The organism is Sphingomonas sp. PP-CC-1A-547, from assembly GCF_003610375.1.
Classification (GTDB): Bacteria; Pseudomonadota; Alphaproteobacteria; order Sphingomonadales; family Sphingomonadaceae; genus Sphingomonas.
This window is the reverse complement of sequence record NZ_RAPZ01000011.1, coordinates 735035-792705: the sequence shown is the minus strand read 5'-3', so window position 1 is coordinate 792705 and position 57671 is coordinate 735035. Positions and strand designations below refer to the sequence as shown.

Genomic DNA, 57671 nt, shown 5'->3' with positions numbered 1-57671 from the left:
ATCGACCCGGCTTTCCATCGCGCTGCCAGCGGTCGCGCATCGTTTAACCTCGACAGCTGGTCGATGTCTGCGACGATGCTCGACACCCTTGCTGGTAAAGCCGACGATGCAGACTTTGCGCTTGCGGAGGGCTCGATGGGCCTGTTCGATGGGGTCGCGAAACCGGGCGCTACCGGCAACGGTGCCAGCGCCGACATCGCTCGCCGGATGGGCTGGCCGGTCGTGCTGGTGATCGACGTCTCAGGGCAGGCGCAGTCTGCCGCAGCCACCGCCCTCGGCTTCAGCCGCTACGACCCCAGCGTCCGGATCGCCGGCGTGATCCTTAATCGCGTCGCCAGCCCCCGCCACGAACGCCTCGCGCGCAGCGGCATGGACGCGGTCGGCATCCGCGTGTTCGGCGCACTCCCACGGCGCGGCGACCTGAAGCTCCCCGAACGCCATCTTGGGTTGGTGCAGGCGGTCGAACATCCCGACCTTGATGCGCGGATCGCCGAATATGCGGACTTCCTCCGCGCGCATGTCGACATCCCCGCGCTTCACGACGCCGCTACCGCCAGCACCAAGCCTGCAAGCGCGGTCGGCTGGATACGCCCCCCGGCCCAGCGTATCGCCTTGGCGCAGGACGCCGCCTTCTCGTTCACCTACGCGCATGTCCTCGAAGGCTGGCGGCGTGCGGGCGCGGAAATCCTGCCCTTCTCCCCGCTCGCCGACGAACCTCCCGCTGTGGATGCCGATCTCGTATGGCTTCCCGGCGGCTATCCCGAACTCCACGCCGGCAAGCTCGCTGAAGCCCATCGGTTCCAGGCAGGCCTGACGGAGTTCGCCAAGACCCGCCCGGTCCACGGCGAGTGCGGCGGCTACATGGCGCTGGGCGAGGCGCTGATCGATGTGGACGGTGTTCGACACAAGATGGCAGGCCTGCTCGGCATCGTCACCAGCTACGCTCAGCGGAAAATGCACCTTGGCTATCGGCGCGCGACCTTTCTCGCACCGATGGGCGGCGTCGAAGCGGGCGCCGCGCTGACCGGCCATGAATTCCACTATTCCACGATCCTCGACCAGCCTGACGCTCCGCTCGCGAACGTCACCGATGCCGAGGGCACCGCCGTCTCCGAAACCGGCTCGTATCGCGGCCACGTCTCGGGCAGTTTCTTCCACATGATCGCTGCCACCCCATGACCGGTTTCGTCTCCTTCGTCGGTTCCGGTCCCGGGGACCCCGAACTTCTCACCTTGAAGGCGGTTGCGCGATTGCAGGCCGCCGACGCGGTGCTGTTCGACGACCTGTCCTCGACCGTTCTCGACCATGCTCGCCCAGGCGCCGACCTCGTCGCTGTCGGTAAACGCGCCGGTCGCCCATCACCTAGTCAGGCGCACGTCTCGCAACTCCTGGTCGAGTACGCGCAAACCGGCATCCGCGTCGTCCGCCTAAAATCGGGCGATGCGGGCATGTTCGGCCGCCTTGAGGAGGAGATCGTCGCGCTCCGGGCAGCGGGCATTCCATTCGAAATCATCCCCGGCATCAGCGCCGCCAGCGCTGCCGCCGCCGCCGCGCAGATCCCGCTCACACGCCGGCTCAACGCGCGCCGCGTGCAGTTCGTTACCGGCCACGACGTCACCGGCGACCTGCCCGAACAGCGGAACATGGCCGCGCTCGCCGATCCCGGGGCGACGACCGTGGTGTTCATGCCAAAGCGAACATTCCCGGCGCTCGCGGCATTGCTAATCGAGCACGGCCTTTCCCCGAACACGCCCGCGCTGATCGCCGAAAATATCGGACATCCCGACCAGTCGCTGATCCGGTCGACCATTGCCGACCTTGCTGCGCAATTGCAGGCAGGCTTCTCCAGCAAGCCCGCGCTGATCCTCTACGGTCCGCTGATGGATCCTGAGACCGAAACATGATCGACCTTCACCTCATCGGTATCGGAACCGGCAACCCCGATCACCTCACGCGCGCCGCGATCGTCGCGATGAACGCCGCCGACCTGATCCTGCTGCCCCGGAAGGGCGATGCGAAGTCCGACCTGATCGATCTCCGCCGCGGGATCTGTGCAGAGGTGCTGACCGGAGCTACGCGTGTCGTCGAATTCGTCCTGCCCGAGCGCGACACGACCGCGCCCTATCTACGCGCGGTCGACCAATGGCATGACGCCATTGCCGTCGTCTGGAGCATTCAGATCGCGCAACACTTGCCGAACGGCGGCCGTCTCGCGTTACTCGTATGGGGAGACCCGTCGCTGTACGACAGCACGTTGCGCATCGCCGATCGGCTGCGAACGGACGGTATGGCGATGACCGTAACCGTCGAGCCCGGCATCACCAGCCTCCAGGCGCTGACGGCAGCGCACGCCATACCGCTGAACACGGTCGGCGCGCCGGTTCTCGTGACGACGGGTCGAAGGCTGAGGGCATGGGGGTGGCCGGCCGATATCGGTACGATCGCCGTGATGCTCGATGGCGATTGCGCGTTCCAGACGCTCGACGCGGCGGGTATTTCGATCTGGTGGGGTGCGTATCTGGGGATGAAGGATCAAATGCTGATCGCCGGCCCCTTGACCGTCGTCGCGAAACGGATCGTCCAGACTCGTGCCGATCTTCGCGAGCAGCATGGTTGGATCATGGATATCTATCTTTTGCGCCGCGATACGTCCCGCCGATCGGATAACTCAGGCTAACCTGAACCTTGGATGGCTGGCACGTTCAGCAAGTATTTGTATTGCCGACCGTAATCGCCCCCGATCGAAACAACGTCGGAGTCCGACCATGCTCAAGATCGTCATAATCGTTTGTGCGGCGATATGGGGAGCATCGATGCTGTTTGGGGTGACCCTGCTCGTGGGGAGTCGCTACTCGACCCGTATCCGCCGGTTCGTGACCGGAGACTGAGCGCGTTTGGAAGAAACGATCGGCGCGTCCGAGACGGCGCCGATCGCCCCGTAAATGCTGATTATTCGAGGTCGTCTTCGTCGACGATGATCGTCGATGCATTCGGCTTGCGCTCGATGGCCGCGAGGCACGCGTCGACGATGTCGTCGTTGAAGCGGTTGAACAGCTCGATGCCGTCGTCCTCGGGTTCGTCGCCGCTCAGTTCCTTCAGAACCGCGTACTTGACCGCGAACTCATATTCGTCGCCGTCGAACTCGCCGGAAAATTCGATCTGCTTCTGGATGTCGTTGTCGACGACGCTCGCCTGATCGATTTCAAGGGTATTTGCCATGTCGGAACTCCTGGGGTTTGACCGCCTACTGCCTGCGAGCGGGCGGCAGTGCAAGCGCTCAACCGGGTGGTTTGCTAACCGATTGTAACAAGGGCTTAGGCAGGGCAAGGATAGGGGCATCACTCCTGCCATTGTGAGTCGTCAATGTCGCGTTCCAGCCTGCTTCGTTCCGCCGCCCTTCTGTGCTGCATCGCCAGCGCTGCGTCCGCGCAAACTCCTGCCAAATCGTCACGCGTCAATCCGCTGACCGTGCCCAGCACGCTGCCGTTCCAGGCGCCGCGCTTCGATCAGATCAAGGACACCGACTACCAGCCCGCGCTCGAGCAGGGCATGGCGGAACAGATCGCCGAGATGAAGGCGATCACCAACAACCCCGCGGCGCCGGCCTTCGCCAACACGATCGAGGCGATGGAGCGCTCGGGCCGGACGCTCGATCGTGCAAGTCAGGCGTTCTTCGGCGTGTCGCAGGCGAACACCAACGACGCACTCGACGCGGTACGGTCCGCCGAGGCACCCAAGCTCGCGCAGCACAGCGACGCGATCTATCTAGATCCCAAGCTCTTCGCGCGCGTCCAGGCGCTGTACGCGAAGAAGGACTCGCTCGGTCTCGATGCCGAGCAGAAGCAGGTGCTGGAGATCTATCACAGCGATTTCCTGCATGCCGGCGCGCAGTTGAACGACGCCGACAAGGCCAAGCTGCGGTTGCTCAACACGCAGATTTCGACCGCGACGACCGATTTCCAGCAGAAGCTGCTCGCCGGAACCAAGGCGGGTGCGCTGGTGGTCGACGACAAGGCCAAGCTCGCCGGTCTCAGCGACGCCGAGATTGCCGCCGCTGCAGAGGGCGCGAAGGAACGGGGGATGCCCGGCAAATACGTGCTGTCGCTCCAGAACACGACGCAGCAGCCGGCGCTCGCCTCGCTCTCCGATCGCGCAACCCGCGCGGCGCTGTTCGAGAAGAGCTGGAACCGGTCGCGGCGCGGTGACGCGAACGACACGCGTGCGCTGATCCAGAAGATCGCGCAGTTGCGCGCGCAAAAGGCGCAGTTGCTCGGCTATCCGAACTATGCCGCCTATTCGCTGTACGACCAGATGGCGAAGACCCCCGCCGCGGCGAAGGGCTTCATGACGCAACTCGTCCCCGCGACCGCCGCGGAACAGCGTCGTGAGGCAGCCGAGTTGCAGAAGACCATAAACGCAACCGGCACCACGTTCCCGCTCGCGCCGTCCGACTGGGATTTCTATTCGGACAAGGTGCGCAAAGCCAAGTACGACCTCGACCAGAACGAGCTGAAGCCGTATTTCGAGATCAGCCGCGTGCTGACCGATGGCGTGTTCTTCGCCGCCAACCAGCTCTACGGCGTCACGTTCAAGGAACGCCGCGACATCCCGACCTACCAGCCGGACATCCGCGTGTTCACCGTCTACGACAAGGACGGCTCCGAGCTGGGCCTGATGTATTTCGATTACTGGAAGCGCGACAACAAGGCGGGCGGCGCGTGGATGTCGAACTTCGTCGGCCAGTCGAAGCTGCTGAAGACCAAGCCGGTCGTCTATAACGTCGGCAACTTCACCAAGCCCGCGCCGGGCCAGCCTGCGCTGATCACGTTCGACGACGTGACGACGATGTTCCACGAATTCGGCCATGCGCTGCACGGGTTGTTCGCGAACCAGACGTATCCGCTGGTGTCGGGCACCAACACCGCGCGCGACTGGGTCGAGTTCCCGTCGCAGTTCAACGAACATTGGGCGCTCGATCCCAAGGTTTTCGCGAACTATGCCAAGGATTACCGCACCGGCGCGGTGATGCCCCAGGCGCTCGTCACCAAGATCAAGAACGCGGCGAAGTTCAACCAGGGGTATGAGCTTGGCGAACTGGTCGCGGCGGCGACGCTCGACCAGGACTGGCATTCGCTGCCGGCGTCAGCCGGGCCGCAGGAAGTCGACGCGTTCGAGACCAAGGCACTGAACTCGATGGGTCTCGACACGAAGGACGTGCCGCCGCGCTATCGCACCAGCTATTTCGCACACATCTGGGCGGGCGGTTATGCGGCCGGCTACTATGCGTATCTGTGGACGCAGATGCTCGATAACGATGCATATGCGTGGTTCATGGCGCATGGCGGGCTGACGCGCGCGAACGGCCAGCGCTTCCGCGACATGATCCTGTCGAAGGGGCATACTGAAGACTACGGTCCGATGTTCAAGGCGTTCTACGGCAAGGACCCGGATATCGGCCCGATGCTGGAAGACCGCGGCCTGACGGCGGGCGCGAAGTAAGGGAACGGTGGTGCGGCGGCCTTTCTGACCGCTGCACCGCACCATATTAAATCTGTAGCGTAACGGTCATCCGACTGTCTCGCAGTGCCAATAGGCGCAGCCCCGGGAGTGACGATCGATCGATCTCGCTAGGGGTTTTCAAGAATGACGATGTTTTCTCGTACGGCCGCGCGGCTGTTGTGCGGCGCTATCGGTTTTGTCGTGGTCGGCGTGCCAGTCGCCTCGACCGCGCAGTCTCTGGTAGCCACGGACGCGGAGTCGGGTTCGCCTGCGCCTGCGCCTGCGCCTGCGCCTGCGCCGGTGGCCGGTCCGGCCGATCCAGCAACGCCGCCCGCCGGGCAGGATGATACGATCGTCGTCACCGGCGCCAACACGCGGTCGGTGACTCAGGTCAGCGGCGTCGACATGCAGAAGATCCTTCCCGGCGTGAGCCCGTTGAAGGCGTTGCAGACGCTGCCGGGCGTTACGTTCCTGACCGCCGATCCTTGGGGCAACAACGAGCAGAATATTTCGCTGTTCGTGCACGGCTTCAACGCGCAGCAGCTTGGCTACACGCTCGACGGCCTGCCGCTGGGCGACCAGAATTACGGCAACTACAACGGCTTGTCGCCACAACGTGCGATCATCTCGGAGAACGTCTCACGCGTCACGCTGGCCAGCGGCGCGGGCGATCTCGGTACCGCATCGACCAGCAATCTGGGCGGTACGATCGATACCTTCTCGAGCGACCCGCGCAAGGATATGGGTGTCCAGGTCGACCAGACGCTCGGCAGCCATTCGACCTCGCGACTGTTCGCGCGGATCGACAGCGGCGACCTTGGCAACGGCAACGCGTTCTATATCTCGGGCTCGCGGCAGAAGGCCAAGGCGTGGGATTTCAACGGTATTCAGGGCGGCTATCAGGCCAATGCGAAGTTCGTTCATGACGACAGCAACGGCAAGCTGACGCTCTACGGCGCGTTTTCGGACAAGACCGAGCCGAACGAGGATGCGACCGTCGTCACGACCGCGACGCAAGGCACCGCGCCGTACGTCCGCCCGTTCGTCTATCCCAATTTCAACGCAATGCTGACCTATCTCAACTCCGGCGCGTACAAGGCGGACGGGTCAAACTACCGCAATTACTACGGCGTCGCAGCACGCACCGACTATCTCGGCTACGTCAAATACGACTGGAACGTCAGCGACCGCGTGACCTTCTCGAACCAGGCCTATTATCATCACAACGACGGCGTCGGTGTCATCGGCGGTCCGATCGACGTCGCCGGCCTGCCTAAGCTGTTCTCATTCTACTACCCCGGCCAGAATCTCACCCAGGTGTTCGGTGGCTCAGGCCTTGCGACGCGCACGACCGAGTACCGGATCGACCGCGGTGGCCTCGTCTCCATCGTCGCGCTCGATCTCGGCGCGCATCATGTCGAGTTCGGCGCCTGGTACGAGCATCAGAGCTCGTCCGCCTATCGCCGCTGGTATCCATTCCCGGTCAACGATCCGAGCACGCCGTACCAGCGCCCGCGCGAGGAACTGACCCCGCTTATCACGCAATATCACAGCGAAGTGCGCGTCGACGAGTATCAGGCTCATATCCAGGACAGCTGGAAGGTCCTGCCGACGCTGACCATCCAGGGCGGCGTCAAGAGCACGTTCCAGAATGCGTCGCAGCGCGTTCCGACGCAGCCGATCCCGGGCTCGTTCACCGGCTCGGTCGCGCTGCCGGTCGGCAAGATCGACACGCACAAATACTTCCTGCCGCAGCTTGGTGCGCTGTGGGATGCAACCGATAACGAGCAGGTGTTCGTCAACGTCCAGAAGAACATTCGCCAGTTCCAGACCAGCGCCGCCGCCGGCCTGTCGCCGTTCGCGCTCGGCAGCCAAGCGGCGTTCGACCTGTTCAAACAGGACGTCGAGCCCGAAACGAGCTGGACCTACGAGGCGGGGCTGCGTTCGCATCATGCATTGAACATTGGCCCGCTGACCGGCTTCGATGGCCAGATCAGCGTCTATCACGTCGACTTCAGCAACCGCCTGCTCGGGATCAGCCCGACGCCGGTGGTGACGGCAGTCGTCAGCGGTGCGGCAATCCTCCAGAACGTCGGTGCGGTGAAGACGGACGGGTTCGACATCGCCGGCACGTTCCGGTTCGGCCCGCACTTCTCGTTCTACGATGCGCTGTCGTACAACAACTCGCGCTACGAGGCGGACTATATCAGCGGCACGAGCACCGTCGCGACTGCGGGCAAGAAGGTGCCGGGCAGCCCAGACTGGCTGAACAAGTTCACCGCCTCGGCCAATTACGACATCTTCGACGCGCAACTCGTCGGCGACTATATCAGCAAGCGGTTCGCGACCTACACCAACGACCTGTCGGTGCCGTCCTACTTCACGCTGTCCGGCCGCATCGCCGCGCACGTACCGCTGTCGGAAGGGCAGGTCGTCAAGACGGCGACGGTCAGCCTCAACGTTACCAACATCACGAATAAGCGCGCCGCCTCGACGCTCAGCATCGGCGCGGCGAGCGGTACGTTCAACCAGTTCCCGGTCGCACCCCGCCAGGTGTTCGGGACGATCAGCGTCGGCTTCTGACGCGGGCAGGGGGCCTCGGTCTTGCCGGGGCCTCTACTGCGCGTCCGTCGTCATCGGGAATATCATCGGAGGATCGCCCGGTTGCCAAGGCGGCGGGCGTATCATGACCCGAGCGAACAGGGCCGATGCGAGGTGCATCGCCAGCCACGCCTGTAGTCGCTCGAAGGGCAGACCGTCGAAATAGGAACGATCGGTCTGCGCGAACTGGCGGACGAACGGCATGATCGCGAGATCGGTCATCGACTGCGGGCTGGTGCCGAGACTGCCGCTAGCACGCAGCCTCTCGCCTAGATCGCCGAGCAGCACGGTAGCCGCATCGCGGTGCTCGATCGGATCGACGTCGTAGCGATCGGCATATTTGTAGCGGTCGAGATGGTGTTTGAAGGCGCCGTCGTTCGTCGCGATCAATCCAGCGTCGTTATCGGTTGGCCACTCGGCGTCGGGCGTACGCGCGCAGGCCCAGCGCATGATGTCGAGGCTCTGATCGATCACCGTCCCGTCCGGCAGCACCAGCACCGGCACGGTTCCCTTGGGCGACGCGTCGAGCATTGCCGCCGGCTTGTCCCGCAAGACGATCTCACGCAGTTCGACCTTACGATCGGCCGCCGCGATCGCGAGACGCGCGCGCATCGCGTAGGGGCACCGTCGGAAGCTGTAGAGGATCGGCATCATCGGACCTGCATAACCCGATCGGGCGTCCAGGTCGCCTGATCCGGAGAACAGTCGGCGCTACCGCGATCGATACCGCGGAACGGCATCGATCGCGGCAAGGCCGTCAACTCAGAAACGATAGCCGATCGTCGCCTGCACGGTCCGGCGGTTGCCGTACCAGCACCAGTTATAGTTGGCGAAGCACGACGTCAGATACTTCTTTTCGAAGATATTGGCACCGTTGACCGCGAGGCTGAGGCCCCGCAGCGATGGGGCGAACTTTTCGAGGTCGTAGCGGATCAGCGCATCATAAACGGTGTGGGACGGGCTGTTGCGACCCGCGGTCTCGCCAGGCGTGACGCCTGCATAGACCTCGTCGACATGCCGGACCGCACCGCCGATCGTGAGCCCTTCGAGGCCGCCGCTACGTGGCGTCCAATCGAGATAGGCGGACGTTCCACCACGCCCGACGGTTTCCAGCCCACGACCGACACGCGCCGGAGCATCCGCATCGCTGGTAACCTTGACGCGCTGCCGGCTGAACGCGACGCGCGCGTTAAAGCCGTAGGGCAGGGGGGCACTCCCCTCGAACTCGACACCCTGCGAACGAACGCCGCCGGTCTGTCGTGACACGCTGAAATTGGGCGTCGATGTCAGGACGTTGGTCTGGTCGATACGGAACCATGCACCGGACAACAGGATCTGCGTTCCGGGAATGCTGAACTTCGCACCGGCCTCGATCTGCTTGCCGAGCGATGGGTCTGCCAGCCCGGGCTGGCCGTTGCTCTGCGTGATCGGATTCGCTTGCTGTTCGAACGACGTCGAATAGCTGACGTACGGCGCCAGACCGAACGGCAGCGTATAGAGGGCGGCCGCACGGTACGTGAATTTCTTGTCGTGTTTAACACGCCCGTCCTGTTGCGCGCGCGCCCAATCCTGCCGCCCGCTCAAGACTACGCGAAGGTCGCCGAGCGCCATCTGGTCCTGTGCGTAGATGCCCTGCTGACGCTGCTGCACATCGATCGCGAACTGACCGCCGATCTGTTCCGGGCTCGTCGGGACCGTCACCGTACCGTAGACCGGGGCAAAGCCGTTAAGGGGAGGCGCGACGCCGAACGCGGCAAGCTCGCGCGAGTGCGCGACTTGCCGGTCCACACCGAACAGGAGCGTGTGCTTGATCAGGCCGGTTTGGACGGTGCCGGTCAGCTGGTTGTCGAACGTCCAATTGTTGAGTTGCTCGCGGGTCGCGTAGGACGCACGGCTGAAAGTCTGCTGCGTCGGATCGCTCCCATCCAGTCCGCCTGCGGTATAGATGAGTCCGAGCGCCGACTTCACATACTGATAGCGCCCAGAAGAGCGGAACGCCCATCCGCCGCCGAAATCGTGACGGAAGATGTAGGTAAGCGCAGCCTGCTCACGGCTGAAGCGGTTGCCGGCCTCGCCGCCGTCGAAGCTGGTTGGCAGTTTGCCGTTGGGGTTGGCGAGCAACGTGCCGCTGGCGGGGAACACGCCGTAGTCGCCGTTGTATGGATCATGCGAATAGGCGCCGAGCAGCGTGAAGCTGGTCGAGCTGCCCGCACCCGCCGTTACTGCACCCGAGATCGTCTGGCGCTCGCGCTTGCCGAACTTCTGCTGCGTGTCGGCACCGTTCGCACTGCCGTTGATCCGCCACAGGACGCCTTCGCCGGCTCGGCCACCGATGTCGGCATCGACGCGGTAGAGGTCATAATTGCCATAGGTGCCGCTTATCGCGCCGTAGAGCGCTTGGTCGAGCGGAAGCTTGCTCGATTCCGCAACCAGGCCACCGGGGCTAGACTGGCCGTACAATACTGATGCGGGGCCCTTGATGACTTCGATCCGGTCGAGCCGCGAGACGTCCACCTGCGGCACCGCGTAGCCGGACGGGCTGCCGAACTGCTTCAGGCCGTCCAGATAGACCGGGGCATCGAAGCCTCGCAGCTTGAACTGGTCATAGACCTCGCCGCTCGACCCGCGCGTTTCCGGGGTCACGCCCGCCACGAACCGGAGCGCCTGGTTGAGGTTCTGCAAACTGCGTCCGGCGATGTCGTCGGCGGTGATGACGGTGATCGACTGCGGCGTTTCGGCGAGCGGCGTATCCGTCTTGGTCCCGGAGGAAGCCTGGTCTCGCGGATGCTGTCCGGTCACGACGATCACGTCCGAGGCGTCCTCGTGCAAAGTCTGTGCATAGCCCGGCGCGACGGCGAAAGCAGCGGAGCCCAGCAAGATGGCGATGCCAAGACGACGTGTCATATGATTCCCTTTACGTTATCGCGCCCCGCTAATGTTTTTGATAACTATTATCAATAGCCGCGTTCCGACCGATCCAGATAGCGCTTGCCTCTGCGGCAATATGGCAACACCAGCCACGGAACGTAACGTGATGGACGATAGACATGAGCGGCAAGATACTGGCGGTCGAGATTGCGACGGCGGGGGACGCATCCTGGTTCGGGAAGCATCCCGATCGCCGGCTACGGATCCGCAACATGGTGATGGGCGAGTTCGGCGACGTGAGCGGCGACCCTCCGGTCGGCATGGCCTGGCGGACGATCGTATTGGAAGCACAGCCGGGTGCCCGTAGCCGCCAAGCGATCGCACTTTCGATCGGTATGGATGTCGACGCGTTCGACGACGACGATCTGTTCGATCTGTTCCTGCGCGTTGCTCCGCCCGGCGCGCGGAAAATGATTGCAGCATTGCGCCAAGTTAAGTTGCCCGGCAGGCCCAAAACCTGAGTCCGTCTCGCGTGGTTCAGCGGCCCGCATACGGGAACAAATATGGGGCAAAGCGAGGCTTTCCCGTGGTGGACTGCGCTTCTAACTTCGCCGCCGCCTGCTAGCTTGAGTGACAGTGACGCGCTGCCGAAGGGCGCTGCGTCCTCGGTGCCCTGCCCGGATACGAGAGTGTCGCACGGACGGGCGGGGCACCTCGTTCATTTCTAATTCACCTTCGAACGGCATATCGCGAAGTAGAGGCATCGCCCAAGTAACGCGTACCTTCAGCGCCCCGTCGGTTTCTGTCACACGGACGGACGGGGCGCTATTTCGATCCGGTTAAGCCAAGCCCTGCCGCGACAACCGCGCATCGATCAGGTCGAGTTCGCGCCCGAGTTGCTCCGCCAGTTCGACGCCAATCTCCCGGCGTCGTGCAAGGTCGAAGATCGCGTTGCGCTCCGCACGTACCGCCGCAAGCCGCATGTCCCGTTCGATCTTGACGTCGCCCTGTCGTGCGCGGTCCTCCGGCCGCGACGACAGGCTGTCGATGCGTTCGCGGTACTGGTCCATCAAGCGCGCCGCGACATCGGTGAAACGATCGGGATCGTCGCGCCCCTCGGCCATCCGATGTTGGACGCGGTCGAGTTCGGCGATCGCGGCGTTGGCAGCGACCAGCCGCGCCTGATCGCGCGCAGCACCAATGCCGGTTTCGGGCGGCAGGCTGAGGCCCCGCAGCAGCAACGGCAGCGCGACGGCGGCAATGACCAGCGACGACAGGATGACGCCCGACGCAAGGAAGATAACGAGATCGCGCGCCGGGAAGGGCGTACCGTCGGCGAGGCTCAATGGCAGCGTAAGCGCGCCTGCCAAGGTGATGGCACCACGCGCGCCGGCGCACGACATCGCCGCAATGATGCGCCGTGGTGGGCTTTCGCCCGCGGTCGTATCGTTGCGCCGCCGTGCTCGGAGAAGGGTGAACTGGAGTGAAACCCAGACCCAGCCGTAGCGAAGGATCGCCAACCCGGCGACGACGGCAATGACATAGACGGCCAACCACCACGGGCTGACATGCCCGGTCGACGTAACGGTGTCTCGGGCGCGAACGAACACTTCGGGCAGTTGCTCGCCGAGCAGCACGAAGATCACGCCGTTCAGGGTGAACTGGAGCATGTCCCACACCGCGCGCCTGCGGATGCGCGTTCCGGCGGCGACCGCGGTGGTCGCGTCGGTAAAGGTCATCGCGATACCCGCGGCGGCGGCGGCGAGGACGCCAGACGCGTGGATGTGTTCGGCCAGTAGATAGGCGGCGAACGGGATCAGCAGGCTGACGAGGATGTTCGATCCGGCTTCGTCACCGAACCGTCGTGCGAAGGCGCTCTTGGTCGCGACGATGCCGAGCGCGACGCCGACACCGATCGCGACGCCCGCAATGGCCATCCACGCGAACGTCGCGGCGGCATCGGCGAACGAGAAGGTGCCGGTCAGTACGGCGGCGATCGCAAAGCGGACGCAGACGAGGCCGGACGCGTCGTTCAGCAACGCCTCGCCTTCAAGGATGTGCATCATCCGCTTCGGGATCGGTGCGTTCTGGGCGACCGCGGAGACGGCGATAGGATCGGTCGGCGACACTACCGCTGCGAGTGCGAACGCGACGCCGAGCGGCATCGCCGGGATCAGCCAGTGCACGAACAAGCCCATGCCCAGCACGGTGAGGAAGACGAGCCCCAATGCGAGCCCCAACACCGCTCCGCGATCGCGAAACAGTTCGTCCTTCGGAATGCGCCAGCCATCGAGGAACAGGAGCGGCGGCACGAGCAGCAGGAAGAAAAGTTCGGGATCCAATTCGACCCGGACGTGCGCGACCATGCCGATCAAGGCGCCAAGCGCGATCTGCACCAGCGGACGCGGCAGCGCCGACGGCAGCATGCGCGACGCGATGCCGCTGACCACGACGGCGAGCAACAGGAACAGGCACAAAGTCACAATCTGCAAACCGGACTCCCAAGGATTTGGACGCGCGGCAGGCACGCAGGCGCGCGATCGAGAGGACCGGCGAGTATCCAGTATCAGATAGCAGAGAACTGGAAATTTCGGAAGCGCGCTGCACCTTTTCCCGCCGCGTACAATCCCGGTCGCAGCATCAGGAAACCGCCGCGAACATTGTGGTGGTAGCCCGACACCTCCATCCCGCGATCGAACCGGTGCCACGTCCGGCCGCCGTCGCCGCTGGTGTCGTACGTGACGATATGCCGATCGTTGGTCACGCGGATCCGCATCGAACGGCCATGCGGGTTCGTGGGACGGCCACGTTCAGCGCCATATTGGTGAGTGACGAACCGGTCGCCGTCGAAACCGAGCCCGCAATAGAGCTTGTCGTCGTAGAACAGGATCAATCCGGCGGTGGCGCCGGGATCGATCTCTACGTCGCATTCGAATTGGTAGCGCGTGTCGCCTGCGATCAGCAGGAGCGGGGAGGAGTCTACCGGCGCAGTACCGCTCGCAGTCAGCGTCAGGGTTTTGCCGGAGACAGACGTGCGTTTCGCCTCGTCGGGGCGGGGGCGGAAGAAGCTCCATTTCGTCCCGAGCGCGAGTGTCTCGAAATTGTCCGAGAGCAGCTGGCCGTGCGGGATCGCGGTGCCGCCCTTCGGCTTCGCAAGCGGCTTCGACAGGTCCCCGCCCGTCATCCGGAACCAGCCGTCGGCGGTCCACTCCACGGGATCGAGCAGCGTCTGGCGTCCGAGCGTCCAATAGCCGTTCTCAAACCCGTGATAGAGCGCCCACCAGTCGCCTGCCGGCCCTTCGACCAGCGAGGCGTGACCCCGCGACCACCAGCGTTCGGCGGTGTCGGTGGTGCGGACGATCGGGTTGGCTGGGCAATCCTGCCACGGCCCATGGATCGAGCGGGAGCGCGCTGCGATCACCATATGGCCGGTCGGCGGTCCGGCGGTGCCGCCCACCGCGGTGATGAGGTAGAACCAGCCGCCGTGGCGGACGATCTTGGGCCCCTCCGGCGAGAACCCCTCGACGATCCAGTCCTCGGGATAGCGCCACGGATCATAGACGTGCTCGACCGCACCGACTGTCGAGAGGCCGTCGGGGGCGAGGCGGATGCGGTCCCCGCCCGACAGGAAGAGCCAGCGACTGCCATCTTCGCCGACGATATGGCACGGGTCGATATGCTTGTGGAGCCCGAGATCCACGGGATCGCTCCACGGGCCTTCCATGCGATCGGCGTGGACCACCCAGATCGAGTTCGGCTCGGCTTTCACGGGTATGTAGAGGAAATAGCGGCCGTCATGCTTCTCGAGGCTGACCGCCCAGACCGATCCGATGTTGCGCGTGAGCGCCGGGCCGATCGGTTGCCAATTCACCAGATCGCGCGAGTGCCAGATGACGAGCCCCGGATAGGAATCGAAACTGGAGAAGGTCATGTAATAGTCCGACCCGTCCTTCAGGATTGCGGGGTCGGGTCGGTCGCCGGCCATCACTGGGTTCAGGAAGCGGCCGTCGCCTAGATCGGCGATACGCTGGTTATCCAGACCGCGGCGCCAGTCGGGCGCGGGCGTCTTGGCTGCAGTTCTGGCGGGCGCCTGTCCGGGGACGAGCAACGCGCCGGCTGCGCCGAGCGTGGTGAAGGCGTCGCGTCGGGTGAAGGTCATGATCGGATCTTTCGGATGTCATCGGTGCGCTGGCGACCGTGGACGAGCAGCGCGGTGTGATACGCGACCGGAGGTTTACCGCGCGCTATATCGGCGATCGTGAGCCACGCCATCGCCTCGGCGACACGCGTGGCTGGTTCGAGCGGGATGCGCGCGAGTTCGACGTCGAACGGCGTGAAATACGCGGGTTCGCCCTGCCATTCGACGAGGCGCTCGCGGGCTTGTTCGATCGACCAGCCGTGGAGGTGGATGCCGAAATCGACGAGCGCGCGGGCGACGCGGAAGAGGAGCCAGTGGATGTGGCCGAGCGCGTCGTGGGGGTCGGTGTAGGCGCCCGCCTTCTCCGCGAGTTGCTCGGCGTAGATGCCCCAGCCTTCGACGAATGCCGAGGCGTAGTCGATGCGGAGCGGGTGCGGCGGGGTGGCGCTCTCCAGGCCGAGCTGGATCATGTGGCCGGGGAGGAGTTCGTGCGCGACGACGCTGGGGAGAGTCCAGCGTGGGCGGCGGCGGATGTCCTTGAGGTCGACGACATAGGCGCCGGGGCGGGTCGGGGTCGGGACTTCGCGGTAACCGGCGCGGCCGGCGGCGATCTCTTGCGCTGACAGGGAGCGGGCGGTCGCGTTCAGGCACCAGGACGGGAATTGACCGAATGCTGCCGGGATGTGGGTGCGGGCGGTGGCCAGCATGCGGTTCATGTCGGCGACGGCTTCGATGCGGCCGGCGTCAGTATCCGGGTAGAGAAAGCGATCGTCGCGCCAGAGCTTGGTGTAGCGGTCTGCGATTTTGCCCTTGGGGGCGCCGATCTGGTCGAACAGGTGGGTCGCGCGGGCTTGGAGGTGGTTCAGTTCGGCAAATAGTCGACGTTCGGCGTAGGCTGGCGTCATGCTGCCGAGCGAGCGCTGGAGCACGAGCGTGTACCAGTCCGGGCCGCCACGGAACCGGCCGACGCCGGGGGTGGAGGGAGCTGTGTCTCGCAGGCCCTCCAGCACCGCGATCTGGCCGTCGATCGCGGGGTTCGATGGGGCGGTGCGGAGCGCTTCGATCGTGCGATCGAGGGACAGGCGGGGGAGGATGATGCCGGTTTCGGCGTCCGTCTGGATGGCGGCGGTGTCTGCGTCGATCTTGGCGGAATCGAGACGCGCGGCTTTCCACGCGCCGGTGGTCGGGGTGACGCGGTACAGACTGCGCCCGGTGCGGCGAAACGCAGACCGCGCGATGGCGGCGTCGATCGTGAGGCCGGCGCGGGCGGTGCTCAGGTCGAGGCGGTCGCCGGGTTGCAGGCCCTCTGCGTGGAAGGGGACTAGCAGGCGGAGCGCTTCGTCCGGGTCGGTTGCGGCGGCTGCGTCGAGGGCTTGGCGTAGGGACGGGGTGGGTTGGGCACCGACGTTCGTAGCAAGGAAGGCAGATGCTCCCAGCCCGGCGAGTACGCTTCTCCGGTCCGGAGTCATTCTCCACACCTCCGTTCGCCCTGAGCGAAGTCGAAGGGTGTGCCCCAAGAAAAGGTGCTTCGACTTCGCTCAGCACGAACGGACTGGGGAGGGGGTGTAAGAATTACTGGAGTGCGCGGGTTCATCATCGGAGCGGGACGCGGTTGTTGACTTGGGTAATCTCGGGTTCGTCCCCGGCAAGCGCGACCTGGACGGTCAGCGTCGCTGGATCTACGCCGGATGGGATCGCTAGCTTCACGATCGCTGTCTTCGGCCGAAGATCGAGCGGGGCGGCTAGCGAGGAAATGCTCGCAGTGGCGACGATCCTCCCCGCCGCGTCGACCAGTTCCGCACGGCCGCCTTTCGCGTCCTTCGCGCCGAGGCTGTGGACGGTGACCGTTACGCTCCGACCCTTCACGGCCACGTCGTCCGTGCCGATGCCGAGATCGGCGCGCTCGTCGACCGGTGCGCCGGCTTCGATCAACGCGAAGTCGAACACTGTCGTGCCGGGTGCGAACGTGACCTCGGTGCTAGCGCTGCGTTCGAGTGTCATGGTCTGCGCAGCCCCGATCGGCGCGAGCGTCTTGCCGCCGTCGGTGCTGTTTGACGCCTGCATCGACCAGCGGCCTGCAGTGACGGTCCAGGTCGACATCGTCGCACGCTGCGCATGATCGGTAGTATTGTACGCGATCACGCGGAACTTGGTCGGCGTCGCGCCCGGCAGCAGGATCGCGACGCGCTCGGCGGCGTCTAGTTCGGCGAAGCGCCAGCTCACCGTATTGCCGGGCCAGCTCTGGTTACGCCGAAGCGCAATGCCGCCGAGGCGTTCGCGTTGCAGGATTTCGCTCGGCTGGTCGACGCGGTCGCTCCACCAATGGCCCTCGGTGTACATGTCCATATGCTGCGACTTGTCGGCGATCGCGTCGGCGTGAAGTGCTTCCAACGGCGCGGTGTTGCCCGTCGCGGCCCAGGCGGTATAGCGGGTGAACGGGTCGTTAGACTTGGTCTCTGCCAGCTTGGTGCGCGCTGCGGCACCACTGGGAAGCGCGTCGAACGCGTTCTCGTTGAATTCGGCCAGCGCGCCCGGACCGGCCTTGGCAACCCTCGCTTCGATCGGGCGAAGGTATTTCGCATCGCCGGTGTAGCGCCATGCCGCCCAGGTCGCCTGTAGCGACGTGGTGATGCCGCCGCCGTCGCCGACCCGCTCGGCGTCGGTGCGCCAGTTGATCTCGTTGGGATAGCTCCAGCTGCCGTCAGGCGCCTGTTTGCCGTGCGCCATCCAGCCATCGATCACGCCGGTGACGAGGCCGCGCGCGAGCGGGTTGGCGTTGTAGAGACCGACCAGCATCGGGCCGTGCATGACCGTGAAGGCATAGGGTTTTTGCCATTCCCATGCGCCCTCGCGGTACATCTTCCGCCCGCCATACCAGTTGCTGGCGAAGTGCATGTGGCCGGCGGGGTTCTTGAGAATTACGGTCTGGAGGGCGCGCGTGTTGTCCATCAGGCGCTCGACCGCCTTGGGCTCGCCCCAGTTGAGATACAGGCGTTCGGCGTTGCTGTTGAGGCCTTCCTCATACGCGTGGAGTTCGTCGGCGGTGATGTAGCCAAGGCCGTTGACGATCATGCCGTTCTTGTAGACCGCATCCGACAGCGCGCGGAGCGAAGCGTTGATCTTGTCGGGCTCGACACCCATCAGCGCGAGGCCGGGCCATTGTTGCGTCAGGTCGGTGTCGTCGGAGAGGCCGCCCCCGAAATCGCCATAGGGAACCTGGCGCTCGTCGATCCACCAGGTGACGAACTCGCGGACGCGCTTCAGGTCTTCGAGTTGGCGGAATGCCCAGAGCGGGACACCGGCCGGCGCGACCGGCTGGACGAAGGGTGGCAGGTTTTCAGGACGATAGTTGATGTCGGCCCAGTAGGCGCGGGCGCGAGCGTTGTCGGGATCGACGCGGAGCAGGTCGGAAATGTCGGCGAACAGGCGCTGGTAAAGGCCTGCGCGCTTCGATGCGGTGTGCTCCTCGACAAGGAAGCCCCAATTGTCCTTCACCTGCGCCATGCGGTCGGCGATGTGTTCGGGCAGGCTTTCCGCACGAGGTTTGAAGACGAGGCGGATCTTGGTGCCGTTGAGCGCGGTGGCGTCGAAGTCTGGCGCGGCGCTGGCGATCGTCAGATAGAGGCTGTCGTTGGGGAGGATGCGGTCGCGCAGGTCCAGCCAGAGCGTGCGCGCTTCGTTCGGGCGGACCGAGACGGAGAGGTCGATCATGTCGCGGCCGGGCCAGATGGGGTCTTTCACGCGAATGTTGAGCGCGATCAGGCCGGCGGCGTTGGGCTTGGCGTTCAGCGCGGGTATGTCGAGGGCGATGCCGTCGAGGCCGTCGTTGAGGTTTTGCCAGCCGTAATCGAAGGCTCGGGCGAGCGGGCGGTCGGGAAGCGCGTCGCCGAAGCTTGCCGGGATCAGGATGTGGACGATCGGGGCGGCATTCTCGCGGCGGACGGGCGCGCCGGATGCGCCACCTGTGCCAGCGCCGACCGCGGCTTTCAGGCCCGCGGAGGGCATGGCGACGACGGTGCTGCGCTCGTCGGGGGCAAAGCGGCCGGCGATATAGGCGTTGAGGGGGGCGAGGGCGGCGAGGTTGGGCGAGACTGCGGCGTCGACGGTGTAGGACAGCTCGAAGCTGCCGGCGGGTACTGCTCCTGCGCCGACGTCATAGGCCCAGAGCTCCTGGATCGGCTGCTCCTGCATCGTGTTGGTGAAGCTGAGCGTGCCGCCGGTGCGAGGGGCGAACTGGTCGACGCTGCGGACTATGCCTTGCGGGCGGGTGGCGATCTGGGTGGTCTTTGTGCCATCGCTCCAGTCAAGCCGGCCGTATGCCGCGCCGCGGATCTCGACGCGGTTGACGCGTTCGTTCGGCGGGATCGTCAGGTCGTAGCGCTTGCCGCCCTCGACATAAGTGTTCCAGTCGGGCAGCTCGAAATAATCGTCGCGGCCAGGCAGGCGGGAGCGGTTGTAGACCCCCGGCCAGGTCGTCTCGGCGATCCCGTCGACGCCTTTCCACATCCATTGCTTCAGGTCCTTAGCGTCGGCGAATTCGACTTTTCGGACTCGGGTAACGGCAGCGTCGAGCACCGGTGGCACGGACTTGTCCCAGCCGTAGCGGTGGAGCCATGCGGTTCGTTTGGCGGTGGGGTCTGTCGCCGGGACGGGGGACGGTTCGCGCTTCTCCGCGAGCGCTGCGACGTCGGTAGCGGCGAGCATGTGGTCGTAGACGCGCATCTCGTCGAGGTCCGATCCGCGCATCAAATTGTAGCGGCTCTGGACCTGATGCGGGGACATGACACGGCCGGCGAGACCGAACTGATCGAGGCCGCTGTCGAGGTCCGCCTTCTGGTCCTTCCGCGCGACCAGCTTGCCGTTCAAGTAGAGTTGCACGCCGACCGTCTCGTCCCAGGCGAACGCGATGTGCGACCAGGCGTCGGCGGCAGGGGCTTGGGGGATCGCCCAGGAGACGCGGATGCGCGAGAGGTTCGCGTCGGTGACGAAGGCGTCGAAGCCGTGGCCGTTCCAGTCGATCCGCAGGAACGCCATGTCCCAGCTCGAATGGTCGGCAAACCCCGTGCGGAAGATAACGAACGGTGCTTCGCCGACGGGTGTGCGGGCGCGCCAGAAGAAGGCGAGCGTGCTGCGGTCCGCGCGGATATTGCCGGGGGCTTTCCACGTCACATAGCCGTCATCCGCCCAGTGCGCGGCGCCGCCGATCGCACCATCCGGAGTGACGTCGACGCCGCTGCGGAAATTGGGGACGGGGTCGCCGGTGGCGTAGTCTGCGGTTAGGGATTTGTCCGCCGAGGCGCGGAACAGCAACCCGGTCGCGTCCTGCGCGACCGCGGGCGTGATGCTGGCGACTGCCAATGCGAGGACGGACGCTGTGGTGAAACGCTTCACTGTTCTCTCCTTGGGGCCAATCGACATTGAGCGATTTGGCTAGGTGTTCGTCGTCCAGAACTGGTTCTCCCGCGAAGGCGGGAGAACCAGCGGCCGGGGCAAGCCTCAGCCTGCGTCCACTCGCGCCAGCCTCGGCGAGAGCAGATGCACGACGGCGATCGCAATCAGGTACGTGCTGCCGGCGACCGCGAAGATCAGCGTGTAGCTGCCCGTCGTCTGCAGGACATAGCCGGTGAACTTGGCCATCATCATGCCGCCGATCGCACCGACCGTGCCGCCGATCCCGACCACCGAACCGACCGCGCCGCGCGGGAACATGTCCGACGGGATCGTGTAGAGGTTCGCCGAGAACGCCTGATGCGCCGCCGTCGCCAGCCCAACGATCCCGACTGCCAACCAGAGATTGTCGACATATTGCGCAAAGAAGATCGGCATCACCAGGAACGCGCAGGCCAGCATCGTGACCTTCCGTGCGAAATTGGCGGAATGGCCGCGCTTCATCAGCTTCGACGACGACCAGCCGCCGGCCACGCTGCCAACATCGGAGAGAAGGTAGATCGCGACGAGCGGCGGGCCGAAACTCTTGAGATCGAGATGATAGGTCTTGGCGAGGAAATCCGGCGTCCAGAACAGGAATAGCCACCAGATCGGATCGATCAGAAACTTGCCCAGCGCGTACGCCCAAGTCTCACGGTAACCGAGCAGCTTGAGCCAGCCAATCTTCTTGGCGGGATCCGCCGGATCGCTTTCGATATGTGCGAGTTCGGCCGGCGACAGCTTCGCCACTTCGCGGGGACGGCGATAGATCGCGATCCAGGCAACGAGCCAGATCAGGCTGATCGCACCGGTGATGATGAAGGCCATCCGCCAGCCGAATGCGATCGTGATGATCGGCACGATCAGCGGCGTAATCACTGCGCCGATATTGGCGCCGGCGTTGAACACGCCGGTCGCAAACGCGCGCTCCTTGGCGGGGAACCACTCAGAGACGGCTTTGATGCCGGCTGGGAAATTGCCAGCCTCGCCAAGGCCGAGCACGACGCGGGCGGCGGAGAACTGGAACGCGTTGCCGGCGAAACCGCACAGCGTATGGCCGAGCGTCCAGATCACGAACGCCACCGAATAGCCGATCCGCGCACCAAGCACGTCGACGATCCGGCCAAAGCTCAGATACCCGATCGCATAGGCCGCCTGGAACCAGAAGATGACGTCGGCGTACGTCGTCTCGTTCCAGCCGAGTTCGGCGGAAATCGTCGGCTTCAACACGCCGATCATCTGTCGATCGACATAGTTTATCGCAGTCGCCGCAAACAACAGGCTGCAGATCAGCCAGCGATACCGCCCGATCTTGCCGCCAATTCCGGCATCGCCAATCCCCGCCGCGCCGGCTCCACTCGAGCCGGCTCCACCCGCAACCTCCGGCATATCGCTGCTCGCCATTGGCCTCTCTCCTAAACGAAGCCTCTAGCGGGCCTTGATGGTGCAGTGGACGGCGAACCGTCCGTCAAAACGCGCCTCGACACGGTCGTCGATCGCGACAGGATGGACGCCGGTGACCGCGCCCGTCGAAACCCATTGTCCCGGCGACAATGCGATGCCGCGCGCGGCCATATGCTCAAGCAGATAGCGCACCGCACCGAACGGGCCGTCGAGCATCGTTGCACTCGTCGCGGCCCCGATCAAGGCATCGTTGATCCACAGTTCGACGGGCCAGTCATTGATGTCACCCTCGCGCCATCCTTCCGCATCCGTGCCCACGACTAGCCCATTATTGTTGCCGAAATCGGACACCGTGACAGTTGGACCAAGTGCGTTGATGCCCGGGAAGGGCGAACTGGCAATCTCGATACCGACATGCACCGCGTCGATCATCGCGCGTGCCTCGTCCACCGTATAGCGCAGCTTTGCGGGATCGGGGGCCGTACCGATCCGCAACAGGAATTCGGCTTCGGCGGCAGCAAAACCTTGAGCAAACACCGGCATCGCGACCGGTTCCACCCCAGCCGACGCGACTTCGTCCGCGAAGATCGGCCCGGTCAGACGGTCGACGCCGTCGAGCGGCGGATTGATCCGGCCGACTTTCCATCCGGCGATGAAACCTTCGGCAAGGCGCAACGCCTCGTCCTGTACCGCGTACCCCTCGGCAAGTGTCGTCGGAACATTTCCCGGGAATTCCGCAAGGGAAGTCCCGACGCGGCGTGCCTCGACGAACGTCCGGGCGATGCGGCTGATATTCTCGGTCGTGTCCGGCTGTACCACCAAGAACCCTCCTATGTATTCGCAGTGATCTGCGTTTCTCGGAACGTATGGGAAACCGGTGTCATTGACAAGCGCATTGGCGGGTCCTTGTATCATCGACGTTCAATGTGGGGCGTGACTAGTCGGCTCGCGATCACCGAGCTATGCCCACGCAATGCAGAAAACCGGTCAGCCAACGATCAACGACGTGGCGCGGATCGCGGCCGTGTCCAAGAAAACCGTGAGCCGCGTCATCAACCGCTCGCCGCTCCTCAACGACGATACGCGCAAGCGAGTCGAGGATGTCATCGCCGAGCTCGGCTATATTCCCAATCCGCAGGCGCGGGCGCTGGCGCTGCGGCGGAACTTCCTGATCGGCCTGGTTCACGACAACCCTAATGCGCAGACCGTGCTCAACGTGCAGCAGGGCATGCTGGAGGCGTTGCACGGGACCGAATTCGAGATGGTCGTACGCCCGCTCGATCGCGGGTCGGCGACGATGCTCGACGATCTCCGCCACTTTCTCGAACGGCAGCGCCTGTTCGGGGTGTTGTTGATGCCACCTGTCAGCGAGAATGATTCCGTTGCGAAACTCTGCGACTCGATCGGCTGTCGTTACGTCCGCATGGGCTCTGCGGTGATCGACGATACCGACCACATGGTCGCGTCGAACGACCGTGAGGCGGTGCGGACAGCGACCGAGTATCTGATCGAGCAGGGGCATAGGCGGATAGGCCTAGTCGCCGGGCCGCACGGATTCCGGTCGGCCCGTGAGCGACGCTTGGGATTCGAGGACGCGCTAGCTGCGGCCGGGATCGCCCTGCCTCGCAGCATGATCGCGGACGGTAACTACACGTTCGAGTCGGGACTGGTGGCGGCGGAGCGGTTGCTCGACGTCATGCCGCGACCCACCGCGATCTTCTCGTCGAACGATGAAATGGCAGCGGGGATCATCCACGCGGCGCGGCAACGTGGCCTGGAAATCCCTCGCGACCTGTCGATCATCGGGTTCGACGACACGCCGATCGCCGCGCATGTCTGGCCACCGCTGACGACGGTGCGCTGGCCGATCGCGTCAATGGCACGCTCCGCTGCGCTGAAGTTGATCGCCGGCGCCGACGATGGCAGCGACCTGGTCGAGGAACCCTCGCTGTTCCTCTCGACGCTGATCCGGCGAGCATCAGTTTCGCCACCCGCTGACGTCGAGGCTTGAGACGATAGTCGAATGGCGGTTGCACATGGCTCTGACACCGGTTACCAAATCGGCCGAGGATCGCGCTAAGCGGCAAGGAGGATGGACGATGGCAAGGGCTCTTGAACTGCATCCGGACCGCCTTTTCCCGGCGGAACCGGCGACGCGTGCGATCGCGCGGGCGTTGTATGCCGAGGTGGCGGCGTTGCCGATCGTCAGCCCGCATGGGCATACCGATCCGACCTGGTTCGCGGACAACGCCAACTGGACCGACGCGACTTCGCTGCTGCTCGCGCCCGATCATTATCTCTACCGCATGCTCCACAGCCAAGGCGTCGACCTCGATGCGCTGGCGATCCCGCGGCTGAGCGGCACGCCCGCGACCAATCCGCGTGCGGCATGGAAGCTGTTCGCCGAGCATTATGCGTTATTCCGTGGCACGCCCTCGCGGCTGTGGCTTGATCATGTGTTCGCCGACGTGTTCGGGATTGACGTTGCGCTGGAAGCGTCGACCGCGGACCGGTATTTCGACCTCATCGGCGAGAAGCTGGCGTCCGAAGCGTTTCGGCCTCGGGCATTGTTCGACCGGTTCGGAATCGAGTTCCTCGCGACGACCGAAGGTGCGCATGACGATCTCGCCGCGCATCGCCGCATCCGCCAGTCGGGATGGAGCGGGCGGGTGGTCACCACTTATCGGCCGGATGGCGTGATCGACGTGGAGCATGAGGCGTTCAAGCCGGCGATGGCGCGTTTTGCCGAACTGAGCGGCGAGGATGTGTATGACTGGAAGGGCTATCTCGCCGCGCATCGCAAGCGCCGCGCCGACTTCCGCGCGGCGGGGGCGACCGCGACCGACCATGGGCATCCGACCGCGGCGACCGCCAATCTTTCCAGCGTCGAGGCCGAGGCGCTGTTCGCCAGGGTGACGCGCGGGGACTGGACGCCGGCCGACGCCGAACTCTTCCGCGCGCAGATGCTCACCGAGATGGCGGCGATGTCGGTCGAGGATGGCATGGTGATGCAGATCCATCCCGGCTCGTCGCGCAACCATAATGCCGGGCTGATCGCGAGCCATGGCCGCGACAAGGGGGCGGATATCCCGACGCGGACCGATTACGTGCACGCGCTGAAGCCGTTGCTCGACCGGTTCGGGACCAGCACGAGGCTGTCGATCATTCTCTTCACGCTCGACGAGAGTTCCTACGCGCGCGAATTGGCGCCGCTCGCCGGGCATTATCCGTGCCTGCAGCTGGGGCCGTCCTGGTGGTTCCACGACAGTCCCGAGGGAATGCGGCGGTTCCGCGAGATGACGACCGAGACCGCGGGTTTCTACAACACCGTCGGCTTCAACGACGATACGCGCGCGTTCCTATCGATCCCGGCGCGACACGATGTCGCACGGCGGATCGACTGCGGGTTCCTGGCGCGGTTGGTGGCGGAACACCGTCTTGCCGACTGGGAAGCCGTCGAGCTCGCGCACGAATTGACGAGCGGCCTCGTTCGCCGCGCCTACCGTATCGACGAACCCCATTACGCTGCGCAGGCGGCCTGACCGGAGCTCACCATGTACGACCGCACCTATTACGCCACGCACCCCGACATGATGGAGTGCGTCTCCAACGACGAACTGCGCGACCGCTATCTGATCCAGGACCTGTTCCGCGACGGTGAGTGCGTGCTCAACTACACGCATGCCGAGCGCTTCGTGATCGGCGGCGTCGCTGTCGCCAGCGGATCGCTGAAGCTGCCCGATCAGGCCGAGCCGGCATCGGCGGCAGGCCACCCATTCCTGGAGCGTCGCGAGCTTGCGGTCGTCAACGTCGGCAAGGTCAGCGGCACCGTCACGGTCGACGGCGAGACGTTCACGCTCGGCAACAAGGATTGCCTGTACGTGACGATGGGCGCCAAGGACGTGCAGTTCTCTGGCGACGGCGCGCGTTTCTATCTGGCGTCGTGCCCCGCGCACAAGGCGTTCACGACGCGCGTGATCTCGGTCGGTGGTGCAACGACGCTGGAGCGCGGCAGCCTCGAGGACTCGAACGAGCGGACGATCTACCAGATGGTCATCCCCGGCATCTGCGACAGCGCGCAGCTGGTCATGGGGCTGACGGTGTTGAAGCCCGGTTCGGTCTGGAACACAATGCCGCCGCACATCCATGAGCGTCGCAGCGAGATCTATTTCTACTTCGAGCTCGACGATCTCGAGAAGGACCGCGTGTTCCACTACATGGGTGGGGGCGAAGCGACCCGCCACATCGTCATGGCGAACGAGGAAGCGGTCATCAGCCCGCCCTGGTCGATTCACATGGGTTCGGGCACCAAGGCTTATGCGTTCATCTGGGCGATGGCGGGCGAGAACCAGGATTATACAGACATGAACGTCCTGGATATCTGCCAGCTGGCGTAAGCCTGCCTTTCCCCCTCCCGCATGCGGGAGGGGCAGGGGGTGGGCGCCCGCTCACCACCAACGATCCGCTTGAGGAAAGCGCGAGCCCACCCCCGGCCCCTCCCGCATGCGGGAGGGGAGGAGACCAGCATGACCACTCCTTCCGTATCTGGCCCCTTCGACCTAACCGGCAAGGTCGCGATCGTCACCGGCGCCAACACCGGCATCGGCCAGGCGATCGCCGTCGCGCTCGCCGCCGCTGGCGCGGACGTCGCCTGTGTCGGTCGCACGCCTGCCGAAGATACCGTCGCGCAGATTCGTGCGCTCGGGCGGAAAGCGGAGATCGTCTCGGCGGACCTGTCGACCATCGAACCGGTCCAGCGCGTCATTGACGAGACCGTTGCCAAGCTCGGCGGTCTCGACATCCTGATCAACAACGCCGGCATAATCCGCCGTGCCGACGCGGTCGACTTCAGCGAAGCGGACTGGGATGCGGTGATCGACACCAACCTCAAGTCGGTGTTCTTCCTGTGCCAAGCTGCCGGTCGCCACATGATCGTGAACGGTGGCGGCAAGATCGTCAACATCGCCTCGATGCTGACGTTCCAGGGCGGTATCCGCGTGCCGAGCTACACTGCGTCCAAGTCGGGGATAGGCGGCCTTACGAAGCTGCTCGCGAACGAATGGGCGGCCAAGGGCATCAACGTCAACGCGATCGCACCGGGATACATCGCGACGAACAACACCGCCGCGCTACAGGCGGACGAGACCCGCAACCGCTCGATCCTCGACCGCATCCCGGCAGGCAAATGGGGTGACGCGAGCGATCTCGGCGGTGCGGCGGTGTTCCTGTCGTCGGCGGCAGCCAAATACGTGCAAGGCCACATCCTTGCCGTCGATGGCGGCTGGCTCGCTCGGTGACGTTCGTCCCAACACGGGGGTAAGGGCCTGTCTCAAGCTGATGGGAAGGGGCTTCCGTTAGCGTATCCGTCGTGCCACGCCCGCTCCACCACGACCAAGCAGTGGCCCTCCTCCACGCACTGGGAGGATTCGATGAAGGGGTGATATGACTAAATTCCTGGCGTTCGGCGAGATCATGTTGCGGCTTTCCCCGCCAGGTCGCGAGTTGCTGTTGCAGACGCCTAAACTCGACGTCTGGGTCGCAGGCGCCGAGGCGAACGTCGTGACGCAGCTTGCACGGCTCGGCCACGACGTCGGGATGGCGACGATGGTCCCCGACAATGATCTCGGCCGCACGGCAATCACGACGCTGCGCGGGCATGGTGTCGACACGTCGACGATCACACTCGGCGGCGACCGGATGGGGCTGTATTTCGTGACGTCCGGTGCAGGTCTTCGCGCTACCGAAGTCATTTACGACCGGGCCTGGTCGTCGTTCGCGGAGGCACCTACTGAAACCTGGGACTGGACCTCGCTGCTCGGCGGCGTCGATCGGCTGCATCTGTCCGGCATCACGCCGGCGCTCGGCCCGGTCCCGGCTGAAGCGGCGCTGGCAGCCGTCCGAGCGGCAACGGAACGCGGGATTGCGGTCTCGTTCGACGGCAATTGGCGCGGGAAGCTTTGGGAACGATGGGACTCTAACCCGCGCGAGATCCTGACACAACTCGTCGAGCATGCCGACCTGATGTTCGGCAATCACCGCGATATCGCCCTGCTGCTCGATCGCGACTTCTCCGGCGAGGCCGAGGATCGCCGACGCGAAGCGACGGAGGCCGCGTTCGCCGCGTTTCCCCGCTTGCAGACGATCGCGTCGACCGCGCGCCATGTCGAACATGTCGATCTCCACCGCCTTTCCGCGCGGATCGACACGCGCGACGCCTACGCCCAGACCGACGAGGTCGTGCTAGCCGGTATTGTCGATCGAATCGGTGGCGGCGACGCGTTCGCAGCGGGCGTCCTGCACGGACTGCGATCCGGCAAGGACATCGCCGAAACCGCGCGTATCGGCTTGGCGCTCGCTGCGCTGAAACACTCGTTGCCCGGGGACGCGAGCCTGTTCCGTCAGGCGGATATCGACGCATATCTGGCCGGCGGCCTCGATGTCCGGCGCTGATGGCTGGACGCGCAGGGCGACGATAGGCGCCGGGGCCGCACTGATCCTCGCGAACCGCGCGAGCCGCGCGAGGGCGAGTACGGCCCCCAAGGTTCGAACGCCATCAGGCAATTTCGTGGGCACGTCGGAAGGGCAGGTCAGCGCATTCAGGGGAATACGCTACGGTCGTGCCGAGCGGTTCCAGGCGCCGCTACCAGTGGCGATGCCGGGACAGCACCGGCCCGCGCAGGAGTTCGGACCGGTATCCCCGCAATCGGGACCTTACGGCCCGCAGTCGGAGGACTGCCTGTTCCTCAACGTCTGGACCGCCGAAGCCGACGCCCGCACCAACAAGCCGGTCATGGTCTATATTCACGGGGGCGCCTATTCGAACGGCAGCGTCACCGATCCGTTGAACGATGGGCAGGCGCTGGCGGCACGCGGCGACTGTGTCGTGGTGACGATCAACCACCGGCTCAACGCGTTCGGCTATCTCTACCTCGCGCGGCTCGATCCAAGGTTTCCGGACAGCGGCAATGCGGGACAGCTCGACTTGATCCTCGCGCTCAAATGGGTACGTGACAACATCGCGGCGTTCGGCGGTGATCCGTCACGCGTCATGGTATTCGGACAATCGGGCGGCGGTGCGAAGATCGCGACGATGATGGGGATGCCGGCCGCGGCCAGGCTGTTTCACCGGGCTGCAACGATGAGCGGCCAGCAGGTGACGGTATCCGGCCCGCTGAACGCGACAGCGCGGACGCGAGCGTATCTCGCAAAGCTCGGCGTGACGGAGACCAATCTGTCGCCGCTGTTGACGCTCCCCGCTGCAAAGCTCGTCGAGGCGCTCGACGCGACCGATCCGGTGATGGGAGGCGGCGTGTATTTCGGGCCGGTACTCGACATGACCTGGTTGACGCGACATCCGTTCTGGCCCGATGCCAACCCGTTGGGCAACGGTATCCAAATAATGCTGGGTAACACGCATGACGAAACGCGCGGGTTTATAGGTCCGGATTCTGCTAAGGTGAGTGGTCTCGACTGGGCCAATCTGGCGGCCCGCATGGCGCCGGAACTCAAGATCGACATACTGCCCGAATGGGTCGTCGCTGCATACCGCGCGCGATACCCAGCGTGGTCGCCGCTCGATGTGTTCTACGACGCCACCACCGCAGGAAGAAGCTGGCGCGGGCAGGTGATCGAGGCCGAAGCACGTGCAACGAGCGATTCACCCGCCTGGGTGTACCAGGTCGACTTCGCGTCGCGCACGGATCCGCGTCGCGGTGCCTTCCACACGATGGATATCCCGTTGGTGTTCGGCACTCTGGATGCTGCAGGATCCCAGACTGGTATCGGCGCGGATGCCCATTCCGTATCCAAAGCGATGCAGGACAGTTTCGTCGCGTTCGCGCGTACCGGCGATCCGCACCACGCAGGCGTTCCGCTTTGGCCGCGCTATGACCTGACCACGCGCGCGACGATGATCTTCGATGCGAATTCACATCTCGAGGCCGATCCGCGTCGCTGGCAGCGCGAGCTGTTCGCGCGCGTTCCGTACATCCAACCAGGCAGTTGATCTCAGGCGCATGTTGACACGTAAACCATCGTGCGACATTGTCCTGACACCGGTTACCTAAGCATAGACAGGAACCGGGAGCGGACCAGCAACAACTGGCTGTTCAGGAGAGGATGAGATGCACCCGTTCGAAAGTAACGGGTCTTGTTCCCCAAGATCATCAGGGCGGTTGCGACGCGGCAAGCAGCCGACGTCGCAACCGGTGTCATCGATGTTGACCCGACGGGGAGTGGAGCAATGGGCATGCAAACAGCAGCAACGGATCGGCGACTGAACTGGCTTGGCGGGATTTCCGCCGGCAGCCTCGTGCTGGCACTGGCGATGCCGGCAACCGCAGTTGCGCAAGCCGCGCAGATACCGAATAGCGTGAGCCCAGGGACACCAGCTCAGGTCGATCCGTCACCGGCACAGACCGCAGTCGTCCCTGAGGGGCAACCGGCGGATCCCGCCGCGACGACCGCATCGCAAAACTCGCCCGAAACCGTACCCGAGACGGTATCCGCCGACAGTCCGACCGCCGAGATCATCGTTACCGGCTTCCGGCGCTCGCTCGACGCGGCGCTCAACGTCAAGCGTCAGTCGGTGTCGTCGGTCGATGCAATCGTTGCCGAGGACATCGCCAAGTTTCCCGACCAGAACCTGGCTGAGTCGTTGCAGCGTATTCCCGGTATCTCGATCCAGCGCGACGCAGGCGAGGGCCGCGCGATCACCGTACGCGGGCTTGGTGCGCAGTTTACGCGCGTCCGGGTCAACGGCCTGGAGACGGTCGCTACGTCGACCGACGGCGCGAGCTCGAACCGCGATCGTGCGTTCGATTTTAACGTCTTCGCCTCCGAGCTGTTCAATTCGATCGTCGTCCACAAGACCGCCGAGGCGTCGCTGGACGAAGGTTCGCTCGGCGCGGTGGTCGACCTCAACACCGGCAATCCGCTGGGTGGCAAGACCGGCTTCACGCTCGTCGGCTCGGCGCAAGCGAGCTATAACGACCTCAGCAAGAATTTCGGACCGCGTCTGGCGGGCCTGCTGTCGTGGAAATCGGCCGACGGCACGTTCGGCATGGCGCTGTCGGGGGCTTATACCAAAACGAACAATTTGGAACTCGGCAACAACAGCGTTCGCTGGGCGCAAGGCGTGTTCGACTCGGTAGGGGGAACGCCGTGCTTCACCGCACCGAACCGCGGGGGCACCTATACCAATTCGGCGATTTGCGACACGGCCGCGCTCGCTTTCCATCCACGCATTCCGCGCTACGGCTCGGTCCGTCACGACCGGGAGCGGCTCGGTATCACCGGCAGCATCCAATGGGCGCCGACCGAATCGACGAAGGTCTCGATCGACGGCCTGTATTCGCGGTTCAAGGAAACCCGCGAAGAGAAATGGGGTGAAGTGCTGCTGCGCTCCAACGAGCGCTCGATCGACATCAACAACTATACGATCGATGCCAACAACAATCTCGTCAAGGCGACGCTGAACGACGCGTGGGTCCGCACCGAGCATTATCTGCGTAAATCACAGACCGAATTCTATCAGCTCGGCGGAAGCTGGGATCAGGACGTGACGGACAAGCTCCGCTTCACGCTGCTTGGCGGCTTCTCCAAATCGGATGCCACGATCCCGGTCGAGACGACCTTCGTGTTCGATGATCGCGACGCGCAGGGGTATAGCTACGACTACACCGACATGAAGCGGCCGAAGCTTACTTTCGGTACCAGCGTCACCGATCCGGCAAACTTCCAACTGGCGGAAATTCGCGATCGGCCGTCCGAAACGATCAACAAGTTTCGTACCGCGCAGCTGCGCACCGAATGGGATGTCGCCGAAGGGTTCCAGATCAAGGCTGGCGGCATGTATCGCCGCTTCTCGTTCGATACCGCCGGCTTCTCACGCGATGCCGTGGTCTGCCCGAACGCGGGCGGGAAGGACGTCGTGCTCGGCACGCTCACCTGCTCGCCCAACACGCTGTTCGGCCCCACCGCGGTCTATGGCTTCCCCGCCGGAAGCCTTGGCGAGATCTTCAATCTCGGCAAGGCTGGGCAGCCCGCGGGGACGACCACGAGCTTCCTGGTGCCGAACATCGATGCGGCGGCTGCCTATACCAAGCTCTACAATCGCACGCCGACGGTGCTGGTCGGCGATACCCGCAGCGTCGTCGAAGAGGTGACGGGGGGCTATGCCGAGTTCGACATCAAGGGCGACCTGTTCGGCCTGAACTACGCCGCGAACGCCGGCATGCGCTATGCCCATACCGCGCAGAAATCGACTGGCATCTCGTCCGCGGTCGTCGGCGGCGTCACCGTCAACACGCCGGCGACGGTTGGTCGGAGCTACGATGACTGGCTGCCCGCGATGAACGTCGCGCTGTTCCCGACCGAGAAGGTCATCCTGCGCGGCGCGATCGCCAAGGTGCTGACGCGTCCTAGCCTCGGCAGCCTCACGCCGGGTGGTTCGGTCGACGGGTTCAACTACCGCGTGACGTTCGGCAACCCGTTGCTGAAGCCGTTCCGCGCGACCGCGTTCGATCTGGCAGCCGAATGGTATTTCGCGCCGCAATCGATCTTCTCCGTCGCAGTGTTCAAGAAGAATATCGAGAGCTTTACCGTGACACAGACCCGGAGCGGAACGTTCGCTTCGACGGGTCTACCGCTGTCGGTGATCCCCGCCAGCTCGCCCGCGGCAGGAGCACCGGAGGGACAGCTCTGGCAGATCAACGCGCCCGTCAACGGCGAAGGCGCTTCGCTGAAGGGGATGGAGATTTCGCTCCAATCCAGCTTCCGCTTCCTCCCCGGGTTCTTAAAGAACTTCGGGTTCCTGGCGAATGCGACGTTCGTCGATTCGAGTGCAGGCTATTCGCAAGGCGGGCCTGCCACCGCCGTGACCAGACCAACTTTCAACCCGGTGACAGGTGCTGTCGCCACGCCCGGTGGCGTGCTCGGTGCGCTGCCGAACACGACGCGCACGGCAACGCTCTACGGCCTGTCGAAGCGCGCGTATAACGGCACGCTCTATTACGAGGACAAGAAGTTCAGCGCGCGCGGGTCCGTCAGCTATCGCAGCCCGTACATCGACGGCAGTTCGGCGACGGGCAACCTGTTCGAGGGGTATAATTCGACCCTGAACGTCGACGCCTCGCTTCGCTACAAGTTGACGCCAGCGGTCGAGGTCTCGCTGGAGGGAACGAACCTCACCGACAATTATCGCAGCCGCTACACCGATCTCGACGCGAACCGGAACTACGAAAACAACCACTTCGGCCGCACGTTCCTGATGGGCGCGCGCTTCAAGATGTAGTCTGAATCCGCAAGCGATCCGGTGGCGCACTCCTGGCGAGAGTGCGCCACCGATCAGATCTCGTCAGGGCTGAAACCGAGCGCTGTGGTCAAGGCCGAGCGGGCACGGAGACACTGCTCCCAAAGATGTGGATTACCCAGATCATCGGGCGCAATCGCTTCGGGCCATTCGCGCGCAATGACGGCCTCGATCCGGTCACAGGCCGCACCATCGAGCAGGAAGCGGCGATCGATCGCCGCAAACGCTTCCGCATCGACCTGAACGCGAAGCCGGAGACACGCGGGACCGCCGCCGTTGCGCATCGATTCGCGGACGTCGACGATCTGCAGTCGGGTGATCGGCCCCCCGGCTGCGATCAATTCCGACAGCCAAGTCCAGACGTCGGCATGCTCACGTGCTTCGGCCGGCAGGACAAGGGTCATTCCCCCATCCGGCATCGTGACCAGTTGGGAATTGAACAGATATGTCCGGATCGCCGTGTCGAGGCTCACGCGATCTGCCGGAACCTCGACGATCACCGCGTCCGGGACGAGCACCGTCACCGCATCGTACAGCGCGCGAGGGTCGGCGAACGCCTGCTCATGCGCGAACAGGACGTGACCGTTGGCCACTGCAACCACGTCATTATGGAAAGCACCCGCCGCGATCGCCGCCGCGCTTTGCCGAACCATCAACGTATGGCGGAGGTCGAGGCCATGGCGGCGTGCGACCGCCTCGCTCGCGCTGCGGTGCTGACGCGAGGGGAAGCCACCCGCCTGACCCTCACCATAGACGAACATCTCTACCGCTGCGCCGCCGGCGGGCGAGACCAGCCGCATGAAGTTGGCTGCACCTTCATCCCCGAATGCGGCGGGCAGGGGGGGATGCACCTGGAAATATCGTGCGTCCGAGAATGCGAGGCGGAGTTGTCGTTCAGTCTGCACGGCCTCGATCGCGCGGTGCGGCATCGTCGACAGGTTCGCGACCGAGATATGGCATAGGCCGTCATCCGTGTCGGTTGCCGGGGACACCGTGCCCGCATTCGCCGTCCACATCGACGACGCCGATATTGCGTTGGCGACGAGCGCTCTGTCGGCAGCCCACGCGGACGACAGGACTTCCGCATCGCAACCCGCGAAACCTAGCGCCCTCAGCCAATCGACTTGCGGCCTGACGTGCGGCAGGAAGACGCCTTGCTTCAGGCCCATCGCCATCAGGCGACGCATCTTGCCCATGCCCTGAAGCGCGGCAAGACGCGGGGCGGACACCGCACCGGCGTTGGCGGACGAGGCACGGTTGCCGATCGAGAGCCCCGCGTAGTTATGCGTCGGGCCGACGATTCCATCGAAATTGACCTCGATCACGGCATCACTCCTCGTCCCGTCGGTCTCGGTGTTCGCCACCGCCGTCCCGCGAATGGCAGGCCGATAGCCGGAATTGCCGACAGGGTAAAAGGTGTCGTGCTCGATGAAGGATAGCAATTGGGCAGCGCCAGCGGTCTCGATCGACGGGCCGGGTTCGCGCGATACGCTTCCGCTCAACGCGATCAAGCGCCTGTGCGTGGCAACCGTGCGACGGTGCGAGGTTCCGATCCGCTGGTGTCTGTGGCACATCCTTCGGCATGGGTGGGGTAACACGAGCAGCGACTTGGCTGCGCAACGGCGCTTTCGGTGCGATCGCAATGCTGTCCGTCGGCGGACCGGCAGCGGCGCAGGACGACGCAGGGTTTCAGTCGTACATGCGCGAACTGCGTCAGCAGGCGCTGGCCGATGGTGTCAGCGCGCGTACGGCGGATGCGGTCTTTCCGACGCTGACGCTCAACCCCCGCGTGATCGAACTCGACCGGGCACAGCCGGGCGCAACGAACTCCAGCGCTATACCCGCCTTCGCGCCGTATCGGACGCAACATGTCGACGCGGCACGGATCGCTCGCGGTCGCCAGACCTATCAGGCGCAACGCTATCGGCTGCAGCGGATCGAGCAGCAGACCGGCGTTCCGGAATCAGTCATGGTCGCGATCTGGGGCCATGAGACGAACTACGGCAGCTATACGGGCGACTTCGATCTCCTGCGGTCGCTCGCGAGCCTCGCCTATGAAGGCCGGCGGAGGTCGCTGTTCGCGGGCGAGTTCATCGCCGGGTTGAAGATGCTCGATCGCGGCGTGACGCGGTCGCAATTGAAGGGAAGCTGGGCAGGGGCCATGGGCAACCCGCAGTTCCTGCCATCCATCTATCTGCGGATCGCGCGAGACGGCGATGGCGATGGCCACGCGGATATATGGAACAGCCCCGCCGATACGCTCGCGTCGATCGGCAACTATTTCGTCGACGCAGGCTGGCGTGCCGGTCAGCCCTGGGGTGTCGCGGTCAACGTGCCCGCCGGGTTCGATCGATCGCAGGTCCGCAACCGCCTCGTCTCGCCGCGCTGCCCGCGTGTGTTCGAACGGCATAGCGGCTGGCGGACGATAGCCGAGTGGCGCGCCCTGGGGGTCAGCGCGCAAAGCGGTAGAGCGCTGGACGGTTCGGTGATGGCGACGTTGCTCGAACCGGATGGCCCGGGCGCGACGGCGTATCTGTTGACCAGCAACTACCGCGTGATTCTCGATTACAATTGTTCGAATTTCTATGCGCTGTCGGTCGGATTGCTGGCCGATGCGGTCGAGCGCTAGGGCCTTAAGCCTGGCGTTCGCGCTCGCGGCCTGTGGTCACGCGCGCGAAAGCGGTGGCGCGATCCTGTCGGCTGGCGGCGGACTGTACGGCAGCTATCAGGATACCGGCACGGCAAGCTGGTACGGCGACGAATTGTCGGGAAACCGCACGGCATCGGGCGAGGCGTTCGATCCGGATGCGATGACCGCGGCGCATCGCACGCTACCGCTCGGGTCTTTCGTCGAAGTCACCTCGATCGAGACCGGCCGGTCGATTCTGGTCCGCATCAACGATCGCGGCCCCGGTCGTCGTGACCGGATGATCGACCTGTCCCGTGCCGCGGCGCACATGCTCGGCACCGACCGCCATCAGGTCGCAACAGTCCGTATCCGTGCGATCGTGCCGTCGATGCGGGATGCTTCCCTGCTGCGGGCGGGTAAGGCGGTCGCTCTGCAACCCGCCGCCTATACCCGCGCGATGAGCACCGACACCCTGCCGTCTCGTGCGCCGATGACGCTGGTACCCGGCCGTCGGTATCTGCTGCAGGTCGCGACCTTCTCGAACGAAGCGCGCGCGGCCGCCTTGGCCAAGCGCCTCGACGCCGACGTTATCGAAGGCGGTGGCCTGTACCGCGTCCGCATCGGCCCGTTCAAAGATGCTATCAGCCTGCAACGCGCGCGTGACGCGGTCGCCGAGCGCGGCTATGGCGATGCCCAGGTCCTGCCCACGGATTGAGTTCCCTTTTGCTCACGGAATACCCCATGAAGAAGCTGATCGTCGCACCGCTTGCCGCCCTCGCGCTGGCGCATCCGTCCATCGCCGCTGCGCCGCAGTTCCAGACCGCCGCGCCGATCGCGTACATGGAAGACCTGTCCTCAGGCGCAGTGTTGTTCTCGCGTGATGCCGACCGCCGCATGCCGCCAGCGTCGCTCGCCAAGATGATGACGGTCTATGTCGCGTTCGACATGGTCAAGAAGGGCGAGTTGAAGCTCGACCAGATGATGACCGTGCGCCCCGAGACCTGGGCCAAATGGCATGGCCCAACCGCGGGTTCGACGATGTTCCTGTCCTCGGGTGAGAACGTCAGCGTCGCCAACCTGCTTTACGGCATCGTCACGCTATCGGGTAATGACGCGTGCATCGTGCTTGCCGAAGGGATCTCCGGTTCCGAACAGGCCTTCACCGAGCGGATGAACCGCAAGGCAGCCGAACTCGGCCTCAAGGACAGCCATTTCGGCACCGCGAACGGTTGGCCCGACAACGGCGTCACCTACGTCACCGCACATGATCTTGCCGAACTCGCAGCCGCGACGATCAACAACTATCCAGACCTCTACAGGCAGTTCTATTCGAAGCGCGACTTCACCTGGGGCAAGACGATGGGCGGCAGCGCCATCACGCAGGCAAACCGCGATCCGATCCTCGGTCGCGTCGCCGGTGCCGATGGCTTGAAGACCGGGCATACCGAGGAGGCGGGCTACGGCTTCACCGGCTCGGCTGTGCAAAACGGGCGTCGCTTGGTTATGGTCGTCGCCGGCCTGACCAGCGCCGGGCAGCGCGCAGAGGAATCAGTGCGCTTCATGGAGTGGGGCTTTCGCGCATGGCAGTCGAAGCCGATCGTCGCCAAGGGCAAGAAGGTCGAGACCGCAGCGGTCCAGCTCGGCGATGCCTCGTCGGTCGGTCTCGTCGCGCCCAAGGCGCTGACCGTGACTCTGCCCGCCGGTACGTCGCCGAACCTCACCGCCAAGGTCGTGTACGAGGGCCCGATCAAGGCGCCAATCAAAGCCGGCCAGCACATTGCGGATCTCGTCGTAACGACGTCGGACGGCCTGCAGCAGCGCATGCCGCTAGTCGCAGACAAGGATGTCGCCGTAGCCGGGTTCTTCGGACGTGCCTGGGCAGGCCTGACCGGGTTCTTCGGATGACGATGCATGTCCCGGACGCGCGACGGGCATGACTGAGATATTCGGCAACGCCGCCGCGCAGTCCGCTTTCCTTGCGGCGATGCGTGGCGGCGCGTTGCATCACGCCTGGCTGCTGACCGGACCGCAAGGTGTCGGCAAGGCGAGTTTCGCGCGGCTGGCGGCGATGCGGATGCTGGCTGACGGCGCCAATCCCGATGCCACGCCGGCCGGGTTCGACGTACCGCAGGGCGACCGCACGCGGTCGTTGATCGAGGCGGGGTCTCACCCGGACTATCGTGTGCTCGCGCGCCTTCCGAAGGATCCTGAGAAACCCGACCTGGACCTCGCGCGGAGCATCACCATCGCACAGGTCCGCACGCTCCAGCCGCTGTTCGCGACGACGCCGTCGATGAGTGCGCGCCGCGTGGTAGTGATCGATGCGATCGACGATCTCGAACGCGGCGGTGCCAATGCGTTGCTCAAGAACCTCGAGGAACCGCCCGCCGGAACGATCTTCCTGCTCGTCAGCCACGCCCCCGGGCGATTGTTGCCGACGATCCGCTCACGGTGCCGACTGCTGCGGTTCGAAGCACTGAGTCAAGACGAGGTGACGAAGGCGATCCGCGCACTCCGCCCCGAAGCGGATGACGAAGAGGTCGCCGCGCTTGTCCGTGCCAGCGACGGGGCGCCGGGCAGGGCGCTACGCTATGCCGGCCTGGACATCGCCGGCATCGACAGCGCGCTTGCCGATATCGCGAGTGATGGTGACCGCGACAATGGCCGCCGCCTCAAATTGGCAAAAGCGCTGGGGAGCAAGACGTCGCAACCGCGATACGAGGCGTTCCTGGACCGCGCGCAAGCCTTTGTCGCCGACCAGGCGCGCACGCGATCCGGACCCGCTTTGCGTACCGCGCTCGATGCCCATGCGGCTGCGCGCGATCTCGCCGGCGCGGCGGTTGGACTGTCGCTGGACGCGCAGGCGACCGTCTTCGAAATGGCCGGGATCGTCGCGTCGCTGCGTCAGTGAGCGGCAAATTCATCCGAGCATTCCGGCCGGGTCTTAGCGTGGGCTTCACCTGATCGGACCGATGCTCTAGGAGCGCGGCATGGCCGACCCCTTTTATATCACCACCGCGATCCACTATCCCAATGGCCGTCCGCATATCGGCCATGCCTATGAGATGATCGCCGCCGACGCGATCGCCCGGTTCCAGCGTCAAGCGGGACGCGACGTGCTGTTCCAGACCGGTACCGACGAGCATGGTCTGAAGATGGCGCAGGCCGCGCGCGACCGAGGCATTCCGGTACGCGCATTCGCAGACGAGATGTCGTCGCATTTCAGCGTGATGGCCGATCGTCTTGGTATCTCTTATGACCGTTTCATTCGTACCGTGGACACGGATCACTATGCCGCAAGCCGGGCCATTTGGCAGGCTATGGCGGACTCGGGCGATCTGTATCTCGATCGCTACGAGGGCTGGTATTCGGTTCGCGACGAGGCGTTCTACGATGAATGCGAACTGACCGGGGAGGGCGACGATCGCCGTTCGCCGCAAGGTACGCCGGTCGAATGGACCGCCGAGGAAACGTGGTTCTTTCGCCTGTCGAAATACCAGCAGCCCCTGCTCGATCTCTACGCCGCCAACCCCGACTTCATCCGCCCCGAAAGCCGCCGCAACGAAGTGATGCGCTTCGTCGAGGGTGGTCTGAAGGATCTGTCAGTGTCGCGTACCAGCTTCGACTGGGGCGTGCCGGTACCCGACAGCCCCGGGCACGTCATGTATGTGTGGGTCGACGCGCTGACGAACTACCTGACCGGTATCGGCTATCCCGACATGACGGGCGACAAGGCGAAGTTCTGGCCCGCCGATATCCATCTGATCGGCAAGGATATCGTCCGGTTCCACGCGGTGTACTGGCCCGCGTTCCTGTTGTCCGCGAACATTCCGCTGCCGAAAAGCGTGTTCGGTCACGGCTTCCTGCTCACACGCGGCGAAAAGATGTCCAAGTCGGTCGGCAACGTCGTCGATCCGATGGCGTTGGCGGATGCGTTCGGCGTCGACGCACTGCGGTATTTCTTCCTGCGGGAGGTCAGCTTCGGTCAGGACGGGAGCTATTCTCCCGAGGCGATCGTGACCCGTGTGAACGCCGAACTGGCCAACAGCTTCGGCAATCTGGCTCAGCGTACTTTGTCCTTCATCGCCAAGAACTTGGAAGGCGTGTTTCCCTCGACAGGTACGGTCCACGAGGCGGATGGCATTTTGATCGAGGAGGTCATCGTCGCGTGTGCCGGCTTCAAGGCAGGCTTTACCGATCTGGCGTTGTCGCAGGGTATCGAGGCCTGGATGCGTGGCGTGTTCGCCTGCAACCAGTACATCGACGCACAGGCGCCTTGGGCACTGCGCAAGACCGATCCCGACCGGATGCACGCCGTGTTGCGCACGCTGGTGCGCGCGATCCGCATGCTGGCGATCGCGATCCTGCCGGTCGTGCCGGACTCCGCCGGTAAAGTGCTCGATCAGATCGGCGCGGTAGAACGCGATCATGCCGCGATCGACGATGATCGCTGGTACGACCGGGTTGCTGCGTCCGACTTCCGGATCGCACCGCCATCCCCCGTCTTCCCCCGTCTCGAACTGCCCGCGGAGGCCTGATGCTCGCCGACAGCCATTGCCACCTCAACTACAAGGGGCTCGTAGAGGATCAGCAAGCCGTACTTGCACGGGCGCGAGCGCGGGGGGTGACGGCGATGCTCAACATCTCGACCCGCGAGAGCGAGTGGGATGATATCGTCGCGACCGCCGAGCGCGAGCCCGACGTCTGGGCTACGATCGGCATCCATCCGAACGAGGCCGACACCTATCCCGATGTCGATGCCGCCAAGCTGATCGAGCGGGCACGTCATCCTCGTGTGGTGGGGCTGGGCGAAAGTGGCCTGGACTATTTCCGCGACACGTCGGATCGCGCCCGCCAGCAAGCGAGCTTTCGCGCGCACATCACGGCATCGCGCGAGACTGGGTTACCGATCGTCGTCCATACACGCGATGCCGAGGACGATACCGCCGCGATCATGGCTGAGGAAATGGGGAAGGGGGCTTATCCCGGCGTCATCCACTGCTTCACCGCAAGCGGAGCTTTCGCTGACAAGGCGTTGGACATGGGCCTTTATATTTCGATATCGGGTATCGTCACCTTCAAGAACGCACGTGATCTGCAAGAGACGGCCGCGCGCTTGCCTATCGAGCGACTTCTGATCGAGACCGACGCACCGTTTCTCGCGCCGGTCCCGCATCGTGGCAAGACCGGGGAGCCCGGCTTCGTCGCCGACACGGCGAAATTCCTGGCCGACTTGCGCGGTGAGGATGTCGAGGAATTATCGCGCCGTACGGCCGAGAATTTCCACACGCTGTTCGGCAAGACGCGCGCATGAGGATCACGATTCTCGGATCGGGCACATCGTCCGGCGTCCCGCGGATCGGCAACGACTGGGGCGATTGCGACCCTGCCGAACCACGCAACCGCCGCACGCGCGCGTCCGCGCTGATCGAGCATGATGGTACGCGCATCCTGATCGACACGAGCCCGGACATGCGCGAGCAACTTCTCGCGGCCGACGTCGACCGGGTCGACGCCGTTATCTGGACGCACGATCATGCGGATCACTGCCACGGTATCGACGATCTGCGCCAGCTCTACCACGCCGCGGGAACGCCGGTACGCGGCTATGCACGACCCCACACGCTCGCGGCGCTGGACTCGCGTTTCACCTATGCATTCCACGGCCGAGCGGGCTACCCGCCGACGATCGCGGCAGAAACGCTACCCGATCGGCTGACGATAGGCGGGATTGAAATTCGCGTTACCGATCAACCTCACGGTAACATCCACGCGGCTGGACTTCGGTTCGAAGCGGGTAGCGCTTCGATCGGATATGCGACCGATTTTAATATCATGACCGACGATATGGCCAAGCTTTACGAAGGGCTCGACGTCTGGGTCGTCGATGCGTTGCGGAGACGACCGCATCCGACGCACATGGAATTGCCGGCCGTACTCGGATGGGTCGACCGACTGCAGCCGGGGCGTACCGCGCTCATCCACATGGACCACAGCATGGACTATGCTAGCTTGGTCGCCGAACTTCCGAAGGGCGTCGAGCCTGGTTATGACGGGCTCGTGCTCGACGCATGACGGGTGACCGTGCAGCCCAGTTCGCGCTGTACGCCGTGATGCTGATCTTGCCGCTGTCGGCGCTGGTTGCGCGGCGAAGCGCCGTCAAGCCGATGCTCAAGATGGCGCTGGCATGGGTAGGCATCTTCGCCGTCGGTTTCCTGATTGCGAGCCAACGAGATCGACTGTCCGGCGTCATTGCGATGTTCGACGATCAACAGGTTAGCGGAACGGAAACGCGCATACGCATGGCAGACGACGGTCATTTCTGGGCGAACGTGGAGATCAACGGAGTCGGTCGACGCATGCTGATCGATAGCGGCGCCACGACGACGGCACTGTCGATGCAGACCGCCAAGGCGGCGGGCCTCGACCTGACCGAAAGTCCGTTTCCCGTAATTCTGTCAACCGCCAACGGCCAGGTCACCGCACGGTCGGCGACTGCGAAACGCGTAGCCGTCGGAAATATCGTCATGACCGACCTGGGAATCGTGACGTCGCCGGCCTTCGAAGAGACGGACATCCTCGGCATGAACTTCCTGTCGCGGCTGGGTTCGTGGCGGGTCGTTGGAAAGACGCTGATCCTCTCGCCACCACCACCCCATATTTAACATAATGTGTATTATCGATCTGAGTATTGTGTAAGGCGTATTGGTTGATTCCGAGGTGTTCCTCGGCGTCTCGGTAGCCCGAACAGCTTACGTTTGATGAAGACGCCCTACTCGTCACTCATCCCTGGCTCAGCGTACGCGGTTCAACGGTGAACGCTGCAATGACGATGCCATCGATCCGGCACGATACCGTATCGAAGGCATCGTCCGGCATATGAAAAGGCTGAGGCAGAGCCACGCCGCGCTGCCTCAGTCCCCATCTTTGCGCGCTACCTCGCGTTGGCAAGGGCCGCTGCGATCTCCGTGGACTTCGCCTGCCGCAATACACCGCAATGGCGAATGCTCTCCAGCGTACGCTCGTAGTTGAGCAATCCGACGTTAGCCTTGCGGATCGAGGCGCCGACCTTGGCATCGATCCGGTCCGCCTGATCGGCACCGCACTGGACGGCGAGCGCCTGCGGCAGGCGGCTGGTAATGAAGATGCCGTTGCCACCGGCGAGAAGCTTGTCGTAGTTCGTCAGGATCCAGTCGATGCCGAGATCGCGCGTTTCCGCATTGCCGGCGACACCGAAGATCAGCCCGATCCTGTCATAGCTCCGCATCCGTTTATCTTCGAGCGACAGGAGATAATTGGCGGCGTCGGACCGCCCACTGGACCCAGCGGCACCGAGAGCAGCCTGGCGGAAGCCCGGGTCCTCGCTCGATAACGCCTTGTCGACCAGCATCTTAGTAGCAGGCAGACCGCCCTCCTCTGCTACCACGGTCAATGCAGCTCCGAGAAAGCCGGAATCAAGCGCCGCGGTGTCGCCCGCCAGGTATTTTTTCCCCGCCACCTTCAGCGTGTTGCGGACAGCCGGATCGCGCGCATCGTCCGCGACGAGGTTGACCAGTTCGTGGCGTAGGTTCTGCCGGCCTGGATCATCCTTTGCATAGGCGCCCGCGGCTGGGTTGAAACCAAGCGCAGTCAGGCGCGGTGTATAGATCGAGGCCAACAGTACGCGGTAGGCAGGTAACGAAGCGGCCGAGATCAGCCCCCGCGAGCGCAAACCGGCAATTCGCCGGCCGCCGTCGATGCTGGCGGTCGAGTCCGGATTTGCCGCGACCGCACGCGCTTCCGCGAACAGCCATGCGGCTGGCGCCTTACCAGCGCGGAACGCAGCCCACAGACTGTCGGTGGTGGCGAGCGCCTCGCCCGGGGACAACGTGCCCGAAGCCGCGATCAACGCCTGCCAGTCCGCCGGCGCCATGTCGAAACGGTAATAGCCCGCACCACCGACGTTCGGCATTATTAGGCCCGAGGCGGGAGCAGCGATCGACGTCGTGGTCTTGTCGAGCAGCGCGCATTGCTTCGCCGCGCCGACGCGAACGCAGAACGGGATCGTCCAGCTCAACGGAGGCGGAGTCGATCCCAGGAAGGCATAGCGCGACTGGGATGCGACGATGCCGTTACCCTGCCGCCGGACGTCGATGACCGGAACGCCCTGCTGGTCGACGAACGACTTCAGCGCGGACAGCACGCGCGGATCCTTCGCCGCATCCGAGATCGACTGGAAGAACTGCTCGGAGGTCGCATTGCCATATGCGTGACGCTTGAGGTGAAGGCGGACGCCCGCCTTGAACTTCTCGTCCCCGAGATAGTCCGCGATCATCGCGACCACCTGCCCGCCCTTGCCGTATGTGATGCCGTCGAACGCGGAGTCGATCTGGCCGTTGTCGGTGATCGGCTGGTGGATCGGGCGTCCGACCTCCAGCGCATCGGTGTTCATCGTGCCGAAGCCCTCATCGAGCGCGCCGACGCCGATGTTAAGCTCGGGCCGCCAGGCGTTGCCGATGCGATAGCCCATCCAGTTGGCGAAGCTTTCGTTCAACCAGATGTCGTCCCACCATGCCGGCGTGACGAGGTCGCCGAACCATTGGTGCGAGAGCTCGTGCGCGACGATCATCCCGAACGCCTGCTTGTCGGACGTCGTAGCGCCGGGAGAGAGGAAGATGATGCCGTCGCCATAGGTGTCCGCGCCCGCGTTTTCCATCGCGCCCGGCATGATCGGCGTGCCGATCTGGTCGAGCTTGGGGAATGGGAACGGCTCGCCGAAATATTGCTCGAGCAGAGACACGATGCGCGGCGTCTCCGCCATCACATAGCCCATCTTGTCCTTCTGCGCGTGCGTCGCGACGGCGCCATACGGCATCGGCGTAGGCCGTTCGGGGGTCGCCGGGATCGTTCCGGTCTGGTGAACGAACGGCCCCGTGTCGAACGCAACGAGATAGGTCGGCAATGGCTTGGTAACCGCGAGCTGATGCTTCTCCATCCCCCCGGCAACCTTCGTGACGGACACCTTCGGCGCGTTGCCGATCACGACCAGACCTGGATGGGTCGTGACCGACACGGTGAACGGCGTCTTGAAGCCAGGCTCGTCGAACCCGGGAAACGCAGCGCGTGCATCGATGCTTTCGAACTGCGTCCAGCTGTACCAGGCATCGCCGACCTTGACGTGGAACAGGCCGGAGGCGCTGTCTCCGAAACTGCCCGTATAGTCGAACGCCAGCGTCGCCGCGCCGGCAGGCAGCACATTCGCGAAGTCCAGCCGCGCTGTGCCACTCTGATCGACCTGCGTGAAGATCGCCGGGGTCGCCTTGCCACCTATCATCGCGACCGCCTTGCCAATTTTCAGGTCGCGACCGTGAATATACAGGGATTTTGTCTCAGCCTTCAGCGTGACGTCGATCTCGTCATGTCCCGAAAACCGGTCAGCCTCGGACAAAATCGTGAAGTCGAGACGATACGCCTTGGGTATCGCCGCATCGGACAGACGCCCCTTCGGTGCGTTCGCATCGGGGACGATCGCCACCTTGGCGGGCGCTTCCGTCATCGCCTTCGGACTTGCATGCGCGGTCGACGACAGCAGGAGAGCGGTGAAACCGATGAGGCATGAGGCGCGCATGTGAAGATTCCCGACGAAGGTGTAGTAGGGGTGTAAGTCAGCACCGAAGGCGCCGCAAGCCTTCTCTGGCCATGCCCTCCATTCGCACCGGGCGGAAAATTTCGAAGGTTTTCCTGTACGCCGATGACGAGTAGCAAATGGCGTTCGACATCGTCTAAGGCTTGGGCATGCAGCAAGACACGCCGGTAAGCCCTTCCGATACTGCCATTTTAGCAAGGACGGCTTACCCGTCGATCGCCCCCGCTCCTGCGTTGCGTGCCGCAGAGCCTTACGCCCGCGATGAACTGCTGCACGAGATCTTCGACGCCACGCGCGCGGCGCATCCCGACGCGACCGCGCTGCGGCTGATCGGCGCGGACGAGGAATACGACCGCAAGACCGAGTGGAGCTATACCGATCTCGCCACGCGTAGTCTCGCGCTCGCGCACCGCCTCCGCGCGATGGGGATCGGCCGCGCCGACCGCGTCGTGCTGTGCCTGCCGCGCGGGCTCGACCAGTATATGGCGATCTTCGGCGTGCTGCGCGCCGGCGCTGCCTATGTGCCGGTCGACTGGGGCTATCCGCAGGACCGGATCGACTTCATCGTCGAGGACAGCGAGGCCGCGTTGACAATCACCGTCGCCAGCCGCGTCGCCAACCTGAAGGGAAAAACACTCGCGCTCGACGCCGCACTGGGCGATCTCGCGGCTGAGCCGTCCGAACCAATCGGTCGCGACGTCACGCAGGCCACCCCGCAGGACCTCGCCTACATCATCTACACCTCGGGCACGACCGGCCGCCCCAAGGGCGTGATGATCTCGCACGGCAATGCCTGCCACCTGGTCCGCTCGGAAAGCGCGATCCTCGATCTCACCCCGGCAGACGTCGTGTTCGGCGGGTTCAGCCTCGCGTTCGACATGTCGGTCGAGACGATGTGGAGCGCGTTCTTCGTCGGTGCGGTCGTACTGGTCGCGACCGAGGCGCTGGCGACCAGTGGCCCCGACGTGGCGATCGCGTTGGCGGAAGCGAACACGACGATCTGGCACGTCGTTCCCTCGCTGATCGCGCTGGTCGAGCATCCGGTGCCGACGCTGCGCCTGCTCAACATGGGCGGCGAAGCGTGCCCCGCCGACCTGCCACGCCGCCTCGCGCGTCCCGGATTGCGGTTGCTCAATACCTACGGCCCGACCGAGACGTCGGTGACCGCCACCTGGACCGAGGTGTTCCCCGGCCAGCGGATCACGATCGGCAAGCCGCTCCCCGGCTACACCGCCTGGGTGGTCGACGAGCATATGCAGCCGGTCCCTGACGGCCAGGAGGGCGAACTCGTGATCGGCGGCCCCGGCGTCGGCGTCGGCTACGTCAACCGCCCCGATCTGACCGCCGAGAAGTTCATCATGACGCCGTTCGATGGGCCTTCCGGCGCCCCCGAACGGATCTACCGGTCGGGCGACCTGGTGAAGCTCAACGCGGCGGGCGACATCGATTTCGTTGGGCGCATCGATACGCAGGTGAAGATCCGGGGCTTCCGCGTCGAGCTCGCCGAGATCGAGGCGATGATCGGCGAATGGCCGGGCGTCGCGCAAACCGTCGTCCAGTTGTTCACCGACGACGATGGCTCCGAATTCCTCGCGGCGTTCCTGATCGCGCGTCCGGCCGAGGAGATCGACATGGTCGGCCTCAAGGCGCGCGTCGCCGAGCGGCTCCCCAATTACATGCGCCCGGCAGGGTATCAGCTGCTGTCGCACATGCCGACGCTCCCCGCCTCGGGGAAGGTCGACCGCAAGGCGCTGGTCAAGCCCGAGATCACCGTGACGTCGGACCGCGAGATGGTCGCGCCCGCCACGCCGCTGGAGGAAAGCCTGCACCGCGTCTGGGCCGAGGCGTTCGCGCCGCAGCCGGTGTCCGTGCTCGACGACCTGTTCGAAGATCTCGGCGGCCACTCGCTGAAGGCCGCACGTCTCGTTTCGGCGGCGCGAAAGGTGCGCGGCCTCGAAGGGCTGTCGCTCGAGGACGTCTACGCCGCGCCAACCATCCGCGCGCTCGCGCTCCGCATTGGCGGCACCACGCCCGTCGCGATCCTCGACGAGACCAGCTTCCATCATATCGCGCCGTGGAAGCGCCAGCTGTGCGTCGCCGCGCAGACGCTCGCGCTGCTGCCGATCTACACGTTGGCGGGGCTCCAGTGGTTCTCGCCCTATCTCGCCTACACGCATCTCGCCGGTGACATGCCGCGGGTCGACGCGCTGATCCTGAGCGGGCTGTTCTTCACGGTGGTACCGATCGCGTCGATGTTCCTGTCGATCGCGCTGAAATGGCTGATCGTCGGGCGCTTCAAGGCGGGCGATTACCCGCTCTGGGGCAGCTATTATTTCCGCTGGTGGCTGGTCCGCCGGATCATCGGCGTCACAGCGACGCCGTATCTCGCGGGCACGCCGATGATCCGCGGTTATTACCGGATGATGGGCGCAAAGATCGGCGAGCGAGTCCATATCGGCACCGGGATCATCGACACCGCCGACCTGCTCCACGCCGACGACGACGCGATCATCAGCGACCAGTCGGTGCTCGCCACCAGTTCGGTCGAGCGTGGGTTACTGCGGCTCGGCACCGTCAAGCTCGGCAAGGGCGCGTTCGTCGGGTCGATGGCGGTGGTCGGCCGCAACGCTGCGCTCGGCGACGATGCGATGCTCGACGACCTGTCCGCGCTGCCCGCCGATGCGACCATCCCGGCCGGCCAGCGCTGGGCGGGTTCGCCCGCCGCGCATGACGGCGATGCGCCCCGCCGCCCGGCCACCGCAACCCCGCGCAATGCCGGCCCGGCGATCGGCCTGTTCCTGTGCGCACTGATCCTGCCGCTGGTCGCGATCCTGCCGATCGCGCCGGGCCTGATCGCGCTGATCGAGCTCGACTGGGCGACCAGCGGCTATGCCTATGTCGCGGTCGCGCCGCTGCTCGCGGTCACCTATGTCGTGATGATGTGCGTGCTGACGGTGGCGGCCAAGCGCCTGATCCTCGGTCGCGTCGCGCCCGCGGTCTATGCGCTGAACAGCGGGTTCTACGTCCGCTACTGGTTCGTCCAGCAGATCAACGACCTCGCGTTGCGCCTGCTCCACCCGATCTTCGCGACGCTCTACGTGGTGCCATGGTACCGCGCGCTCGGCGTGAAGGTCGGCCGTCGCGCGGAAATCTCGACCGCCAGCGCGATCGTCCCGGACCTGGTCGAGATCGGCGAGGAGAGCTTCATTGCGGACTCGGTGATCTTCGGCGCCGCGCGGATCGGCCACGGCACGATCGAACTCGCGCATACCAAGATCGGCCGCCGCAGCTTCATCGGCAATTCCGCGCTGCTGCCGAGCGGCACGCAGATCGGCGACGAGGTGCTCGTCGGCGTGCTCTCGAAGCCGCCGAGCGACCCGGCCCTCGCCACCGAGGCGGGCAGCACTTGGTTCGGCTCGCCCGCGATCAAGCTGCCGGTACGACAGGTCAACACGATGTTCGACGAAGGCGCGCGCTTTAACCCGTCGCGCGCGCTGATCGCCACGCGCCTGTCGATCGAGGCGGTCCGCACCACCTTGTCGCTGACCGCGTTCCTGGTGTTCTTCAGCCTGCTGCTGTCGGTCGTCGGCGACCTCGACGATCTCGATAACGGCGCGCTGGTCGTCGCGGCGACCTTCCCGTTCCTGTACGTCGGCTTCTGCCTCGCCTGCGGGATCTTCGTCCTCGCGCTCAAATGGCTCGTCGTCGGCCGCTACAAGGTCACGACCGCGCCGCTCTGGAGCACGTTCGTCTGGCGTACCGAACTGGTGACCGCGACCTACGAGAATCTCGCCGTCGCCAACCTGCTCGAACCACTCCGCGGGACGCCGTGGATCGCGCTCTATCTCCGGCTGATGGGCGCGCGGATCGGCAAGCGTTGCTACATCGACACCACCGACCTGACGGAGCACGACCTCGTCGACATCGGCGACGACGTCGCGCTCAACGACTTCGCGGGACTGCAGACGCACCTGTTCGAGGACCGCGTGATGAAGGTCGGCGCGATCCGCGTCGGCGACCGCGCGACGATCGGCTCGCTCGCGATCGTCCTGTACGACGCGGAGATCGGGGCCGACGCGCAGCTCGGCGACCTATCGGTGGTGATGAAGGGCGAGACCTTGCCCGACGGCACGAGCTGGGACGGAAGCCCGGCGCGGATCGCCGTCGCGACGTGACGCCGATCTGGCACGACGGTCCGCTCGACGCCCTTGTCTGGGACGGGCAGTCGCCAATCGCGTGGAGCGTTGCCGAGTCCGGACCGTACGCTGCCGGCTTGCCCGGCGATGCGCGCGCGATCCGACACGGTCTGGCCTCCTGCCTGATACGCAAACTCGCCGGCGACTCAGACGACGTTCGACTGACACGCAGTCCGGCCGGCGCGCCGATCGTTTCCGCCCCCAACGGCTGGTATCTCAGCCTCTCCAGCCGCGGCGCACGCGCCCTGATCGGCGTTGCGCGCACACCGATCGCCGTCGACCGCGAAGTTGTCGACGATCACGCTCCGCTCTGGGACATGCTAACCCCCACAGAAGCCGCCGCGCTCCGCCGCCTGCCCACCCCCGCCCGGCCCCAAGCCTGGCTCCGCCGCTGGACGATCAAGGAAGCGCACGCGAAGCTCATCGGCGAACCCCGCCGCATCCGCCCCGAAGCGATCGAGACCGTCGTGACCGATCCGATCCACGCGACCGCGACCTTCGAAGGCACTTCGCGCTGCTGGAGCCGTTCCACCACCGACGCGATTGAAACCATCGCGCAGTGGAGCCAGCCATGACCAGCATCCTGACCCGCCGCTACGAGGACAAGGACCGCGCCGCCGTCCTCGCGATCTTCGACTCGAACCTCCCCGAGTATTTCGGCGACGGCGACCGCGAATGGCTGGAAGAAACGCTCGACGACCCCGACGGCCCGGCATTCGTAGTCGACGTCGATGGCGTCCCCGGCGCGTTCGGCGGCTACGAGATCTGGGAGCATTACAACAAGGCGCTGCTCTTCTGGGGCATGGTCGCGCGGACGTACCATGGCTCGGGCCTCGGCAAGCTGCTGCTGTTCGAACGCCTGCTCCATGTCGCCACCTCAGCCGAACCGCCCACGCGCTACGTCACCGTCGACACCTCGCCTCAGGTCTCGCCGTTCTTCCAGCATTGCGGCTTCGAACTGACCAGCGTCTGGCCCGGCGGCTACCGTTCCGGCATGGACATGCACGAACTCCGCTTCGATATTGCGGGGGTGTCGCTCGAAGAGCTAACGGGCAGACGCGACGCTGCTTTTGCGCAATGTACGGCCTGATACGGTCCAGTCTTCATCTACCACGCCCTCGATGTTTTGGCGTACGTTCCGGACCGAAAAATCCCGTTCTATAAGGCTTCTCTATGATCGAACGTCTCGTCGCCATCATGGCCCGGTTGCGCGATCCCGTCGAAGGTTGCGAATGGGACCGTGTGCAGACCTGGTCCACGATTGCGCCCTACACGATCGAGGAAGCCTATGAAGTCGCCGACGCGATTGAACGGAACGATCCCGGGGATCTAAAGGACGAACTGGGCGACCTTCTGCTTCAGGTCGTGTTCCATAGCCGCATTGCCGAGGAAGCCGGTGCCTTCACGCTGGCCGACGTCGTGACCTCGATTGCCGACAAAATGGAACGGCGTCATCCGCATATATTCGGGGACGTGGAACAGTCGCCCGGTTGGGAAGCGATCAAGGCGCAAGAGCGTTCGGCGAAATCGGACAGCAGCGCACTGGCGGGGGTCGCACTTGGCCTTCCGGCACTGTCTCGAGCCGACAAGTTGCAGAAACGTGCAGGGCGTGTGGGCTTCGACTGGCCGGATGCGAGCGGGCCGCTGGCGAAAGTCCACGAGGAAATCGAGGAGGTTCGCGAAGCTCCTTCCGAGAAGCTTGCAGAAGAAGTTGGTGACCTGTTGTTCGCGGTGACCAACTGGGCGCGACATCTCGGAGTAGACGCGGAAAGCGCGTTACGCGCTGGCAACCTGAAGTTCGAGGCGCGGTTCCGAGCGATCGAGGATCTCGGCGGCGATGCGTTCGCCGGCATGACCCTCGATCAGAAGGAGGAACTATGGCAGGTGGTCAAACGTCGCGGCGGATGAACCGGTCGTAATCCGCATCGGACAGTCGTACGTCATATGTCGTCTCGAGCTCGTCATCGACGCTCCCGAACACTTCGCCATGCGCATGCAGCCAAGCAGCGCCCGCGCCATCGCTGGCATCGAGCGTGATCTGGTAGCGCCGATGCGCCCCCGTCAGTTTTGCCGCGATCTGCTCGATCAGATGCGGCACCCCTTCCCCGCTCAGCGCCGATATCGCCACGACGTCGTCGCGCCGCGCCGCTTCGCCGGCAATCTCGTCGTGCGCGTCGGGATCGAGCAGGTCGAGCTTGTTCCAAACCTCGAACCGCGGCGTATTGTCGTCGACACCGATCTCGGCCAGCACAGTCTCGACATCGGCACGCTGCGCCTCCGAATCCGGGTGGGCGATATCACGGACATGGACCAGCAGATCGGCGGACACGACCTCTTCCAGAGTTGCCTTGAACGCGGCGACCAACTGCGTCGGCAGGTCAGAAACGAAGCCGACGGTGTCCGACAGGATCGCCTTGTCTAGCCCGGGGAGCTGAATCTGACGTAGCGTCGGATCTAGCGTTGCGAACAACAGATCCTCCGCCATCACGTCGGCACCAGTCACGCGATTGAACAACGTCGACTTACCCGCATTGGTATAGCCGACGAGCGCGATTACCGGCCACGGCGCACGCTGGCGCCGTTCGCGGTGCAGCCCACGCGTACGGCTGACCTGCTCGAGCTCACGCTTCAATCGCGCCATCCGGTCGCGGATCAAACGACGATCCGCTTCGATCTGCGTCTCGCCCGGACCGCCAAGGAAGCCGAAACCGCCGCGTTGACGTTCGAGATGGGTCCAGCTCCGCACAAGCCGGCCAGCTTGGTAATCGAGATGCGCGAGTTCGACCTGCAAGCGCCCCTCGGCGGTCGCGGCGCGTTCACCGAAGATCTCGAGGATCAGTCCGGTGCGATCGATAACCTTCACCTCGAGCGATTTCTCCAGATTGCGCTGCTGGATCGGAGTCAGGCTCGCATCGAATACGACCAGTCCCGCCTCTTCCATCCGAACTTGGGTGGCCAACAATTCAACCTGCCCGCTTCCGATCAGCGTTGCGGGCTTTGCCTGGCGGACGCGGTAAGCGATCCGTTCTACCACCTCGACTCCGATGGCAGCGGCCAACCCCGCGGTTTCCTCCAACCGAGCGTCTACGTCGCGCGCGGCGTCGCCCTGGTCGGGGAGAACGACGATCGCTCGTGTTCCACGGGTGAACTCGTCCCGATCGCGTTCGAAACCACTACTCAATCGTCATCGTCCGTTTCATCCGTGTCAGTGGGCTCTTCGGCAAGGTTCAGCGGGCGCGCCGGCTGGATCGTCGAGACAGCGTGCTTGTAGACGAGTTGTGCCATACCTTCGCGCTGGAGCAGCATGCAAAACAGATCGAAGCCTGCGATCTGGCCCTGCAGCATGACGCCGTTGATGAGGAACATGGTCACGCTGTCTTCGGATTTGCGCACCGCGTTGAGGAAAATATCCTGCAGAAGCGGGTGCTTCTTCTGGTTTTCTCCCACGGCATCGACGATCGCCGACACGTCCATGGGCCCAGCAGGCATGATCGTCGAGATCGCATGCTTGTAGATCAGCTGCGACTGGCCATCGCGGCGCAGCAGGACGGAAAAATTATCGAACCATGTGACGATGCCCTGCAGCTTTACGCCCTTGACGAGGAACATGGTGACCGGCGTCTTGGAGCGCCGGAGTGCGTTCAGGAACAGATCCTGAAGCGAGCCTGGTTTATCGGCCAATGGGATAACCCTTTGTTTTTGGCGGGACTTTGCCCGCAAGGCGCCGTTTCCCGGCGTCGGAGATGCACCCGGTTACCGGGCGCGGTACTGATCTATGATCGCCGCCCTGCTATATCCAGAGGGCGGCGAAATTACGGCGTCTATTCCTCGCGGGTTTCCGTGATGCCGAGCAGCTTCAATTTTCGATGGAGCGCCGAACGCTCCATGCCGATGAAGCTCGCCGTCCGCGAGATATTTCCCGAGAAACGTCGGATCTGCACCCTGAGATATTCCCGCTCGAACGTCTCGCGCGCTTCCCGCAAAGGCGAGCCCATGATCGCGGTCGATCCGGCCGATCCGATATCGCCCTGATCGCCAAGAACTTCGGCCGGCAACAGGTCGAGATCGATCCGCCCGATCCGGTCTCCCGGCGCCAGAATGATCGTGCGCTCGACGACGTTGCGCAACTGCCGGACATTTCCCGGCCAGTCGTAGGATTGCAACGCAACCATCGCGTCCGGCGCGATTTCCGGCGTCGGCACGCGCCGCTCGGACGCGTAGTGCGCAATGAAATGCTGGACCAGCGCGGGGATGTCCTCGCGACGATCGGACAGCGGGGGGATCATCACTGGTACGACGTTGAGCCGGTAATACAGGTCCTCGCGGAACCGTCCTTCCGCGATTTCGAAGACGAGGTCGCGGGCCGTCGCGGAGACGACACGAACGTCGACCTTGACGACGCGCGTACCACCTACCCGCGTAAAGCTCTGGTCAGTCAGGGCGCGCAGGATACGGGCCTGCGTCGCGATCGGCATGTCGGCGATCTCGTCGAGGAACAACGTGCCGCCATGCGCCTGTTCGAAGAGACCGGGACGGACGAGATCGCCCGCTTCCTCGACGCCGAACAGTTCCTCGTCCATCCGCTCGGGCGTCATCCGCGCGGCACTGACGATGATGAACGGCGCGTCGGTCCTCAGGCTCCAGCCGTGCAGTAGGCGCGCGGCGACTTCCTTGCCGACTCCCGCCGCGCCCATGATGAGGACGCGGCTGCCTGTTGCCGCCACCCGCTTTAAGGTCGCGCGAACGCCGTTGATCGAGCCCGAACTGCCGGTGAGATCGGTTTCGCGGCCGACCGTGGCGCGCAGCGTCGCGACTTCGCGGCGAAGGCGTTCGGTCTCGGTCGCGCGGGCTACCATCAGTAGGAGTCGTTCGGCCTCGAACGGCTTTTCGATAAAATCGGACGCCCCGCGGCGGATTGCGGCGACGGCGGTATCCAAATTGCCGTGCCCCGAGATCACCAGCACCGGGATCGACGGATCGCGCCGCTTGATCTCGTCGAGCAGTTCGAGGCCGTCGAGACGCGAACCTTGCAGCCATACATCGAGCAGCACCAGTGAGGGACGCCGCGCTGCGATTGCTTCCAAGGCGGAATCGCTGTCGCCAGCGTCGCGCGTCTCATAGCCTTCGTCCTCCAGGACGCCGGCCACGAGTTCGCGAATGTCACGTTCGTCGTCCACGACGAGAATATCGAGCGCCATTAAATCATGTCCGGTTGCGGGTCATCGTGTCGAGTCGGCCCTCCCCAGCCAACTCGGATGCGGATGCCCCTTGGTCGAGCGCGGCCAGCGCCTTGGCGTCGAAGGTCATGGTGACGAGTGTACCGCCCCCCGGCCGATCGGAAAAGCCGATCGTGCCGCAATGCTCCTCAATGATCTTCTTGACGATGGCAAGGCCGAGGCCTGTGCCACGGGCACGGGTCGTTACATAAGGTTCGACGATCCGATCCCGCTCCGCGGGTAGCCCGATGCCGGTGTCCGCCACTGCGATGCCGACCGTGTTGGCATTACTCGTCAACGTCATCGTCACCGATCCGCCGGGTTCGCCGCGCGTTTCAACGGCTTCCACCGCGTTCTTGACGATGTTCGTGAGCGCCTGCCCGATCTGGCGGCGGTCGCAAACCAGCATGAGACCCGGATCGTCCTGCACCAGCTGGAAGCTGATCGCGGGATGCGCGACCTCGTGCAGGAACAGGGCCTGGCGCGCGGCATCGACCAGCGATTCCCCGCGGAACACCGGCTTCGGCATTCGCGCGAACGAGGAGAATTCATCGACCATCCGACGAAGATCGCCGACCTGACGGATGATCGTGTCGGTCAATCGCGAGAACGTGCCATCCTGCGCCTCGATTTTGCCGCCATACCGGCGTTGAAGCCGTTCGGCCGCAAGCTGGATCGGTGTCAGCGGGTTCTTGATTTCATGCGCGATCCGGCGCGCGACGTCCGACCATGCCGCACGGCGTTGATCGAGCAGCTGCTGCGTGATGTCGTCGAACGTCAGGATCGGGCCGGTAGCCGGCCGGGCGATCCGCACGGCGAGTGTACGAACCTCGCTCCCCTGCCCGACTTCGACGATCGCCTCTCGGTCGCCGCCATCGAGCATCGCGTCGAGCTCGGGCGCGACATCGACCAGGCGCCGTCCGACCAACCCGCCAGTATCGGTGCCCAGCAACGTCGTCGCCGAATCGTTCGCAATCGTAATCGTCCGCTCGCGTCCGGTTGCGACGACCCCTGCGGAGACCCCCGCCATCACCGCCTCGATCAGTGCGCGACGGCTTTCGAGCTGGCCATTGGCCGTGACGAGTTCGGTGTTCTGCGCCTCCAGCTGCCCGGTCATCTGGTTGAATGCGTTGGCGAGCGTGCCGACCTCGTCGCGGCTGCGCGGATCGGGGACGCGCGCGGTCAGGTCGCCAGCTGCCACCCGACGTGCGGCGTCGACGAGTTCGCCCACCGGCCGGACGAGGCGATCCGCAACAGCCAGCGCGATCCACACCGCAATTCCCACGATCAGCAACGAGATCAACAACAGTGCCGCATTGAACTGCAACTGGAGACTGCGCGCCCTGGCCAGAAGCGATCGATAACTCTTCAGCACGTCGTTTGCGCGCGTGGTCTGTTCGGAGAGTGATTTCGTATCCTCGACGCGGCCCGCATAGAGAAACAGTTCGTCAGATCCAGGCAGCATCGTGATCGTCTGGATACGATCGCCCGTCACCGCCACGACCGCGCTTTTGCCCGACCGCAACTCGGCGATCGCCGAGGGTGTGACACGGCGCGTAAAGTCGATCTCGTACGGGTTGACGATCGCAAGCGTCTGGATGCCCTGCTGAGGGGACAGCTTGAACAACGCCGCTTCCGAGAGGCTGCGAAAATAGACCTGTTGGAGAAACCAGCCGGAAAAATCCGGGCTCTGCAGCGAGCGCTCTCGGAGATAGGCAGACATGTCGCTTGCCATCGTCACGGTGGCTTCCTGCCAGCGGTTGAGCTGGCGTGCGTAGGACGACTGGGCAAGCCCGGTCGCATTCTCGAGCATCCCGCGCGCCTGATCGGAATACCAGAACTGAACGCCATATTGGAACAGCAGCGATGCGAAGATCGTCACCAGCAGCATCGGCACGGCGGCGACGATCGAGAACAAAGCGACGAGGCGAACGTGGAGGCGACCGCCACCGCCGACCGGCGAACGCGCTGCACGGCGCATGGCCACACGTCGCCCAAGCAACATGAGGAGAGCGATGCCGGGCACGAGGTTCGCGACAAGCAGGAGTGCTACCAGGGGTGGTGGGATCAGGCGCTGCGGTGCGTCGCTGCCGGTGATGATAAAGTAGCTCGTGACGGCGATCGCGATCGCCACGCCGAGCACGACCGCCTCTACGGCAGGCGTCACGGCAAACCGGTGTGCAGGCCCGTCATCGTCCATCGGTAGCGTCGCGGAAGCGATCATCGTTGCCCCGATACAACGTCAACCGTTGCCGTGAAACCACATAATGACAGAATTACCGCCGTTCCGGTTCGTCTACGCGGAGCGCGTCGCTGCCGATCGTACCGCCGATATCGATGCCGAGCGTATCGAGGCGTTTACGCAGGGTATTGCGGTTGATCCCCATCGCGCGCGCGGCCCGAAGCTGGTTCTGACCATGACGCGCCAGCATCGCCTCGATCAACGGCCGTTCGACTTCGCCGATCACGCGGTCGTAGAGCGTGCCGTCGTCGAGTGCGGCTGGATCGTCATGAGCGATGCGCTCGATCATCGCGCGGACGGCTTGTCCGATATCGAGGTCGACCGGGTCGGTGAGCGAGGCGTGGCGGCCGATCATGGTACGGATCGCGTCCGCGTCGATGATTTCGTCGCGCGACAAGACTGCCAGCCGCCGCATGAGATTTTCGAGTTCGCGAACGTTGCCCGGCCAGTCGTGCCCGCCAAGCGCGACCAGGGCGTCACTGGCAAGCTGACGCCGCGGAAGGCCCTGTGCAGCG

41 protein-coding genes (2 of these 41 running past the window's edge) are annotated in these 57671 nt (G+C 64.6%); 25 read left to right on the top strand and 16 right to left on the bottom strand.

The window, feature by feature from the left end; all coding sequences use genetic code 11:
• The 3 genes in view from C8J39_RS09910 to cobF are tightly spaced (each overlapping or abutting the next) and all read left to right on the top strand, a layout consistent with a single transcriptional unit that may run on beyond the window.
• On the top strand, window positions 1-1179 hold the 3' portion of the coding sequence (locus C8J39_RS09910) for a cobyrinate a,c-diamide synthase (protein WP_056059610.1). It extends 114 nt beyond the left edge of the window; only the last 1179 of its 1293 coding nucleotides appear in the window; its start codon lies off the left edge, out of view; the stop codon is at window positions 1177-1179.
• Window positions 1176-1904: a uroporphyrinogen-III C-methyltransferase gene (cobA, locus tag C8J39_RS09905; RefSeq protein WP_056058834.1), complete on the top strand. Its 729-nt coding sequence runs from the start codon at window positions 1176-1178 to the stop codon at window positions 1902-1904. Before C8J39_RS09910 ends, cobA begins: the two co-directional genes overlap by 4 nt.
• A complete protein-coding gene (gene cobF / locus C8J39_RS09900; protein WP_120300269.1) occupies window positions 1901-2677 on the top strand; it encodes a precorrin-6A synthase (deacetylating) in 777 nt (258 codons plus the stop codon). The genes cobA and cobF overlap by 4 nt, the downstream gene beginning before the upstream one ends.
• A 272-nt stretch (window positions 2678-2949) precedes the next feature.
• Here cobF and C8J39_RS09895 read toward each other — a convergent pair whose 3' ends face one another.
• Window positions 2950-3219 carry a DUF1488 family protein gene (locus C8J39_RS09895; RefSeq protein WP_056058830.1) on the bottom strand — a complete coding sequence of 90 codons (270 nt, stop codon included), beginning with the start codon at window positions 3217-3219 and terminating at the stop codon, window positions 2950-2952.
• Window positions 3220-3363: 144 nt separating this feature from the next.
• Between C8J39_RS09895 and C8J39_RS09890 the strand changes: the two genes are divergently transcribed.
• Both C8J39_RS09890 and C8J39_RS09885 read left to right on the top strand, forming a co-directional pair.
• A complete protein-coding gene (locus tag C8J39_RS09890; RefSeq protein WP_120300268.1) occupies window positions 3364-5499 on the top strand; it encodes a M3 family metallopeptidase in 2136 nt (711 codons plus the stop codon).
• 144 nt (window positions 5500-5643) lie between these two features.
• The gene (locus tag C8J39_RS09885; protein ID WP_243649847.1) at window positions 5644-8082 is read left to right on the top strand and encodes a TonB-dependent receptor; all 2439 of its coding nucleotides are present in this window, start codon (window positions 5644-5646) and stop codon (window positions 8080-8082) included.
• 33 nt (window positions 8083-8115) lie between these two features.
• Here the strand turns inward: C8J39_RS09885 and C8J39_RS09880 are convergent, their stop codons facing one another.
• Complete coding sequence (locus tag C8J39_RS09880; protein ID WP_120300520.1) at window positions 8116-8751, bottom strand: glutathione S-transferase; 636 nt, start codon at window positions 8749-8751, stop codon at window positions 8116-8118.
• A 111-nt stretch (window positions 8752-8862) separates the two neighbouring features.
• Complete coding sequence (locus tag C8J39_RS09875) at window positions 8863-11004, bottom strand: TonB-dependent siderophore receptor (protein ID WP_120300267.1); 2142 nt, start codon at window positions 11002-11004, stop codon at window positions 8863-8865.
• Between the two features lie 143 nt (window positions 11005-11147).
• Between C8J39_RS09875 and C8J39_RS09870 the strand changes: the two genes are divergently transcribed.
• A complete protein-coding gene (locus C8J39_RS09870) occupies window positions 11148-11489 on the top strand; it encodes a hypothetical protein (protein ID WP_120300266.1) in 342 nt (113 codons plus the stop codon).
• 318 nt (window positions 11490-11807) lie between these two features.
• On the opposite strand, the gene C8J39_RS09865 is transcribed toward C8J39_RS09870, so the two are convergent.
• The 6 genes from C8J39_RS09865 to C8J39_RS09840 form a co-directional block, all read right to left on the bottom strand.
• Complete coding sequence (locus C8J39_RS09865) at window positions 11808-13460, bottom strand: Na+/H+ antiporter (protein WP_183037970.1); 1653 nt, start codon at window positions 13458-13460, stop codon at window positions 11808-11810.
• Between the two features lie 74 nt (window positions 13461-13534).
• The gene (locus tag C8J39_RS09860) at window positions 13535-15127 is read right to left on the bottom strand and encodes a family 43 glycosylhydrolase (protein WP_120300265.1); all 1593 of its coding nucleotides are present in this window, start codon (window positions 15125-15127) and stop codon (window positions 13535-13537) included.
• Complete coding sequence (locus C8J39_RS09855; RefSeq protein ID WP_120300264.1) at window positions 15124-16575, bottom strand: DUF885 family protein; 1452 nt, start codon at window positions 16573-16575, stop codon at window positions 15124-15126. Before C8J39_RS09855 ends, C8J39_RS09860 begins: the two co-directional genes overlap by 4 nt.
• A gap of 124 nt (window positions 16576-16699) precedes the next feature.
• The gene (locus tag C8J39_RS09850) at window positions 16700-20524 is read right to left on the bottom strand and encodes a LamG-like jellyroll fold domain-containing protein (protein ID WP_120300263.1); all 3825 of its coding nucleotides are present in this window, start codon (window positions 20522-20524) and stop codon (window positions 16700-16702) included.
• A gap of 78 nt (window positions 20525-20602) precedes the next feature.
• Window positions 20603-21937, bottom strand: a complete 1335-nt coding sequence (locus C8J39_RS09845) for an MFS transporter (RefSeq protein ID WP_120300262.1) — start codon at window positions 21935-21937, stop codon at window positions 20603-20605.
• A gap of 24 nt (window positions 21938-21961) precedes the next feature.
• Window positions 21962-22756 (bottom strand): 2-keto-4-pentenoate hydratase, encoded by a 795-nt coding sequence (locus C8J39_RS09840; protein ID WP_243649845.1) that lies wholly within the window; start codon window positions 22754-22756, stop codon window positions 21962-21964.
• 154 nt (window positions 22757-22910) lie between these two features.
• On the opposite strand from C8J39_RS09840, the gene C8J39_RS09835 reads away from it, so the two are divergent.
• The 7 genes from C8J39_RS09835 (at window position 22911) to C8J39_RS09805 (ending at window position 33230) form a co-directional block, all read left to right on the top strand.
• Complete coding sequence (locus C8J39_RS09835) at window positions 22911-23948, top strand: LacI family DNA-binding transcriptional regulator (RefSeq protein ID WP_120300260.1); 1038 nt, start codon at window positions 22911-22913, stop codon at window positions 23946-23948.
• A gap of 88 nt (window positions 23949-24036) precedes the next feature.
• Window positions 24037-25479: a glucuronate isomerase gene (gene uxaC / locus C8J39_RS09830; RefSeq protein WP_120300259.1), complete on the top strand. Its 1443-nt coding sequence runs from the start codon at window positions 24037-24039 to the stop codon at window positions 25477-25479.
• 12 nt (window positions 25480-25491) lie between these two features.
• On the top strand, window positions 25492-26334 hold the full coding sequence (gene kduI / locus C8J39_RS09825) for a 5-dehydro-4-deoxy-D-glucuronate isomerase (protein WP_120300258.1): 843 nt from the start codon (window positions 25492-25494) through the stop codon (window positions 26332-26334).
• Window positions 26335-26463: 129 nt separating this feature from the next.
• Window positions 26464-27234: a 2-dehydro-3-deoxy-D-gluconate 5-dehydrogenase KduD gene (kduD, locus tag C8J39_RS09820; RefSeq protein WP_120300257.1), complete on the top strand. Its 771-nt coding sequence runs from the start codon at window positions 26464-26466 to the stop codon at window positions 27232-27234.
• Window positions 27235-27379: 145 nt separating this feature from the next.
• The gene (locus C8J39_RS09815; RefSeq protein WP_120300256.1) at window positions 27380-28387 is read left to right on the top strand and encodes a sugar kinase; all 1008 of its coding nucleotides are present in this window, start codon (window positions 27380-27382) and stop codon (window positions 28385-28387) included.
• The gene (locus C8J39_RS09810; RefSeq protein ID WP_120300255.1) at window positions 28374-29942 is read left to right on the top strand and encodes a carboxylesterase/lipase family protein; all 1569 of its coding nucleotides are present in this window, start codon (window positions 28374-28376) and stop codon (window positions 29940-29942) included. The genes C8J39_RS09815 and C8J39_RS09810 overlap by 14 nt, the downstream gene beginning before the upstream one ends.
• A 243-nt stretch (window positions 29943-30185) precedes the next feature.
• Window positions 30186-33230, top strand: a complete 3045-nt coding sequence (locus C8J39_RS09805) for a TonB-dependent receptor (RefSeq protein WP_243649838.1) — start codon at window positions 30186-30188, stop codon at window positions 33228-33230.
• A 53-nt stretch (window positions 33231-33283) separates the two neighbouring features.
• Here the strand turns inward: C8J39_RS09805 and C8J39_RS09800 are convergent, their stop codons facing one another.
• Window positions 33284-34573, bottom strand: a complete 1290-nt coding sequence (locus C8J39_RS09800; protein ID WP_243649942.1) for an N-succinylarginine dihydrolase — start codon at window positions 34571-34573, stop codon at window positions 33284-33286.
• Between the two features lie 317 nt (window positions 34574-34890).
• On the opposite strand from C8J39_RS09800, the gene C8J39_RS09795 reads away from it, so the two are divergent.
• The 8 genes from C8J39_RS09795 (at window position 34891) to C8J39_RS09760 (ending at window position 42542) form a co-directional block, all read left to right on the top strand.
• Complete coding sequence (locus C8J39_RS09795; RefSeq protein WP_243649939.1) at window positions 34891-35877, top strand: lytic transglycosylase domain-containing protein; 987 nt, start codon at window positions 34891-34893, stop codon at window positions 35875-35877.
• The gene (locus tag C8J39_RS09790; protein WP_120300252.1) at window positions 35861-36592 is read left to right on the top strand and encodes a septal ring lytic transglycosylase RlpA family protein; all 732 of its coding nucleotides are present in this window, start codon (window positions 35861-35863) and stop codon (window positions 36590-36592) included. Before C8J39_RS09795 ends, C8J39_RS09790 begins: the two co-directional genes overlap by 17 nt.
• 26 nt (window positions 36593-36618) lie before the next feature.
• Window positions 36619-37782, top strand: coding sequence for a D-alanyl-D-alanine carboxypeptidase family protein (locus C8J39_RS09785; RefSeq protein ID WP_107956009.1), 1164 nt, complete (start codon window positions 36619-36621; stop codon window positions 37780-37782).
• A gap of 28 nt (window positions 37783-37810) precedes the next feature.
• The gene (locus C8J39_RS09780; protein WP_120300251.1) at window positions 37811-38788 is read left to right on the top strand and encodes an AAA family ATPase; all 978 of its coding nucleotides are present in this window, start codon (window positions 37811-37813) and stop codon (window positions 38786-38788) included.
• Window positions 38789-38867: 79 nt separating this feature from the next.
• Window positions 38868-40415, top strand: coding sequence for a methionine--tRNA ligase (metG, locus tag C8J39_RS09775; RefSeq protein ID WP_120300250.1), 1548 nt, complete (start codon window positions 38868-38870; stop codon window positions 40413-40415).
• Window positions 40415-41191, top strand: coding sequence for a TatD family hydrolase (locus C8J39_RS09770; RefSeq protein ID WP_056058784.1), 777 nt, complete (start codon window positions 40415-40417; stop codon window positions 41189-41191). The genes metG and C8J39_RS09770 overlap by 1 nt, the downstream gene beginning before the upstream one ends.
• The gene (locus C8J39_RS09765) at window positions 41188-41952 is read left to right on the top strand and encodes an MBL fold metallo-hydrolase (protein WP_120300249.1); all 765 of its coding nucleotides are present in this window, start codon (window positions 41188-41190) and stop codon (window positions 41950-41952) included. The genes C8J39_RS09770 and C8J39_RS09765 overlap by 4 nt, the downstream gene beginning before the upstream one ends.
• On the top strand, window positions 41949-42542 hold the full coding sequence (locus tag C8J39_RS09760; protein ID WP_120300248.1) for a TIGR02281 family clan AA aspartic protease: 594 nt from the start codon (window positions 41949-41951) through the stop codon (window positions 42540-42542). Before C8J39_RS09765 ends, C8J39_RS09760 begins: the two co-directional genes overlap by 4 nt.
• Window positions 42543-42811: 269 nt before the next feature.
• On the opposite strand, the gene C8J39_RS09755 is transcribed toward C8J39_RS09760, so the two are convergent.
• Window positions 42812-45484 carry a M1 family metallopeptidase gene (locus C8J39_RS09755; protein ID WP_165895172.1) on the bottom strand — a complete coding sequence of 891 codons (2673 nt, stop codon included), beginning with the start codon at window positions 45482-45484 and terminating at the stop codon, window positions 42812-42814.
• Between the two features lie 167 nt (window positions 45485-45651).
• Here C8J39_RS09755 and C8J39_RS09750 point away from each other — a divergent pair, with 167 nt between their 5' ends.
• From C8J39_RS09750 to mazG, 4 genes are all read left to right on the top strand, one after another.
• Entirely contained in the window at window positions 45652-49677 is a 4026-nt protein-coding gene (locus C8J39_RS09750; protein ID WP_120300247.1) for a Pls/PosA family non-ribosomal peptide synthetase, read from the top strand.
• Window positions 49674-50273, top strand: a complete 600-nt coding sequence (locus tag C8J39_RS09745) for a 4'-phosphopantetheinyl transferase superfamily protein (protein ID WP_120300246.1) — start codon at window positions 49674-49676, stop codon at window positions 50271-50273. The genes C8J39_RS09750 and C8J39_RS09745 overlap by 4 nt, the downstream gene beginning before the upstream one ends.
• On the top strand, window positions 50270-50788 hold the full coding sequence (locus tag C8J39_RS09740; RefSeq protein ID WP_120300245.1) for a GNAT family N-acetyltransferase: 519 nt from the start codon (window positions 50270-50272) through the stop codon (window positions 50786-50788). Before C8J39_RS09745 ends, C8J39_RS09740 begins: the two co-directional genes overlap by 4 nt.
• 83 nt (window positions 50789-50871) lie before the next feature.
• Window positions 50872-51606 carry a nucleoside triphosphate pyrophosphohydrolase gene (mazG, locus tag C8J39_RS09735; RefSeq protein ID WP_120300244.1) on the top strand — a complete coding sequence of 245 codons (735 nt, stop codon included), beginning with the start codon at window positions 50872-50874 and terminating at the stop codon, window positions 51604-51606.
• Here the strand turns inward: mazG and hflX are convergent.
• The 5 genes from hflX to ntrC all read right to left on the bottom strand — a co-directional run.
• Complete coding sequence (gene hflX, locus C8J39_RS09730; RefSeq protein ID WP_120300243.1) at window positions 51587-52879, bottom strand: GTPase HflX; 1293 nt, start codon at window positions 52877-52879, stop codon at window positions 51587-51589. The genes mazG and hflX overlap by 20 nt on opposite strands.
• Entirely contained in the window at window positions 52876-53418 is a 543-nt protein-coding gene (hfq, locus tag C8J39_RS09725) for an RNA chaperone Hfq (RefSeq protein ID WP_082441049.1), read from the bottom strand. The genes hflX and hfq overlap by 4 nt, the downstream gene beginning before the upstream one ends.
• Window positions 53419-53519: 101 nt before the next feature.
• A complete protein-coding gene (locus C8J39_RS09720; protein WP_056058755.1) occupies window positions 53520-54896 on the bottom strand; it encodes a sigma-54 dependent transcriptional regulator in 1377 nt (458 codons plus the stop codon).
• A 4-nt stretch (window positions 54897-54900) separates the two neighbouring features.
• Entirely contained in the window at window positions 54901-57138 is a 2238-nt protein-coding gene (locus C8J39_RS09715; protein ID WP_120300242.1) for an ATP-binding protein, read from the bottom strand.
• Between the two features lie 52 nt (window positions 57139-57190).
• Window positions 57191-57671: the 3' end of a nitrogen regulation protein NR(I) gene (gene ntrC, locus C8J39_RS09710; RefSeq protein ID WP_120300241.1), read on the bottom strand. It continues 977 nt past the right edge of the window; 481 of the gene's 1458 nt are visible here — the last part of the coding sequence; the start codon falls outside the window, past its right edge — the gene reads right to left on this strand; its stop codon occupies window positions 57191-57193.

What these genes read in the sequence shown, in the direction of transcription:
- C8J39_RS09810 (WP_120300255.1), top strand. Translation starts at nt 28,374, where the DNA reads ATGTCCGGCGCTGATGGCTGGACGCGCAGGGCGACGATAGGCGCCGGG.
- metG (WP_120300250.1), top strand. Translation starts at nt 38,868, where the DNA reads ATGGCCGACCCCTTTTATATCACCACCGCGATCCACTATCCCAATGGC.
- C8J39_RS09815 (WP_120300256.1), top strand. Translation starts at nt 27,380, where the DNA reads ATGACTAAATTCCTGGCGTTCGGCGAGATCATGTTGCGGCTTTCCCCG.
- C8J39_RS09860 (WP_120300265.1), bottom strand. Translation starts at nt 15,127, where the DNA reads ATGACCTTCACCCGACGCGACGCCTTCACCACGCTCGGCGCAGCCGGC.
- C8J39_RS09750 (WP_120300247.1), top strand. Translation starts at nt 45,652, where the DNA reads ATGCAGCAAGACACGCCGGTAAGCCCTTCCGATACTGCCATTTTAGCA.
- cobA (WP_056058834.1), top strand. Translation starts at nt 1,176, where the DNA reads ATGACCGGTTTCGTCTCCTTCGTCGGTTCCGGTCCCGGGGACCCCGAA.
- C8J39_RS09850 (WP_120300263.1), bottom strand. Translation starts at nt 20,524, where the DNA reads ATGTCGATTGGCCCCAAGGAGAGAACAGTGAAGCGTTTCACCACAGCG.
- C8J39_RS09785 (WP_107956009.1), top strand. Translation starts at nt 36,619, where the DNA reads ATGAAGAAGCTGATCGTCGCACCGCTTGCCGCCCTCGCGCTGGCGCAT.
- cobF (WP_120300269.1), top strand. Translation starts at nt 1,901, where the DNA reads ATGATCGACCTTCACCTCATCGGTATCGGAACCGGCAACCCCGATCAC.
- C8J39_RS09770 (WP_056058784.1), top strand. Translation starts at nt 40,415, where the DNA reads ATGCTCGCCGACAGCCATTGCCACCTCAACTACAAGGGGCTCGTAGAG.
- uxaC (WP_120300259.1), top strand. Translation starts at nt 24,037, where the DNA reads ATGGCAAGGGCTCTTGAACTGCATCCGGACCGCCTTTTCCCGGCGGAA.
- C8J39_RS09795 (WP_243649939.1), top strand. Translation starts at nt 34,891, where the DNA reads ATGCTGTCCGTCGGCGGACCGGCAGCGGCGCAGGACGACGCAGGGTTT.
- C8J39_RS09875 (WP_120300267.1), bottom strand. Translation starts at nt 11,004, where the DNA reads ATGACACGTCGTCTTGGCATCGCCATCTTGCTGGGCTCCGCTGCTTTC.
- C8J39_RS09890 (WP_120300268.1), top strand. Translation starts at nt 3,364, where the DNA reads ATGTCGCGTTCCAGCCTGCTTCGTTCCGCCGCCCTTCTGTGCTGCATC.
- C8J39_RS09765 (WP_120300249.1), top strand. Translation starts at nt 41,188, where the DNA reads ATGAGGATCACGATTCTCGGATCGGGCACATCGTCCGGCGTCCCGCGG.
- C8J39_RS09715 (WP_120300242.1), bottom strand. Translation starts at nt 57,138, where the DNA reads ATGATCGCTTCCGCGACGCTACCGATGGACGATGACGGGCCTGCACAC.
- C8J39_RS09805 (WP_243649838.1), top strand. Translation starts at nt 30,186, where the DNA reads ATGCAAACAGCAGCAACGGATCGGCGACTGAACTGGCTTGGCGGGATT.
- C8J39_RS09780 (WP_120300251.1), top strand. Translation starts at nt 37,811, where the DNA reads ATGACTGAGATATTCGGCAACGCCGCCGCGCAGTCCGCTTTCCTTGCG.
- C8J39_RS09845 (WP_120300262.1), bottom strand. Translation starts at nt 21,937, where the DNA reads ATGGCGAGCAGCGATATGCCGGAGGTTGCGGGTGGAGCCGGCTCGAGT.
- C8J39_RS09870 (WP_120300266.1), top strand. Translation starts at nt 11,148, where the DNA reads ATGAGCGGCAAGATACTGGCGGTCGAGATTGCGACGGCGGGGGACGCA.
- C8J39_RS09880 (WP_120300520.1), bottom strand. Translation starts at nt 8,751, where the DNA reads ATGCCGATCCTCTACAGCTTCCGACGGTGCCCCTACGCGATGCGCGCG.
- C8J39_RS09755 (WP_165895172.1), bottom strand. Translation starts at nt 45,484, where the DNA reads ATGCGCGCCTCATGCCTCATCGGTTTCACCGCTCTCCTGCTGTCGTCG.
- kduI (WP_120300258.1), top strand. Translation starts at nt 25,492, where the DNA reads ATGTACGACCGCACCTATTACGCCACGCACCCCGACATGATGGAGTGC.
- C8J39_RS09855 (WP_120300264.1), bottom strand. Translation starts at nt 16,575, where the DNA reads ATGACTCCGGACCGGAGAAGCGTACTCGCCGGGCTGGGAGCATCTGCC.
- C8J39_RS09885 (WP_243649847.1), top strand. Translation starts at nt 5,644, where the DNA reads ATGACGATGTTTTCTCGTACGGCCGCGCGGCTGTTGTGCGGCGCTATC.
- C8J39_RS09740 (WP_120300245.1), top strand. Translation starts at nt 50,270, where the DNA reads ATGACCAGCATCCTGACCCGCCGCTACGAGGACAAGGACCGCGCCGCC.
- C8J39_RS09720 (WP_056058755.1), bottom strand. Translation starts at nt 54,896, where the DNA reads ATGGCGCTCGATATTCTCGTCGTGGACGACGAACGTGACATTCGCGAA.
- mazG (WP_120300244.1), top strand. Translation starts at nt 50,872, where the DNA reads ATGATCGAACGTCTCGTCGCCATCATGGCCCGGTTGCGCGATCCCGTC.
- C8J39_RS09790 (WP_120300252.1), top strand. Translation starts at nt 35,861, where the DNA reads ATGCGGTCGAGCGCTAGGGCCTTAAGCCTGGCGTTCGCGCTCGCGGCC.
- C8J39_RS09895 (WP_056058830.1), bottom strand. Translation starts at nt 3,219, where the DNA reads ATGGCAAATACCCTTGAAATCGATCAGGCGAGCGTCGTCGACAACGAC.
- C8J39_RS09760 (WP_120300248.1), top strand. Translation starts at nt 41,949, where the DNA reads ATGACGGGTGACCGTGCAGCCCAGTTCGCGCTGTACGCCGTGATGCTG.
- C8J39_RS09835 (WP_120300260.1), top strand. Translation starts at nt 22,911, where the DNA reads ATGCAGAAAACCGGTCAGCCAACGATCAACGACGTGGCGCGGATCGCG.
- kduD (WP_120300257.1), top strand. Translation starts at nt 26,464, where the DNA reads ATGACCACTCCTTCCGTATCTGGCCCCTTCGACCTAACCGGCAAGGTC.